The 57,671-nt window shown below is 74.1% G+C and carries 42 protein-coding genes and 1 pseudogene (1 of these 43 running past the window's edge); 13 read left to right on the top strand and 30 right to left on the bottom strand.

From position 1 onward, the window contains the following. From KM933_RS14190 to KM933_RS14160, 7 genes are all read right to left on the bottom strand, one after another. On the bottom strand, window positions 1-9,399 hold the 5' end (the start) of the coding sequence (locus KM933_RS14190; RefSeq protein WP_221351969.1) for a non-ribosomal peptide synthetase. Its footprint begins 9,561 nt before the window's first position; only the first 9,399 of its 18,960 coding nucleotides appear in the window; the start codon lies at window positions 9,397-9,399; its stop codon lies off the left edge, out of view. Window positions 9,400-9,519: 120 nt separating this feature from the next. Further along, on the bottom strand, window positions 9,520-10,869 hold the full coding sequence (locus KM933_RS14185) for a serine hydrolase domain-containing protein (RefSeq protein WP_221351967.1): 1,350 nt from the start codon (window positions 10,867-10,869) through the stop codon (window positions 9,520-9,522). Between the two features lie 123 nt (window positions 10,870-10,992). Beyond that, window positions 10,993-12,201, bottom strand: coding sequence for a cytochrome P450 (locus KM933_RS14180; protein ID WP_308013383.1), 1,209 nt, complete (start codon window positions 12,199-12,201; stop codon window positions 10,993-10,995). 1,750 nt (window positions 12,202-13,951) lie between these two features. Continuing rightward, window positions 13,952-14,875: a 5-dehydro-4-deoxyglucarate dehydratase gene (locus KM933_RS14175; RefSeq protein WP_260333523.1), complete on the bottom strand. Its 924-nt coding sequence runs from the start codon at window positions 14,873-14,875 to the stop codon at window positions 13,952-13,954. 118 nt (window positions 14,876-14,993) lie between these two features. Further along, window positions 14,994-15,971 (bottom strand): 2-hydroxyacid dehydrogenase, encoded by a 978-nt coding sequence (locus tag KM933_RS14170; protein ID WP_260333522.1) that lies wholly within the window; start codon window positions 15,969-15,971, stop codon window positions 14,994-14,996. A 16-nt stretch (window positions 15,972-15,987) separates the two neighbouring features. Continuing rightward, on the bottom strand, window positions 15,988-17,262 hold the full coding sequence (locus KM933_RS14165) for a glucarate dehydratase family protein (RefSeq protein WP_221351962.1): 1,275 nt from the start codon (window positions 17,260-17,262) through the stop codon (window positions 15,988-15,990). Between the two features lie 115 nt (window positions 17,263-17,377). Next, window positions 17,378-18,379: a 2-hydroxyacid dehydrogenase gene (locus KM933_RS14160; RefSeq protein WP_308013382.1), complete on the bottom strand. Its 1,002-nt coding sequence runs from the start codon at window positions 18,377-18,379 to the stop codon at window positions 17,378-17,380. Between the two features lie 506 nt (window positions 18,380-18,885). Between KM933_RS14160 and KM933_RS14155 the strand changes: the two genes are divergently transcribed. From KM933_RS14155 to KM933_RS14130, 6 genes are read left to right on the top strand one after another with little or no spacing between them, the layout of a single operon-like run. Further along, window positions 18,886-20,373, top strand: a complete 1,488-nt coding sequence (locus KM933_RS14155; protein ID WP_308013381.1) for an ABC transporter substrate-binding protein — start codon at window positions 18,886-18,888, stop codon at window positions 20,371-20,373. A gap of 1 nt (window position 20,374) precedes the next feature. Continuing rightward, the gene (locus KM933_RS14150; RefSeq protein WP_221351958.1) at window positions 20,375-21,304 is read left to right on the top strand and encodes an ABC transporter permease; all 930 of its coding nucleotides are present in this window, start codon (window positions 20,375-20,377) and stop codon (window positions 21,302-21,304) included. A gap of 14 nt (window positions 21,305-21,318) precedes the next feature. After that, window positions 21,319-22,281, top strand: a complete 963-nt coding sequence (locus tag KM933_RS14145) for an ABC transporter permease (RefSeq protein WP_221351956.1) — start codon at window positions 21,319-21,321, stop codon at window positions 22,279-22,281. Beyond that, the gene (locus KM933_RS14140; protein WP_221351954.1) at window positions 22,278-23,291 is read left to right on the top strand and encodes an ABC transporter ATP-binding protein; all 1,014 of its coding nucleotides are present in this window, start codon (window positions 22,278-22,280) and stop codon (window positions 23,289-23,291) included. The genes KM933_RS14145 and KM933_RS14140 overlap by 4 nt, the downstream gene beginning before the upstream one ends. 1 nt (window position 23,292) lies before the next feature. After that, window positions 23,293-24,336: an ABC transporter ATP-binding protein gene (locus tag KM933_RS14135; protein WP_221352094.1), complete on the top strand. Its 1,044-nt coding sequence runs from the start codon at window positions 23,293-23,295 to the stop codon at window positions 24,334-24,336. Continuing rightward, window positions 24,333-25,049 (top strand): sulfite exporter TauE/SafE family protein, encoded by a 717-nt coding sequence (locus tag KM933_RS14130; protein WP_221351952.1) that lies wholly within the window; start codon window positions 24,333-24,335, stop codon window positions 25,047-25,049. Before KM933_RS14135 ends, KM933_RS14130 begins: the two co-directional genes overlap by 4 nt. Before the next feature lie 124 nt (window positions 25,050-25,173). Here KM933_RS14130 and KM933_RS14125 read toward each other — a convergent pair whose 3' ends face one another. The 3 genes from KM933_RS14125 to KM933_RS14115 all read right to left on the bottom strand — a co-directional run bounded on the left by KM933_RS14125 (window position 25,174) and on the right by KM933_RS14115 (window position 26,232). Further along, window positions 25,174-25,551, bottom strand: coding sequence for a fic family toxin-antitoxin system, toxin component (locus KM933_RS14125; RefSeq protein ID WP_221351951.1), 378 nt, complete (start codon window positions 25,549-25,551; stop codon window positions 25,174-25,176). Then, complete coding sequence (locus KM933_RS14120; RefSeq protein ID WP_221351949.1) at window positions 25,551-25,790, bottom strand: hypothetical protein; 240 nt, start codon at window positions 25,788-25,790, stop codon at window positions 25,551-25,553. Before KM933_RS14120 ends, KM933_RS14125 begins: the two co-directional genes overlap by 1 nt. Before the next feature lie 67 nt (window positions 25,791-25,857). After that, window positions 25,858-26,232 carry a VOC family protein gene (locus KM933_RS14115; RefSeq protein WP_221351947.1) on the bottom strand — a complete coding sequence of 125 codons (375 nt, stop codon included), beginning with the start codon at window positions 26,230-26,232 and terminating at the stop codon, window positions 25,858-25,860. 263 nt (window positions 26,233-26,495) lie between these two features. On the opposite strand from KM933_RS14115, the gene KM933_RS14110 reads away from it, so the two are divergent. Beyond that, window positions 26,496-27,455 (top strand): bile acid:sodium symporter family protein, encoded by a 960-nt coding sequence (locus KM933_RS14110; RefSeq protein ID WP_308013380.1) that lies wholly within the window; start codon window positions 26,496-26,498, stop codon window positions 27,453-27,455. 81 nt (window positions 27,456-27,536) lie between these two features. On the opposite strand, the gene htpG is transcribed toward KM933_RS14110, so the two are convergent. Then, entirely contained in the window at window positions 27,537-29,438 is a 1,902-nt protein-coding gene (gene htpG / locus KM933_RS14105; protein ID WP_221351943.1) for a molecular chaperone HtpG, read from the bottom strand. 138 nt (window positions 29,439-29,576) lie between these two features. On the opposite strand from htpG, the gene KM933_RS14100 reads away from it, so the two are divergent. Both KM933_RS14100 and gap read left to right on the top strand, forming a co-directional pair. Then, a complete protein-coding gene (locus KM933_RS14100) occupies window positions 29,577-30,533 on the top strand; it encodes a GlxA family transcriptional regulator (protein WP_221351941.1) in 957 nt (318 codons plus the stop codon). 107 nt (window positions 30,534-30,640) lie between these two features. Beyond that, entirely contained in the window at window positions 30,641-31,636 is a 996-nt protein-coding gene (gene gap, locus KM933_RS14095; RefSeq protein ID WP_221351939.1) for a type I glyceraldehyde-3-phosphate dehydrogenase, read from the top strand. On the opposite strand, the gene KM933_RS14090 is transcribed toward gap, so the two are convergent. From KM933_RS14090 to KM933_RS14045, 10 genes are all read right to left on the bottom strand, one after another. Beyond that, window positions 31,626-32,753, bottom strand: coding sequence for an acyltransferase family protein (locus KM933_RS14090; protein WP_221351937.1), 1,128 nt, complete (start codon window positions 32,751-32,753; stop codon window positions 31,626-31,628). The genes gap and KM933_RS14090 overlap by 11 nt on opposite strands. Window positions 32,754-32,795: 42 nt before the next feature. Next, window positions 32,796-34,172: a cytochrome P450 gene (locus tag KM933_RS14085; protein ID WP_221351936.1), complete on the bottom strand. Its 1,377-nt coding sequence runs from the start codon at window positions 34,170-34,172 to the stop codon at window positions 32,796-32,798. Between the two features lie 46 nt (window positions 34,173-34,218). Further along, window positions 34,219-36,207 (bottom strand): squalene--hopene cyclase, encoded by a 1,989-nt coding sequence (gene shc / locus KM933_RS14080; protein ID WP_221351934.1) that lies wholly within the window; start codon window positions 36,205-36,207, stop codon window positions 34,219-34,221. Window positions 36,208-36,724: 517 nt separating this feature from the next. Next, a complete protein-coding gene (locus KM933_RS14075) occupies window positions 36,725-36,928 on the bottom strand; it encodes a cold-shock protein (RefSeq protein ID WP_217453603.1) in 204 nt (67 codons plus the stop codon). Window positions 36,929-37,171: 243 nt separating this feature from the next. Beyond that, window positions 37,172-38,281 carry a hypothetical protein gene (locus KM933_RS14070; RefSeq protein WP_221351932.1) on the bottom strand — a complete coding sequence of 370 codons (1,110 nt, stop codon included), beginning with the start codon at window positions 38,279-38,281 and terminating at the stop codon, window positions 37,172-37,174. A 2-nt stretch (window positions 38,282-38,283) separates the two neighbouring features. Then, on the bottom strand, window positions 38,284-39,333 hold the full coding sequence (locus tag KM933_RS14065; RefSeq protein ID WP_221351931.1) for a hypothetical protein: 1,050 nt from the start codon (window positions 39,331-39,333) through the stop codon (window positions 38,284-38,286). A 389-nt stretch (window positions 39,334-39,722) separates the two neighbouring features. After that, window positions 39,723-41,363, bottom strand: coding sequence for a phosphoglucomutase (alpha-D-glucose-1,6-bisphosphate-dependent) (pgm, locus tag KM933_RS14060; protein WP_221351929.1), 1,641 nt, complete (start codon window positions 41,361-41,363; stop codon window positions 39,723-39,725). 202 nt (window positions 41,364-41,565) lie between these two features. Beyond that, the gene (locus KM933_RS14055) at window positions 41,566-43,833 is read right to left on the bottom strand and encodes an MMPL family transporter (protein ID WP_221351927.1); all 2,268 of its coding nucleotides are present in this window, start codon (window positions 43,831-43,833) and stop codon (window positions 41,566-41,568) included. 202 nt (window positions 43,834-44,035) lie between these two features. Further along, the gene (locus tag KM933_RS14050) at window positions 44,036-44,728 is read right to left on the bottom strand and encodes a response regulator (RefSeq protein WP_221351925.1); all 693 of its coding nucleotides are present in this window, start codon (window positions 44,726-44,728) and stop codon (window positions 44,036-44,038) included. After that, window positions 44,725-45,867: a sensor histidine kinase gene (locus KM933_RS14045; RefSeq protein WP_221351923.1), complete on the bottom strand. Its 1,143-nt coding sequence runs from the start codon at window positions 45,865-45,867 to the stop codon at window positions 44,725-44,727. The genes KM933_RS14050 and KM933_RS14045 overlap by 4 nt, the downstream gene beginning before the upstream one ends. Window positions 45,868-46,130: 263 nt before the next feature. Here KM933_RS14045 and KM933_RS14040 point away from each other — a divergent pair, with 263 nt between their 5' ends. Beyond that, window positions 46,131-46,736 (top strand): TetR/AcrR family transcriptional regulator, encoded by a 606-nt coding sequence (locus KM933_RS14040; RefSeq protein WP_221351921.1) that lies wholly within the window; start codon window positions 46,131-46,133, stop codon window positions 46,734-46,736. A 57-nt stretch (window positions 46,737-46,793) separates the two neighbouring features. Here KM933_RS14040 and KM933_RS14035 read toward each other — a convergent pair whose 3' ends face one another. The 9 genes from KM933_RS14035 to paaA all read right to left on the bottom strand — a co-directional run bounded on the left by KM933_RS14035 (window position 46,794) and on the right by paaA (window position 55,408). Next, window positions 46,794-48,053 carry a kynureninase gene (locus KM933_RS14035; RefSeq protein ID WP_221351919.1) on the bottom strand — a complete coding sequence of 420 codons (1,260 nt, stop codon included), beginning with the start codon at window positions 48,051-48,053 and terminating at the stop codon, window positions 46,794-46,796. Beyond that, on the bottom strand, window positions 48,050-48,898 hold the full coding sequence (locus tag KM933_RS14030; RefSeq protein WP_221351917.1) for an alpha/beta hydrolase family protein: 849 nt from the start codon (window positions 48,896-48,898) through the stop codon (window positions 48,050-48,052). Before KM933_RS14030 ends, KM933_RS14035 begins: the two co-directional genes overlap by 4 nt. Next, window positions 48,888-49,736 carry a tryptophan 2,3-dioxygenase gene (locus tag KM933_RS14025; RefSeq protein ID WP_221351915.1) on the bottom strand — a complete coding sequence of 283 codons (849 nt, stop codon included), beginning with the start codon at window positions 49,734-49,736 and terminating at the stop codon, window positions 48,888-48,890. The genes KM933_RS14030 and KM933_RS14025 overlap by 11 nt, the downstream gene beginning before the upstream one ends. Before the next feature lie 79 nt (window positions 49,737-49,815). Next, window positions 49,816-50,592: an SDR family oxidoreductase gene (locus KM933_RS14020; RefSeq protein ID WP_221351913.1), complete on the bottom strand. Its 777-nt coding sequence runs from the start codon at window positions 50,590-50,592 to the stop codon at window positions 49,816-49,818. 129 nt (window positions 50,593-50,721) lie between these two features. Continuing rightward, the gene (locus tag KM933_RS40265) at window positions 50,722-52,647 is read right to left on the bottom strand and encodes a 2Fe-2S iron-sulfur cluster-binding protein (RefSeq protein ID WP_308013379.1); all 1,926 of its coding nucleotides are present in this window, start codon (window positions 52,645-52,647) and stop codon (window positions 50,722-50,724) included. Beyond that, a complete protein-coding gene (gene paaD / locus KM933_RS14010; protein ID WP_221351911.1) occupies window positions 52,644-53,165 on the bottom strand; it encodes a 1,2-phenylacetyl-CoA epoxidase subunit PaaD in 522 nt (173 codons plus the stop codon). Before paaD ends, KM933_RS40265 begins: the two co-directional genes overlap by 4 nt. Then, on the bottom strand, window positions 53,162-53,902 hold the full coding sequence (paaC, locus tag KM933_RS14005; RefSeq protein ID WP_260333530.1) for a 1,2-phenylacetyl-CoA epoxidase subunit PaaC: 741 nt from the start codon (window positions 53,900-53,902) through the stop codon (window positions 53,162-53,164). The genes paaD and paaC overlap by 4 nt, the downstream gene beginning before the upstream one ends. 148 nt (window positions 53,903-54,050) lie before the next feature. After that, a complete protein-coding gene (locus KM933_RS14000; protein WP_221351909.1) occupies window positions 54,051-54,362 on the bottom strand; it encodes a 1,2-phenylacetyl-CoA epoxidase subunit B in 312 nt (103 codons plus the stop codon). Then, a complete protein-coding gene (gene paaA / locus KM933_RS13995) occupies window positions 54,359-55,408 on the bottom strand; it encodes a 1,2-phenylacetyl-CoA epoxidase subunit PaaA (RefSeq protein WP_430727311.1) in 1,050 nt (349 codons plus the stop codon). The genes KM933_RS14000 and paaA overlap by 4 nt, the downstream gene beginning before the upstream one ends. 333 nt (window positions 55,409-55,741) lie before the next feature. Here paaA and KM933_RS13990 point away from each other — a divergent pair, with 333 nt between their 5' ends. From KM933_RS13990 to KM933_RS13980, 3 genes and pseudogenes are all read left to right on the top strand, one after another. Continuing rightward, window positions 55,742-55,993 carry an acyl carrier protein gene (locus tag KM933_RS13990; RefSeq protein ID WP_221351907.1) on the top strand — a complete coding sequence of 84 codons (252 nt, stop codon included), beginning with the start codon at window positions 55,742-55,744 and terminating at the stop codon, window positions 55,991-55,993. Then, window positions 55,993-57,477 (top strand): class I adenylate-forming enzyme family protein, encoded by a 1,485-nt coding sequence (locus KM933_RS13985; RefSeq protein WP_221351905.1) that lies wholly within the window; start codon window positions 55,993-55,995, stop codon window positions 57,475-57,477. Before KM933_RS13990 ends, KM933_RS13985 begins: the two co-directional genes overlap by 1 nt. After that, window positions 57,474-57,671 (top strand): annotated as a pseudogene (locus KM933_RS13980) (hypothetical protein); the annotation flags it as partial. The gene KM933_RS13985 and the pseudogene KM933_RS13980, both read left to right, overlap by 4 nt.

Genomic DNA, 57,671 nt, shown 5'->3' with positions numbered 1-57,671 from the left:
GGCGGCGGGCACCATGTAGTCGGGCAGTTCGGCGACGACGTGCGCGCGCAGCTCGTCCGCGGACGGCACGGCGGGCGCGGTGGCCGGGACGGTCTGGGCTGTCGGGGCGGTCGGGGCCGCGGGTACGAGGTGGGCGGCCAGCCGCTTGCGTCCGGCGTGCTCGTACACCGAGACCACCGCCTCGGCCACGGCCGGGTGTGCGGTCAGCCGGGCCTCTATCTCGGTGGGTTCGACGCGGAACCCACGGATCTTGACCTGGTCGTCCGCGCGTCCCACGAAGTGCAGCTCGCCGTCGGCGCTCCACCGCACGATGTCGCCGGTGCGGTACATCCGCCCGCCGGGCGGGCCGAACGGATCGGCCGGGTAGCGCGCGGCAGTCGCGCCGGGCCGCCCGGCGTAGCCGCGGGCCAGTCCGGCGCCCGCTATGTACAGCTCCCCCGGCACGCCGGGCGGTTGCGGCTGGAGGGCGTCGTCGAGGACGTACACGCGGGTGTCGTCGAGCGGGCGCCCGATGGGCAGCACCGGCGGCAGCGGGTCACCGGCCCGGAAGGGCCGCCGGGTCGCGAAGGTGGTGGTCTCGGTCGGCCCGTAGCCGTCGACGACGGTGAGGCCGGGGCAGGCGTCGAGCACGCGGCCCACCACCGCGCCCGGCACGGCCTCGCCGCCGGTCCACACCTCACGGGCGCCGCGCAGGCAGGTGGGGTCCTCCTGGGCCAGCAGCCGGAAGAGACCGGCGGTCAGCCACAGGCAGCTCACCCCTCGCTCGGTGATCGCGCGGCGGACGACGGCGGCGTCCACGTCGGCCGGCGGGGCCAGCACGGCCGTCCCGCCGCGCAGCAGCGGCACCCACACCTCGTAGGTGGCGGCGTCGAAGGCGTGCGGGGAGTGCACGAGGACCCGGTCATGCCCGGCGAAGGAGCCGTCGAGGGCGAGCGCCGCGACGTCCCGCTGCCGTACCGCGACGCCCTTGGGGGTGCCGGTGGAGCCGGACGTGAACATCAGGTACTGGACGTTGTCCGGGTGGACCTCCCGCAAGCGCGCGGCCTCCGCGCCCGGGACGGCCACCGCGTCCGTGTCCGGGACGGCCACCGCGTCCGGGACGTCGGTGGCGAGGAGGTCGGCCACGCGCAGCACGGTGCCGCCGGGCAGCGCCTCCTCCGCCGCGGCCTGCCGGCCGCTGTCGGTGAGCAGCAGCCGGGCGCCCGCCTCGGTGAGCATCCTGCGCAGCCGCTCCCGCGGTGCCCGGCCGTCGAGCGGGACGTACACACCGCCGGTGCGGACCAGGGCCAGCTGTACGACCACGAGGCCGGCCGAGCGGTCCATCAGCACACCCACCGGGACCTCGGGCGCCACGCCGAGCGCGGTGAGCCGGGCGGCCAGCCGGGCGGCGCGGGTGTCCAGTTCCCGGTAGGTGAGCCGCTCCACGCCCGTGCCCGTGTCCGTGCCCGTGTCGGTCTCCAGGGCCACGGCGTCCGGCGTGCGCCGCACCTGTGCGGCGAACAGCTCCGCCACGGTGGCCCCGGGCAGGCCGGTGGCCGTGTCGTTCCACTCCTCGACCACCTGACGGCGGCGGGTGTCCGTGAGCAGCGGCAGCCGCGCGGGCGGGCACTGCGGCGTGGCGGCCGTGTTCGCCAGCAGGACGGTGAGGTACTCGACCATGCGCTCGACGGTGTCCGCGTCGAACAGCCGCGGGTCGTAACCGAGCCGCAGCCCCAGCTCGGCGCCCGGATAGGCCACCAGGCTCAGCGGGTAGTTGGTGGTCTCGACGCCGTCCAGGCCCTTCAACCGCAGTCCGTGGGCGGCGGCCAGGTCGTCGTCGACCGGGTAGTTCTCGAAGACGACGATGCTGTCGAACAGGGCCGTGCGCTCCGGGAGCCCGGTGAACGCCTTCATCCGGGTGAGCGGCACGTGGTCGAAGCGGCGGTCCTCGCTCTGCTCCTGCTGGAGGTCGCGCAGCCAGTCGAGCAGGGACCCGTCGTGCGGCACCGTCACCCGGGTGGGCAGGGTGGCGATGAACAGCCCGGTCATGCTGTCGGCGCCCGGCAGCTCGGGGGGCCGCCCGGACACGGTCGTGCCGAACACGACGTCGGCCCGGCGGGCCTGACGGCTCAGCAGCAGGGCCCAGGCGCCCTGCACGAGGGTGTTGAGGGTCAGGCCCGCCGTCCTGGCCAGCTCCTCCAGCGCCCGGGTGACGGCCGCGTCCACGGTGGTGCGGACCGCCGCGGTGGACTCGGCGCGGTGGTTCTCGCGCGGCTCCCGGTCGTACGGCAGCGCGGTGGCCTCGGTCAGGTCGGCCAGGCGGCGGCGCCAGTGCCGTTCTCCTTCCGTCCCGTCGCGGTCGCGCTCGCGCAGCCAGGCCACGTAGTCCCGGAAGGGGCGCCGGTCGGGCAGCGGTCCCCGGCCGGCCGTGGCGTGCCGGGCGAAGACGTCGGACAGCACCTGGAACAGGCTCCAGCCGTCCAGGACCAGGTGGTGGAAGGACCACACCACCCGCACGCCGCCGTCGCGGACCCTGGCGAGCACCAGCCGCTGGAGCGGGGCCCGGTCCAGGTCGATGCCCTGTGCGCGGTCCCGCTCCAGCAGGTCCCGCAGCCGGTGCCCGCGCTCCTCCTCGTCCAGGCCGCGCCAGTCCAGGTGGGTCACGGGCACGGCCGCACGGCGCTGCACCACCAGGAGCGGCTCGGGCACGTCCTGCCAGACGACGCGGCCGCGCAGCACGGGCGTGCGGTCCGTGACGTCCTGCCAGGCCGCGGCGAGCGCGGCCGGGTCGGGCACGCCGTCCAGGTCGAAGGAGAGCTGCTGGAAGTAGACGGCCCGGCCGTCGTGGGAGTCCTGGGAGAGCCCGTGGAAGAGCATGCCGGCCTGGGTGGGGGTGAGCGGGTGGATGTCCTCCACCGCGTCCGCGTCCTCCCCCACGATGCGGTCCACGGCCGCCTGGTCGAGCGGGGCCAGGGGGAAGTCCGAGGGGGTGCGTCCGCCGCTGCCGGGCCGTCCGGCGTGCCGTGCGATGCCGGCCAGCGCGTCGGCGAAGCGGGCGGCCAGACCGGTGACGGTCGCCGTCGTGTGCAGTTCCTCGCAGTGGAACCAGGTGAACTCCAGCGCGTCGCCGTCCAGCCGGCCCACGACCTCCAGCGGGTGCGGGCGCTCGGCCGCGGGGTCGGCGTCGAGTTCCAGCGTGCGGAACGGGCCCGCGTACAGGCCCCCGGTGGTGTCCGGGAGGCCGAACCTGCCCAGGTAGTTGAAGCTGATCTGCGCGCGCGGCGCCCCGGGCAGGACCCCCGGGGCGGCCAGGTACCGCAGGGCGTCGTACCCGACGCCGTGCCGGGGCACCGCCCGCAGCTGCTCCTTGACCTGCTTGAGCACGGCGTCCCAGCCGGCGTCGGGCGGGACGGCCAGGGCGACGGGGTGGCGGGTGGTGAACCAGCCGACGGTACGGCTGGTGTCCGTGTCGGCGAACAGTTCCTCACGGCCGTGCCCCTCGACGTCCACCAGCACCCGCTCGTGCCCGGTCCAGGAGCACAGCACCCGGCCGAGCGCGCTCAGCAGCACGTCGTTGACCCGGGTGCGGTAGGTGTCCGGCAGGGTGCGCAGCAGGGCGGAGGTGTCCTCGGGCGAGAGGCGGACGGTCACCTCGCGGGCGCGGGCGTAGGTGCCGGCGCCCTCGCCGTCGGCGGGCAGGTCCGCCCGGGCGCCGGCGACCGCGCCGGTCCAGTACGCGGTCTCGTCGTCGAAGCCGCCGCCGGCGGCGTGCGCGGACAGGCGCCGGGCCCAGTGCCGCAGCGGTGCCGACTTCGCGGGCAGCGCCGCCTGTCCGTCCCGGCCCTCCCGGCGGGCGCGGTAGGCGCGGTCCAGGTCCTCCAGGAGCACGCGCCAGGACACCCCGTCGACGACCAGGTGGTGGACGGCCAGGTGCAGTACGCGGGAGCGGCCGGGGCCGCGGTCGTGCAGCACGGCGCGCAGCAGCGGGCCGCGGCTCAGGTCGAAGGCGCCGTGGTGGGGGGTGTCGGTGTCCGGGCCGGCGTGGCGGGCCAGGCGGACGCGGGGGGCGCGGTCCTCGACGGCCCAGAGGATGCGCGGCTGCGTACGGGGGCCGGGGGCGCCCGCGTCCTCACCGGTCCCTTCGCCGGTCCGCTCACCGATCCCCTCGCCGGTCTCCCCGGCGCGCGTCCTGGTGTCCGGCCCGGTGTCCGTCCCGCCGTCCGGCCCGGTGGAGAAGCGTGAGCGCAGTGCGTCGTGGTGGGCGACGAGGTCGTTGAGGGCGTCCTCCAACGCCGTCGCGTCCAGGTCGTCCGGGACCTGGAACGACAGGGTCTGGGCGAAACGGCCCGCGCGTCCGGCGGCGCTGTCGAACAGCCAGCGCTGGATGGGGGTCAGCGGCGCGGCACCGGTGGCGGGCACCGCGGCCGGGGCCGCGGGCCGGCGGTCGCCGGCCGCGTCGGCACAGCGGGCGAGCGCGGCGATCGTCTGGTGGCGGTAGACGTCCCGGGAGGTCAGGGTGAGACCCGCCTGACGGGCCTGGGCCACCACCTGGATGCTGAGGATGGAGTCGCCGCCCAGCGTGAAGAAGTTGTCGTCCACCCCGACCCGGTCCACGCGCAGGATCTCCGCCCAGACTGCGGCGAGGACGCGCTCGGTGGGTGTGCGCGGGGCCACGTGGTGCGTGGCGCCCCGCAGGGGCCCGGGGTCCGGGAGGCGGCCCCGGTCCAGCTTGCCGTTGGGGTTGAGGGGCAGGTCTGCCAGGACCACGACGGCCGTCGGCACCATGTAGTCGGGCAGGGTGCGGCCGAGGGCGCGGCGCACCTCCTCGGGCTCGACGCGTGCGCCGGCGGCGGGGACGACATAGCCGACCAGCCGGCGGTGGCCGTCGCTCTCCCGGACCGTGGCCGCCGCCTCCGCCACACCGTCGAGACTGCGCAGCGCCTCCTCCACCTCGCCCAGTTCGATGCGGAAGCCGCGCACCTTGACCTGCTGGTCGGTGCGGCCCAGGTACTCCAGTTCGCCGTCGGTGCTCCAGCGCACCAGGTCGCCGGTGCGGTACATGCGGTCCCCCGGCGGACCGAAGGGATCGGCGACGAACCGGGAGGAGGTCAGCCCCGCGCGTCCCAGGTAGCCGCGCGCCAGCCCGGCGCCGCCGAGGTACAGCTCGCCCGTCACGCCGGGCGGCTGGGGCCGCAGCAGACGGTCCAGCACGTAGGCCCTGGTGCGGGCCACCGGCCTGCCGATCGGCGGGGCCTGGTCCGGTGTCCTGCCGTCCGAGAACCACGCGGTGGCGTAGACCGTGGCCTCGGTCGGGCCGTAGATGTTGGCGACCTCGCAGTCCGGCATGGCCCGCCGCAGCTCGTGCACGGTCTGTGCGGGCAGCGCCTCCCCGGCCAGGACCACCGTGTCGGCCTCGACGGCCGCGCCGCCCTCGGCGAGGGTGCGGGAGAGCACCGACGGCACACCGCTGACCAGTCCGGCCCGCCGGGGCCCGGTGGTGTCGGCCAGGGCGGGCAGGTCGGCGACGACCTCGATGCCGCCGCCCACGAGCAGGGGGCAGATCATCTCGAAGACCGACACGTCGAAGTTCAGCGAGGTGGAGGCCACCACGTGGGACAGCCGCCGGGGGCCGAAGCGCTCCCCCACCCACACCGCGAGCGTGGTGACGCTGCGGTGGGTGACCACGACCCCCTTGGGGCGTCCGGTCGAGCCCGAGGTGTAGATGACGTACGCGGGATGTTCCGGATCGAGGGGCCGCACCCGGTCGGCGTCGGTGAGGTCGTCGGCGTCCGTGAAGTCGTCGGAGGCGGCGTCCTGCGGTAAGCAGTCCTCCAGGAGCAGCGGAGCGCAGTCCCCGGGCAGTGCTCCGGCGGTTTCGCGGGAGGCCACGACCAGGGCGGGGGCGGCGTCGTCCAGCATGAAGCGGATGCGTTCGAGCGGGTAGCCGGGATCCACCGGGAGGTAGCCCGCGCCCGCCTTGAGCACGGCCCACAGCACCGGTACGAGGTCCGCCGTCCGCGGCAGGCACAGCGCCACCAGTGTCTCGGGCCCGACCCCGTGGGCGGCCAGCAGCCGGGCGAGCCGGTTGGCGCGCCGGTTGACCTCGGCGTAGTCCAGACGCTCGGGTCCGCAGACCACGGCGGTCCGGTCGGGTGTCCGTGCCACCTGTGCCTCGAACAGCACGGGCAGCGTACGGACCGGTGCGCGTCCGGTGTCCACGGGCCGCGGGTTCCATGCCTGGAGCAGGGTGCGCCGTTCGTCCTCCGACAGCAGGGGCAGTTCGCCCACCGTGCGGTGCGGTCCGTCCGCCATGCCCTCCAGCAGCCGGTGCAGGTGGCGGCTCATCCGCGCCACCGTCTCCGCCTCGAACAGGTCGGTGTTGTACTCGGCCGTGAGCTCGCAGCCGCCGTCGCCGTCCGGCGTGAACTCCAGCACCAGGTCGAACCGGGCCGCCGGACGGGGCAGCGGATGGGGCTCGATCCGCACGGCGCCGGCCCGCGGCGGGGCGCCCGGGGCGGTCTGCTGCACCACGAGCACCTGCACGAGCGGGGTCCGGCTCGGGTCCCGGGGCGGAGCCAGTTCCTCCACCACCCGGTCGAACGGCACCGACTCGTGGGCGAAGGCGTCCAGCACCGTGGCCCGCATGCTCTCCACGAACCGGTCGACGGTCAGGGCGTCGTCCACCTCGCCGCGCAGTACGACGGTGTTGGCGAAGAACCCGGTCACGTCCTCCAGTTCGCGGCGCCCCCGCCCGGTGGTGACGGTGCCGAAGGCGATGTCACGCTGCCCGGAGTAGCGGGAGAACAGCACCGCCGCCGCCCCGGCGAACAGCGTGAAGACGGTCGTGCCGCGGCCCGCGGCCAGGTGCCGCAGACGGGTGACCAGCTCCGCCGGAAGGCGCCGGCGGTGTGCGGCCCCGGCCGTGGTGCGCACCGCGGGCCGGGGGCGGTCGGTGGGCAGTTCCAGCGGCGGCACACCGGCCAGGTGCCGCTTCCAGTAGGCGAGGTCCTCCGCGTCGCCGTCGCCGGAGCGCTGTTCCCGCTCCCACACGGCGAAGTCCGGGTACTGCACCGCGGGTACGGGCAGTCCGTCCGCCGTGCCGGACACCTCGGAGCGGTACAGCGCCGCCAGGTCACGGGTCAGGATGCCCACGGACCAGCCGTCGGTGACGATGTGGTGCTGGGCCAGCAGCAGCACCCGGTCCCCGTCGCCGCGGCGGACGAGCAGGGCCCGGGTGAGCGGTCCGGCCGCCAGGTCGAAAGGGCGGCCCAGTTCCTCGGTGAGCAGCCGTTCGGCGGCCTCGCCGCGCCGGTCGGCGGGCAGGTGGGTCACGTCGGCGGTGCGCAGCGGGACCTCCGCGTGGGCGTGCACGTGCTGCACGCCCTGGCCGTCCAGGGTGGCGAAGGTCGTGCGCAGGGAGTCGTGTCGGGCGGCCAGCCGGTCCAGGGCGCGGCGCAGCGCCCCGGTGTCCAGCTCGCCGCGCAGCCGCAGCGCCAGGCCGGTGTTGTACTCGGTGCCGCCCGGGGTGAGGTCGTCCAGGAACCACAGGCGGCGCTGGGCGCCGGAGAGCGGCAGCGGCCGGTCGCGGGGGGCGGCCGGGATCGGGTCCGGGGGCGCCGCGGAGGACGACGGCGACCCGGTCAGGCGGGCCAGGGCGGCGACGGTGCGCGCGGTGAACACGTCCCGGACCGACAGCCGGGCGCCGAGTTCCGCACGGATCCGGGCGAGGAGGCGGGCGGCGAGGATCGAGTCGCCGCCCAGCTCGAAGAAGTCGTCCTCGGCGCCGACGGAGCCGACCCCCAGGACGTCCGCCCAGACGCCGGCGAGCGCCCGCTCCTGCGGGGTGCGCGGCGCCACCCGTCCCGCGGCCGCCGCGCGGACGGGCGCGGGCAGGGCGCGGTGGTCGATCTTGTGCTGCGGGGTGAGCGGCAGGGCGTCCAGGACGACCACGGCGGCGGGCACCATGTGCGGCGGCAGGACGGCGGCGGCCACCGTCCTCAGGTCGTCCGGGTCGGGGGTGTGTCCGGGGTCGGCGGGGGTGACGTAGCCGACGAGCCGCCGTCGTCCCGGCTCGTCCTCGCGCACCACGACCACGGCGTCGCGCACGCCGTCGTGGCGGCGCAGCGCCGTCTCGATCTCACCGGGTTCGATGCGGAAGCCGCGCACCTTCACCTGGCGGTCGGCCCGGCCCAGGTACTCCAGTTCGCCGTCCGTGTTCCAGCGCGCCCGGTCACCCGTGCGGTAGAGGCGCGCGCCGGGCGGGCCGAAAGGGCTGGCGACGAAGCGCCCGGCGGTGAGGCCGGGCCGGCCGAGATAGCCGCGGGCCACTCCGGCGCCGCCGACGTACAGTTCGCCCTCGGTCCCGGGCGGCACCGGCCGCATGGCCTCGTCCAGCACGTGCGCCCCGGTGCCGGCGAGGGGCCGGCCGATGCTCGGCGTGCCGCCGCCGGCGGACAGCGGCCCGGTCCAGGAGGCGACGATCGTCGTCTCGGTGGGCCCGTAGGAATTGATCATCCGGCGGCCGGGCGCCCAGCGGTCGACGAGCTCCGCCGGGCACGCCTCGGCCCCCACGATCAGTGTGCTGAACCGGCCCGGACCGATCAGCGCCGGGTCGGGCAGGGTGGCCAGGGCGGCCGGCGGGATCAGCGCGTGGGTGATGCGGTGCTCGTTCACCACGGAGGCGAGTTCGTCGCCCAGCCAGGGGCCGTCGGGCGGCACGACGAGGGTGGCGCCGCACAGGACGGAGATGAACAGCTCCAGCACGGAGGCGTCGAAGCTGGGTGAGGAGAACTGCAGCACGCGGTCGCCGGGGCCCACGGTGTACTGCGCCGCGGCGCCCGCGGCGAACGCGGCGACGCCCCGGTGGGTGACGGTCACGCCCTTGGGCGTTCCCGTCGAGCCCGAGGTGTAGATCACGTACGCGGCGTGGTCGGCGTCCACCCGCGGACGCGGACCCGTGGCGGGCCCGTCCGCCGCCATGACGGCGCGCAGGCCGGCCGGGTCGTCGAGGACGACCGCGGGCGCCGCGTCCCGCAGCATCCACGCGCGCCGCTCCTTTGGGTACTGCGGGTCCACGGGCAGGAAGGCGGCACCGGCCCGCGCCACGGCCAGTTCGGCGGCGATCAGTTCCAGCGAGCGCGGCAGGACCAGCGCCACCGTGCGCTCCGGTCCGGCCCCGCGCCGTACGAGATCGGCGGCCAGGCGGCCGGTCCGCTCCGCGAGCTCCCGGTAGGACCAGGTCCGCCGGCCGTCGGTCACCGCCGGCGCGTCCGGCGTACGGCTCACCCATGCCTCGAACAGGTCGCCGAGCGGCAGCGGCTCCACCGCACCGCTGTCGACGGCGGCGGTGGCGGCGGTGACGTCGTTGCCTGCCCCGGCCGGAGGGGACGTCGGCGCGGGCTCGTTGTGCAGGTCCGTCATGGAGGGGTCCTTCGAAGGCAGTGGCGATGCGGGTGCGCGCGGGCGCGGGGAACCGCCCGGGCGCGCCGGGCCGCGGGAGCGGCCCTGCGGCGCGGGGGACGTGTGCGGGACGGCTCGGGGTCAGGCGGTGCCGACGCGGCGGGCCGTACGACCGGAGATCTGCACGCGGTCGACGCCTCCGTCGACGGGATCGCGGTGGAAGCGTCCGCCGGGTTCCCGTTGCCCGGTGGCCGGGTCGACCAGGTCGCAGCTCAGATCCGGGTAGCAGACCAGGGGCAGCGGCAGGTCCCCGTCGATGGACAGCGCGGGCAGACCGTCGGCGCCGAGGGCGATCCGGTACTCGCTCGTCCCGTTGCGGTAGGTCCCGACGCACTCGGGGAAGTCGATAGGGCCGCCCCGGTCCGGGCGCGCGGGGGTGGTCGGCACCCGCAGGCCGGTGAGCCGGGTGAGCTGGTCGGCCAGGTTCCGCCACAGGGCGGTGGCACCGCCGGCGTTGCCGGTGAAGGCGACCACGACGCCGCTGCGGGGTTCCGCGCGCAGATGGCAGGAGGTGCCCTGGGCGTTCCCGTCGTGACCGCACCACCAGCGGTCGTCCTGCTGGTGGAGGGCCGCGCCCAGCCCCCAGGCGTCCGCCAGGGCACCGGGTCCGGTTCCCTCCTCGGGGCGCCGCATCAACGCGGCGGTGGCGGGCGGCAGGACGGCGGACCGGCCGATCAGGGCCCTGCCCAGGGTCAGCAGGTCATGGGCGCTCGCCAGCAGGGCACCGGCCGGGGCCTCGACCGGGGCCAGGCTCTGCCGGGCCGGCCGCACGGCCAGCGTCGCCGTGTTCAGGGCGTGTCCGCCGGCCGTCGGGCGGCCGGGGGCGCCGTCGCCGAGGAAGGCGGGCTCGATGCCCAGCGGCTCCAGGAGCAGGACGCGGACGGCTTCGTGCCATGTCATGCCCGTCACGGCCTCGATCAGCCGTCCCGCCGCCACGTAACCGGCGTTGGAGTAGGAGAAGTCCGTCCCGGGCGCGAAGAGCGCGTTCCCGGCGGTGCAGACCGCCGAGAGGTAGCGGGAGGCCGTCATGCCCGCCGCGGTGTCCGAGTCGGGGCCGGTGGGCAGACCGGCGGTGTGCGAGAGGAGGTGACGTACGGTCACCTTGGGCAGGTCCCGGAACTCCGGCAGGACGTCGGCGACGGCCTCGTCCAGGCCGAGGTCCTCGTCGTCGACCAGGAGCATGACGGTGGCGGCCGTGTACGTCTTGGTGACACTGCCGATCGGCACGGCCGTGTCGGCGGTGAACGCGGTGCCGCGGACGGCGTCGGCCGTCCCGGTGTGCACGCTGACGACCTCCGTCCCGGTGTCGACGACCAGGTGGGCACCCGGCACGTGGTGGGTCCGCGCGAGAGCGTCGAGGCTCTCCTGCAGGGTCCTGCGTATGAGGGACGGTCGCGGGGCGACGACTGAAGCAGCGGTGTGGTAGGGCATGAGAAGGGGACTCCCGGTGATGCGTTCCGTGAACGTGGCACGAAGGGCCGCTGGGGATGAGCGGAACGGCCCGACATGTCGGTGCGGGTGTGCGGGTGTTGCGGTGTGGTGCGTTCTTGCGGACTAATGCCTGGTGACCTCGATGGGCAGATGACGTACGCCGACGATGACGGCCGGGTTCTGGAAGACGACCTCGTCGTAGGCGGGGACACGGAGATCAGAAAAACGTTCAAGCAGCATGCGGAGCGCGATCCGCGCCTCCAGACGGGCCAGCGGGGCGCCGAAACAGAAGTGGATGCCGTGGCCGAACGTCAGATGGGGGTTCGGGGAACGGGCCGGATCGAAGACGTCCGGTTCCTCGAAGCGCGCGGGATCGCGGTTGGCGGCGGCCAGGTGGGCCACCACCATCGCGCCCGCGGGGATGTCGTGCCCGCCGATGACCACGGCCCGCGTGGTGCGCCGGCCGAGCTCCGCGAAGGGGGGCAGCCAGCGCAGCACCTCCTCGACGGCGTCCGGCAGCCGGCCGGGGTCGGCGCGCAGCGAGCGGAGCGTGCCGGGGTGCCGGTCGAACATGACGACGGCGCTGCCCAGCAGCGCCGTGGTGGTGATGTGTCCGGCGACGAGCAGCAGGGCGACGAACCCGACGATCTCCTGGTCCTCCAGACGGACCCCGTCCACCTCGGCGGCCAGCAGTTTGCTGGTGAGGTCGTCCCCCGGATCCGCCCGGCACCGCCGGATATGGTCCAGGACGTAGCCGTTCATCTCCCGCACGGTCGGGGCGATGGCATTCAGGGCCCGTTCGAGGTCGGCCATGTCGGGCGCCTCGCCGAGTTCGTCACCGCTGAAGAGAACGGCCGCCCACTCCTGGAAAAGCCTGTGGTCGGCCGCGGGTATGCCGAGCAGTTCGGCGATGACGATGATGGGCAGCGGATAGGCGAGTTCGTCGACGAGGTCGAACCGGTCGCGATCGGCGACGCCGTCCAGCAACTGGCCGCACACGCTTTCGATACGCGGCCCGAGTCCGTTCACCACGCGAGGGGTGAACGCCTGACTCACGAGAGTTCTGAGTTTGCGGTGCTCGGGCGGATCCATACCGACGAAATTGCCCTGCCGGAAGGCCTGGAAGTCCTCCTGGGCGGGTGCGATGGACGAGAAGTCGGAGGAATACGTCGCCGGGTCCGACAGGATTGCGGCCACGGACTCGTAATCCACCGCCTGCCATGCGCCCTGCCGTTCGTCGTAATGCACGGGTCTCGACTCGCGCAGGGACTGCCATCGATCACTCAGCGCATCGAAGGGTAAGTGCTCCTGTTTCGACGGGTTGCCGGTCACCTATTCTCCTTCGTGCGGAACGCGGGGACAGCGAAAGCGCAAACGGAATGGTTGACTTCGATCCCGGGCCCCGATCCGGAACCCGGGCGTGACCTGGTGCACTCCTGACGGACGGGCAGCGGTTCCACCCGGACAGCGGCCTTGCCCCGACAGAGGACGGCCCGGCCGCCGGCCGGTGCGGACCCGCGCCGCGCACCGCCGCTCCCGGTCGTACGCGCCGCCCTGCGCATCGCGGGCCGCATCGGCCCGCATCCCGCCCCTGGGCGACCGAGGAACTCGCCGCGTACAACAAGCCGAACATCCCCCATCTCCAGTGAACGTACCGCACAGTTGCCGCGCGGAGAATTCCGCCTGCCCTTTTCTACGACCTTTGCGTACGGCTCTTACGTATGACTCTTACGTAGGTCAGACCTTCGAGCGAGGCCGGACGTTCCTGCGACACGCGCGAGGTTGTGCATACCCGCCGAGCGGGGCGGGCCGTGCCCGGGACGAACGTTCGCGACCCGGTCGAACCGGCGACAGTCTTCAGGTCGGGCCAGCCGGGGGGCAACCCCCCGAAGTCGAGCGGAGGGTATATCGGCAAGCCATTGCGCATTGCCTGCGCACAACCCGAGCAAACCCGTCACCGATGGCGCGCCTGCTTCAACGCCACCACGCGTGCCCCGGACCCGGATGGCTAAACAGGCACTTGCGTAGAACCTGGAATTCCCCTTTGGCGCACACCGCTCGCAACTCCCTCACCTGCGCGGAGATTGTCCGCAGCAGCTCGGACGGCATGGCGCAAAAAAGCGGAATACCCCGTTCGAGGACCGTCCGAACGCATTGGGAAGCCTGTCCGGGTGTCCGGCGGCCGACTCCCCGCGCTTTCGGACACCCGGCGGGGGGCACCGATTTCGGCCGGATCCCGACGGGAGCACACGGGGCGCACTCCACCGGCGCGTGCGCGGGTGCGTGCTCTGACCGTGCCAACGGCACGGACGGCGGGGACACGACGGACGGCGATCACAGACAGATCCGGAAGACCTCCGGCACCTCGGTGGAACTGCCGGGCGCCCGAGGCGGACGCGGACGGCCTGACACCGACCGGCCCGCCACCGCACGGGTCTGTCACGTCTTCGGCTGCACGATCACCGTCCCGGGAACCGGTGCGGGGCTTCCCCGGCCGGACAAGAATTCCAAGACCGCGAAGAAGTACAGGAACAAGACCTGCCGGGGATAAAAGATCTACCGCGAGAAAGCGGGTACGGAATCACAGGGGCGGGCAACAACCGCCCCGGGTCGCAGCTGAACGCATGCGGGAGATATCACAGAAGGGCGTGCGGCTGTGAAATGATCTGGCGCGGCAAGGGGTGGTTCGACACCCGGTCGCGGGAAGCCGTGAAGATCACGGAGTACGCCGCCCACCACGGACACCGTCCGCCCGGCCGGCTGAAGAGCTGCCGCTGACCCGGCGGACCCGGAGGGGGCGCCCGGTCCGCCGGGGCGCCCCCTCCGGGCATCCGAGACGAAGGACCCGCGGGAGAGACCCGGTTCCGGCCATGAACTCCACGCACTCCTCCCGGGGAGGGCCAGCGGGAATCCTCCAGCGCCTTCCCGGGCCCTCCGTGAGAGGAGACCGACTGGATGTCAGCTTCGGACGGGTCTGCGCCACAGGCACGGCGTCGTGGAGTTCAGCGTGGGCGTCGATCCACAGCGCGTCCGTCCGCCGCGCCGCCCCGTGCGCGGGCCCCGCGCACGGGGCGGGAGCGGGTCAGGAGGCGAGTACGGCGCGTCCTGCCGCGATGATGGCGGCCAGTTCCTCGGTCTCCTGCTCGCCGAGGGACGTGAGCGGCGGGCGGACCGGTCCGGCCTTGATCCCCTCCAGTGTGACTCCCGCCTTCACCAGGGCCACCGCGTACCCCGGGACCCGCTTGCGCAGCCGGACCAGGGGGTGGAAGAACGCCCGCTGCAGCGCGTCGGCCCGCCGGTGGTCGCCCTCCTCCAGCGCCCGGTGGAAGGCGAGGGCGATGTCGGGGGCGAAGGCGAACGAGGCGGAGGAGTACAGCTCCACGCCCAGCGCCCGGTACGCCTGCTGGCTCGCCTCGGCGGTGGGCATGCCGTTGAAGAACTGGAAGTCCTTGCCGGAGCCGCTCAGCGCGTCGCGCACGGCGAGGACGACACGGGCCATGAGATCGAGGTCGCCGGTGCCGTCCTTCAGGCCCGTCACCGTGGGCAGTTGCGCCACCCGCACCGCCGAGTCCTCGTCGAACCGCGCGTTCGCCCGGTTGTAGACGATCACCGGAAGAGGGGTCTCCCCGGCGACCGCGCGGGTGTACGCGACGAGCCCGTCGGCGGGCGACTCGACCAGGTAGGGCGGCATGAGCAGCAGGCCGTCCGCGCCGGCTCCCGCCGCGGCCCGGGCGAACCGCCGGGCCGCCCCGAGCGCGCCGCCGGCCCCCGCGTACACCGGGACCCGTCCGGCCGCCGCGTCGACGGCGGTCCGTACCACCGCGGTGTACTCCTCGACGTCCAGGGCATGGAACTCGCCGGTGCCGCAGGCGACGAACACACCGCCGGGCCCGGCGTCGACCCCGGCCGAGACGTGCCGGCGCAGGGCGTCGAGGTCGACCTCGCCGATGTCGGTGAAGGGTGTGACGGGAAAGAAGAGGACGCCTTCGAGCATGAGTGTCTCCAACTCCTGGAACAGCAGCGGTGCGACGGAACGGACCGGTGGGACGGGTGGGGGCGGATGGGAGGGACGAAGGCCGGCGCGCGGGACCGGAGGGCCCGGCGCACGGGGCGCGGGCACCGGGTCAGGTCGCCGCGGAGGCGGCGGCGCGCACCACGTTGGCGAGCGGCCGTCCCTGATCGAGCCGGCTGATGTTGTCGGCGATCTCCGCCGCGCGGGCGGCGAAGGTGTCGCTGGTGTGGCCCGAGTGGTGCGGGGTCATCAGCACGTTGGGCAGGCGGTGGAACGGCAGCCGGCTGGGCGCCTGCGGCGGGCCCGCCCACCACACGTCCAGGGCGGCGCCGGCGATGACGCCGGTGTCGAGCGCCTCGTAGAGCGCCTCCTCCTGGACGACCGGACCGCGGGCCACGTTGACGAGCAGGGCACCGGGTCCCATGGCCGCCAGTTCGGCGGGGCCGATCAGCCCGCGGGTCGCGGGGCCGAGGGGGACGGTGACCACCACGACGTCGGACTCGGCCAGCAGGTCGGGCAGCCGGTCGTCGCCGCCGATCCAGTCGGGACGCAGGCCGTCCGGGACCGGTGCGGAGGGATCGCGGCGCACGGCGCGCACCCGAAGGCCCACCGCCTGGCACAGCCGGGCGACCTCGGTGCCGGTCTCGCCGAACCCGATGACGCCCACCCGGCGGCCCTCCAGCGTCCTGCCGAACGGCAGTCCGGGGTCGACGGCCACGTTGCGCCAGTGCCCGGCCCGCAGCGCGCGGTCGGCGCCCAGGACGTCGCGGGACAGCATCATGACGGACATGAGCACGTGTTCGGCGATGGAGCGGCCGTGGTGGTGCGTGGTCGTGACGGACACGTCCGGGCCGAGCGCGTCCAGCGGGATGCCGTCGTAGCCGGCGCCGACGACGTGGACGAGCCGCAGCCGTCCGGCGCGGCGGGCGTCCTCGGCGCGCAGTTGCGAACCGACGTACACCTCCACGTCCGCGATGGCCCCGGAGACGCGCGCCGAGCTCCAGTCGCAGGCTTCCAGCCAGGTGTGCCGGCCCTCGGCACGGGCCCTGAGGGGTTCGTGGAAGCGGCTCAGGATGCGGTGGTTGAGCATGATGCGCACGGTCGGGTCACCACCGGGGGGTCTCGGTCGGGAAGGACGGGTCGACGCGGCGCATGTACCCGGTGTCGTCGCGGTCGCGCAGTCCGCAGTCGAGGTACTGCCGGTGCAGCCGGGCGAGCGCGTCCCGGTCCAGTTCCACGCCGAGGCCCGGAGCGGTCGGGACGGTGACACGGCCCTCGCTGAACCGCAGCACCCCGGTGTCGACGACGTCCTCGTCCGGCTGCTTCCAGGGGGTGTGCGTGTCGCAGGCGTAGGTGAGGCGCGGGGTGGCCGCCGCCAGGTGTGTCATCGCCGCGAGGCTGATGCCCAGATGGGAGTTGGAGTGCATCGACAGGCCGAGGCCGAAGGTGTCGCAGATCGCGGAGAGCTGTCCGCAGCGCCGCAGGCCGCCCCAGAAGTGGTGGTCGGACAGGACGATGCCCACGGACCCGCGGGCCACGGCCGGGGCGAGGTCGTCGAAGGAGACGACGCACATGTTGGTCGCCAGCGGTGTCGGTGTCCCGGCGGCGACGGCGGCCATGCCGTCGATGCCCTCGGTGGGGTCCTCCAGGTACTGCAGCACCCCGTCCAGTTCACGGGCGACGCGCAGGGAGGTCTCCGTGCTCCAGGCGGCGTTGGGGTCGAGGCGCAGGGGCAGGTCGGGGAACGCCTTCCGCAGGGCCCTGACCGCCGCGATCTCCTCGTCCGGCGGGAAGACGCCGCCCTTGAGCTTGATGGAGGAGAAGCCGTAGGCGTCGATCATGCGGCGGGCCTGGTCGACCAGGCCCGCCGGGTCGAGGGCGGCACCCCACTCGTCGTCCTCCTGCCCGGGGTGTCCGGCCCACTTGTAGAAGAGGTAGGCGCTGTACGGGACCGAGGGGCGGACGGCTCCGCCCAGGAGGTCGCTGACGGGCCGTCCGATCAGCTTTCCCTGGATGTCCAGGCAGGCGACGTCGAACGGCGACATGACCCGGTCCACGGCGCTGCTGCCGGTGACCATCCCGGACATGCCGTCGCCGCCGGAGGTGTCCGCCCCCAGGGCACGTGCGGTGCGGGCGATCAGGTCGTTGAGGTTCCAGACGTCCAGGCCGGTCAGCTCCCCGGCGGCACGGCGCAGCCGCTCCAGGTGCAGTGTGCCGCCGTAGGTCTCGCCGATTCCGGTGACGCCCGACTCGGTGGTGATCTCCACGACGGTGCGCAGCGCGTAGGGCTCGTGCACCCCGACCGTGTTGAGGAGCGGGGGGTCCCGGAAGGCCACGGGGGTCACGGTGACATCGGCGATGCGTGCTGCGTTCCCTGCCATCAAGCCATCCTCATATGTAGTCGGCGTTCTCATTTGTAGACAGCTACCCGTGGGACTGTCAATGGCCGGGTCCCGCCGCCCATCCCGCGGGACCCGACGCCACCGCCGCCGCCGGCTACGGAACGGGAGTGAGCAGGACCCCCTCCGCCAGGAACCGCCGGAGGTTGTCCAGGGCCAGGTCGGCCATCGCCTGCCGCGTCTCGTGCGTCCCGCTGGCGATGTGGGGCAGCAGGACCACCCGGTCCGACTCCGTCAGTTCCCGCGGCACGTCCGGCTCGTCGGCGAAGACGTCGAGCGCCGCACCCGCGATCCGCCCCTCCCGCACCGCCGCGACCAGGGCCGGCTCGTCGACGACGCTGCCGCGCGCGACGTTGACCAGGTGGCCCCGGGGGCCGAGCGCCTCCAGCACCTCCGCCGAGACCAGCCCCCGGGTGCCCGCGCCGCCCGCGACGGTGACGACGAGCGCGTCGCACTCGGCGGCCAGCTCCCGCGCGGTGGGCAGGTAGCGGTGGGCGACGCCGGGCACGGGGGCCCGCGAGCAGTACGCGATGTCCGCGTCGAAGCCTTCGAGGCGGCGCGCGACGGCCCGGCCGATGCGGCCGAGGCCGAGGATGCCCACCCGCTTCCCGCTCACCCGGGAGGTCAGCGGGTAGGGCGCCGCACCCCACCGGCCGGCCCGTACGTACCGGTCCGCGGCGGACAGCTCGCGCATGACGTCGATCAGCGCGCCGACGGCGAGGTCGGCCACGCAGTCCGTGAGCACGTCGGGCGTGTTGCTGACGTCGATGCCGCGCGCCCTGGCACGGGCCACGTCCGTGGTCTCGTAACCGACGCCGAAGTGGACGACGGCCCCCAGCCGCGGCAGTGCGTCCATCAGGGAGTTGCCGACACCGAACCGCGCGCTGGTGACCGCGGCCACCACGTCGCCGGCCTCCTCGCGCAGGTAGGCGGCGGGATCGGGCAGTTCGTGCAGACGGACGGCGCGGTACTGCTCGGCCAGCGCCCTCTCCAGGGCGGGGAGCAGCGGGGACACCTGGAGCACGGTGCCCCGGACGGCCGGGCCGCCGGGAGAGGAGGGCCGGGACACCGGGTCACCGGGGGCGGAGGGGTGGGACACAGGGGTACTCCCGTCGGGGTTCGGGGTTCGGAAGTTGAAGGTCGGGGGTCAGGCGTTCGAGGTCCGGGGGTTCGGGGCTCGGGGGCCGGCGCCGCGCGTCCGGTGACGTCCGGGCGGGTCCGCAGGTCCGGCAGGCCCGCCGGTCCGGAGAGTGCCCGTCGGGCGACAGGCCGTGACCGTTCCGCCGCCGTCGTGGAGCCGGACCTGGCGGTCCCCGCACGTCCGGGGCCGCCGCGGCGGCGGACCGGAGAAGATCCGTCCCCGCGCATCTCTTGACGCTGCCACCGCGCCGGTTTAGCTTCGGCGTTCACAGATGCGGACCGAGTACGTAAGTGTAAACAGCTCTGGAGGTCGGCCCGAACTCGGACGCAACACCTCAGCACTCCCCCGGAGACACGCCGACGATGAAGTCCCCTGTTTCTTCCCCGCCGCCCGGACGACGGCGGCCCCGAACGACGACCACGCTGCTGTTGGCGGGCACGGTGCTGGTGTCCAGTGGCTGTGCCGTGGCCAACAGCGCCGGCGGCGACGCCGGGCGGGCCGACGGCCGCACCCTGCGCGTGGTGCTCACCCAGGAACCACCGACGCTGGAACCCTGCGAGGCCTCGCTGACCGGCACCGGCGTCGTCGTCCGCTCCAACATCACCGAGCCCCTCGTCGAACGCGACCCCGTCTCCGGCGAACTGCACCCCCTGCTCGCGACCGGGTGGAAGCAGACCGGGCCCCGCACCTGGACCTTCGACACCCGCAGCGGAGTGACCTTCCAGAACGGCGAGCCGTTCACCGCGGAGGACGCCGCCTTCTCCATCGACCGGGCGGTCAACTCCGACCTCGCCTGCAACGTCGAGGGCTACGTCTTCGGCGACGACGACCTGGAGGTGGAGGCCGTCGGCGACGACCGGCTGACCGTCACCACCGCCGAGCCCGACCCCATCCTCCCGCTGCGCCTGAGCTTCGTGGAGATCGTGCCGCGCACCACCGACACCGAGGCCAAGGTGCGCGTCCCGATCGGCACCGGCCCCTATGCCGTACGCTCCTGGCAGGCCGGGACCGCGATCTCCCTCAGCCGCCACGACGGCTACTGGGGCGAGGCGCCCGACTTCCCCCGGGCCCGCTACGTGTGGCGCAGCGACGCCAGTGTCCGGGCCGCCATGATCGACAAGGACGAGGCGGAGATCGCCGTCGCACTCGACTCGATGGAGGCGGAGAAGGACACGACCGCCGCCTATCCGAACAACGAGACGACCGCGCTGCGGCTCGACGGCCGCGAGGCACCGCTCGACGACCTGCGGGTCCGCCGGGCGATCGACCTGGCCGTCGACCGCCCGGGCATCATCGACGCCCTGCTCGGCGGACTGGCCGAACCGGCCGGACAGCTCGTGCCGCCCGGTGTGGTCGGGCACAGCGAGGAGATCGAGCCGGTCCGGCAGGACGTGGCGAAGGCCAGGGCCCTGGTGCGGGAGGCGCGGGCCGACGGCGTGCCCACCGGCCGCACCATCACCCTCGTCGCCCGCAACGGCATGTTCTCCGGGGTGTCGGAGACCGCGGAGGCCCTCCAGTACCAGATGGAGCGGATCGGGCTGAGGGTACGGGTGCGCATGGCCGACACCGCCACCCAGCTCCAGTACCAGCTGAGGCCGCTGCCCAAGGGCGTCGGGCCGATCGCCCTGCTGATCATGCATGGCAACCAGGCCGGTGACGCGGCCTTCACCGCCAGCCAGTACCTGCTCAGCGACGGCCCGCAGTCCACCTTCGGCAGCGGGGACCTCGACCGGCGCGTCGCCGACGCGGGCCTGCTGTCCGGCGGGAAGCGCCAGCAGGCGTTCGCCGACCTGCTCGCCCACCAGAACGAGACGGTGGTCCAGTACACCCACATCGCCCACATGAGCGGACTGCTCGGACTGTCACCGTCGATCCGGTACGAACCGAACTCCGCCACCGGTGACGAACTGCGCCTGGCGGAAGTCCGCCAGGCCGGGGCGGTGAAGCGCTGACATGGTCCACTTCCTGCGCAAACGCATCATCTCCAGCGCCGTTCCGCTGTTCTGCGTGGTGCTCGGCGTCTTCTTCCTGGCCCGGATGACCGGCAATCCGGTCGACCTCTACCTCCCCCTGAGCGCCACCGCCGAGCAGCGTGCGGAGTTCTCCGCCGCCCAGGGCTTCGACCTGTCGATCCCGGCACAGCTGTGGAACTACCTCGCCGACGCCGCGCGCCTGGACTTCGGGACCTCGCTGCGGACCGGGCAGCCGGCGACCGAGATGGTGCTCGACGCCTTCCCGGTCACCCTCCAGCTGGCCGGCGTGACGATGCTGCTCGCGATCACCGGGGCGTTGCTGGTCGGCAGCCTGGCCGCCTACCGGCCCAACTCCCTGGCCGACCGGTTCGCCAGCCTGCTGTCGATGACGGCCGCCAGCATCCCCGACTTCTGGTTCGCCGTCATGGGCGTGCTGGTCTTCGGGGTGAGCCTCGGATGGCTGCCGACCTCCGGCACCCTCGGCGGGCCCGAGATCTGGGTGCTGCCCATCGCCACCCTGCTGATCCGTCCCTTCGGGGTGCTGGTGCAGGTGGTCCGCGGCAGCATGGTCTCCGCGCTCTCCGCGCCCTATGTCAAGATCGCCCGCAGCAAGGGCGCCACGCCCCTGCGGGTGATCTTCGGCCACGCCCTGCGCAACGCGGTGACACCGGTCCTGACGGTGGCCGGCGACCTGACGGTGGGCCTGGTCAACGGCGCGGTGATCGTCGAGACGATCTTCGGCTGGCCCGGCATCGGCAAACTCATGATCGACTCCATCCTCCAGCGCGACTTCGCGGTCCTCCAGGCGGCCGTGCTCCTGACCGCGGTGACGATCTTCGCGCTCAACATCCTGGTCGACGTCTGCCACGCGCTGACCGACCCCCGTGTGCGGCAGGCGGTGCCGGCGTGAGCGAAGGAAGCACCATGACCCGTGAAGAACCCGCCGGCGCGGACGGCACCTCCCCCGCCCCCGCGCGCCACCGGCCGAGCTGGTGGCGGATGCTGGGCCGCGACCGCGCGGCGTCCGCCGCGGCCGTCGTCCTCGCCGTGACCACCTTGGTGGCGCTCTTCGGCCGCCTCGTCATCGGCGACCGCGCGCAGCGGCAGGACCTGGACGCCTCCCTGCGGCCGCCGTCCCTGGGCGAGGGGGTGTACGGGCTCCTCGGCACCGACGTCCTGGGACGCAGCGTGCTGGCCCGCCTGGTCGACGCCGCCGCGACGACCCTGTCCGTGGCGGTCCCGGCCGTGCTGTGCTCGCTGCTGATCGGCTCGGCCCTCGGCCTGTGGGCCGGCTACCACGGGGGCCGCCGGGAGAGCGTCGCGATGCGCGTCGCCGACGTGATCCTCAGCTTCCCCTCGCTGCTGGTCGCGGTGGTCGTGCTGTACGTCTTCTCGCCCAGCGCGCTGAACCTCGTACTGATCCTCGCGGTGGCCCGCATCCCGGTGTACCTGCGCACCGCGCGGGCGGAGGCCGCCGAGCTGCGCAGCCGCCTGTTCGTCGACGCGGCCCGCACCTTCGGCACCCCCGGCCGGGAGATCATCCGCCGGCACATCCTGCCGATCGCCCTGCCGACGCTGCTGACGGTCGCCACCCTGGACTTCTGCTTCGTCATGCTCACCGAGTCCTCCCTGAGCTTCCTCGGCATCGGCATCCAGCCCCCGGACGTCAGCTGGGGCCTGATGGTGGCCCAGGGACGGCAGTACCTGCAGACCGCCTGGTGGATCACCGTGCTCCCGGGGCTGGCCATCGTCCTGACGACGGTGTCCGCCACGGTCCTCGCCGCCTGGGCCCGTATCGCCACCGACCCGGCGCAGCGCTGGCGGCTGACGCTGCCCGTCAAGCGCCGCGGTGCCTCCGCCGCCGTACCTCCGGAGATGATCCCGTGACGACCACCGCCGTACCCGCGGCCCCCTCCGCGGACACCCCCGCCCTCGACGTCGAGGGGCTCTGCGTCGACCTGAGCACGCCCTCCGGGCGGCTGCGCGCCGTCGACGGTGTCAGCTTCAGCGTCCGCCGCGGCCGCACCCTCGCCCTGCTCGGCGAGTCGGGCTGCGGCAAGTCGATGACCGCGCTGTCGGTCGTGGGGCTGCTCGACCCGGCGGCCGAGGTGACCGGCGGCGCCGTCCGGGTCAGGGGCAGCGACACGCTGCGGATGAGCCCGGCGGAACGCCGCAAGCTCGCCGGCCCCGTCCTGTCGATCGTCTTCCAGGACGCCCTGACCGCCCTCAACCCGGTCCAGCCGGTCGGCCGGCAGATCGGCGAACCCTTCCGCATCCACCGCGGCCTGTCCCGGCGCGAGGCCCGGGAGAAGGCGATCGAGCTGATGACCCGCGTGGGCATCCCCGAGCCACGGGAGCGGGCCCGCTCCTACCCGCACCAGTTCTCCGGCGGCATGCGGCAGCGGCTGCTCATCGCGATGGCCGTCGCCCTCGACCCCGACGTGCTCATCGCCGACGAACCCACCACCGCGCTGGACGTGACCGTGCAGGCGCAGATCATGCGGCTGCTGCGGGACCTCCAGGACGAGCGGGAGATGGCCGTCGTCCTGATCACCCACGACCTGGCCGTGGTCGCCCAGCGCGCGGACGACGTCGTCGTGATGTACGCGGGCACCGTCGTCGAGGAGGGACCCGTGCGCGAGGTGTTCTCCCGGCCCCGCCACCCCTACACCCGGGGACTGCTCGACTCGGTCCCGGAACACGCCGTACGCGGGCGTCCCCTGCCCGCCGTGCCCGGCAGCCCGCCCGAGCTGAGCGCGGTGCCGTCCGGATGCGTCTTCCAGGACCGCTGCCCGCTGGTGCGCGAGCGCTGTGTGCGGGAACGGCCGCCCCTGCGCGCGTCGGGCGACGGACGCTCGGCCGCCTGCCACTTCTCCGAGGAGCTCGCCCGTGCCTGAGATCCGCTCCGGCTCCGCCACCGACGCACCCCGCGCCGACGGCCCCGAGGTGCCCCCGCCCCTGCTGGAGGTCCGCGGCGTCACCAAGACCTTCGGCGGCGGACGCCGCCGGCTGACCGCCCTGGACGGGGTGGACCTGCGGCTCGGCAAGGGCGAGACCCTCGGACTCGTCGGCGAGTCGGGGTGCGGCAAGTCCACCCTCGCCCGGGTGCTGCTCGGTCTGGAACGCCCCGACGCTGGCACGGTGCGGTTCGACGGCACCGACCCCTTCGCCCTGCGCGGCAAGGACCTGCTGGCCTGGCGCCGCCGCGTCCAGATGGTCTTCCAGGACCCCTTCGCCTCGCTCAACGCCCGCATGTCGGCCGCCGACCTGATCAGCGAGCCCTGGCGTACGCACCGGGACGTCGTGCCCGGTGCGAAGGCCCGGGAGAAACGCGTCCGCGAACTGCTGTCCCTGGTCGGGCTGCGCGACGGCGACGCCCACCGCTATCCCGACGAGTTCTCCGGCGGACAGCGCCAGCGCATCGGCATCGCCCGCGCGCTGGCCCTGGACCCCGACCTCATCGTCTGCGACGAACCGGTCTCCGCCCTGGACCTGTCGGTACAGGCCCAGGTCCTGAACGTCCTGTCGGAACTGCGCGAGCGCCTGGGGGTGGCCTACGTCTTCATCTCCCACGACCTCTCGGTGGTGCGGTACATCTCCGACCGGGTGACCGTGATGTACCTGGGCAAGGTCATCGAGCACGGCGAAACCGAGGACGTGTTCGACCGGCCTCAGCACCCCTACACGGCGGCCCTGATGTCGGCCGCCCCGGTGCTGGACGCCTCGTACGCCGGCGGTGACCGGGAGATCCAGCTGAAGGGGGAGATCCCCTCGCCCTTCGACATCCCCTCCGGCTGCCGCTTCCGCACCCGGTGCCCGCGTGCCGAGGACCTGTGCGCCGCCGAGGCGCCGCCGCTCGTCGTCCGGCGGGCGCGGGAGGCGTCCGACCCGCACACGGCGCTGTGCCACTTCCCGCTGGAGGCGGAGTCCGCGTGGGCATGAGCGGGGCGGAGTTCGCCCTGCTCTCCCTCACGGTGGGGATCGGCACGCTGCTTCAGGTGTCCATCGGCTTCGGCCTCGGCATGATCGCGGCGCCGGTGTTCGCCCTCGTCGACCCGTCCCTGGCCCCGGCGGTGGTGCTGCTGCTCGCCACCGGGGTGACGGCGGCGGTCGTGGCGCGCGAACACCGCGGGGCGGACCTGCGGGGCTGCGGCTGGGCTCTGGTGGGACGGGTGCCGGGGGTGCTGGCGGGCGCCCTCCTCGTGGCGCTGCTGCCCGCCCGGTACCTCGCGCTGCTCATCGGCGCCGTCGTGCTCGGCGGTGTCGTGCTGAGCGTCGCCGGCTTCGTTCCCCGGGAGCGGCGGTCCTCGGTGCTGCTGGCCGGCCTGGCGTCGGGGCTGATGGGCACGGCGACGTCCATCGGCGGCCCGCCGATGGCGATGGTGTGGCAGCGGCTCACCGGGGCCAGGCTGCGCGCCACGATGAGCACCTTCTTCCTCGTGGGCTCGCTGATGAGCCTGGCGGCGCTGGCGGCGACCGGTGCCGTCGGCGCGCACTCCCTGCGGCGCGGCGCGCTGCTCGCCCCCGCCGCCCTGGCGGGCCTGCTGCTCTCCCGTCCCCTGGGCCGTCACCTGGACGTGCGGCGCACCCGCGCCGTCGCCATGGCGGTGTCGGTGGCCGGCGCGACCGTGCTGGTGGTGCGGCAGTTCGTCTGAGCGGCGCTGGCGGCCCGGCGCCCGCGGCACGGGCACTCCCGGCCCGCCGTCCGTCCGCCGTCCGTCGGCGGGCTGCTCCGGACCGCCGTCGGCCGGCTCCGTCGGTGCCGGGCCGACCGGGAGGTCAGGTGGTGGTGGGCCAGGTGCGCAGCAGCACGGCGATCCTCCCGGCGGTGCAGGCGGGGTCGAGCAGCAGGTCCTTGAGGGCGACGGCGTCCTCGCGGGCGGGCTTGACGGAGATTCCCGCGGCGTCGAGGTACATCACGCCGGTCGCGGCGGCCACCGCCAGGTTGGAGCGCTCCAGCCAGCGGCACCGGCCCAGGGTGTGCACCAGGGCGGCGGCCTTGGCGTAGGGGCCGTCGTAGACGGGCTGCTCGAACAGCTCGGCCCGGTGGCGCGCGACCGCCGAGACCGGTACCCCGTAGTCGTCGGGCGCGGGGTCGTCCGCGCCGGCCGCCTCGGCGACCTGCAGGATCCAGGCGACGTCGATGTGCAGGTCCATCAGGCCGCGCGTACTCCCCCGGACGTCCGCCGGGCGTCCTCCGCCTCGTCGAAGACCGCCTGGTGGTCGGCCAGGAAGCGCGCGGCGGCCTCCACGGCGTGGGCGCGCAGGCCCCCGGCATCGTCCTGGACGAGCCGGGCGAGGTAGTCCCCGATGCTCAGCCCCAGGTCGGCGGCGCGCTTGCGCGCGAGTTCCGCGACGTCCTGATCCACGCGTGCGCCCAGTTGTGTCTTCGCCATACCCGGATGGTAACAGCTGTTACCAACCTGGCTCCAGGACGCGGCCCGGCGACCGCGCCGACGGCGCTCAGGCGCCCGGGAGGAAGAAGCAGAACGGATGGCCGTGCGGGTCGCGCAGGACCCGTACGTCCTTCTGGGGCTGGTACTCCTCCAGCGTCGCACCCAGGGCGCAGGCCCGTTCGGTCTCCGCCTCCAGATCGTCGACCCGCAGGTCCAGGTGCGCCTGCATCTGCTGGGTGCCCGGGCGCTGCGGCCACGTGGGGGCGATGTGATCGGCCTCCAGCTGGAAGCTGAGGGCGGGGCGTTCCCCGTCCGGGGCCCTCAGGCTGACCCACTCCGGCTCCCGGTCGACTTCCTGCCAGCCCAGCAGGGCCCGGTAGAAGTCGGCCAGCGCGGGAGGGTCGGGGGTACCGAGGACGAAGCCACCGAGCGTCGCAGTCATACCTACAGCTTTGCCCCGCCACCGGTTCTCACGCATCCGGGCGCCCCGCACGCCTCATTCTTTTCGCGTCGCGCTTTTCGCGTCGAGCCGGAGTCCTGCCCGCCGCCGGCCCACGGTCCGGTGCGCCGGGTCCCGGCCGGTCCTCAGGACGCGAACGGGGAGGTCCCCCCTGTGGGCGTACCGGTGGGGCGCCGTTCCCGCGGCGGTGATCACATCGCGAGACGCCCTTGCGTCATGGCCCTGACCAGGCGTTGTCTCTCACGGTGAGTACAGAACAACCCGAATCCGACACCGGCCGCACCACCGGCGACCGCTCCGCGCGCCGCGCCGTCATCGTCTTCCCCGTCCTGGTCCTCGCCGCGGGCGCCCTCGGTCTGCTGCTCCCGGGCGGTTTCACCGGCTGGGGCGAGTCGGTGCCGTATCTCCTGGGCGTGGTGATGTTCTGCATGGGCATCACGATGACCCCGCAGGACTTCCGCGGAGTCGTCCGGCGGCCCTGGGCGGTGGCCCTCGGGCTGGTCGCACACTACGTGATCATGCCGGGGCTCGGCTGGGCCGTCGCCCATCTGCTGCAGCTCCCCCCGCAGCTCGCGGCGGGCGTCATCCTCGTCGGCTGCGCCCCCAGCGGCACCGCCTCCAACGTGGTCACGTACCTGGCCCGCGGTGACGTCGCGCTGTCCGTCTCCGTGGCCACCGTCTCCACGCTCGTGGCCCCGCTGGTCACCCCGCCGCTGACCCTGCTGCTGGCGGGCGAGTACCTGCCCGTCGACGCCGGCTCCATGGTCACCGACATCCTCAAGACCGTACTGCTGCCGGTCGTCGCGGGCCTGGCCGTACGGCTCCTGGCGGGCCGCCACGTGGAGCGGGCCCTGCCGGCGCTGCCCTGGCTGTCCGCCGTGACCATCGGTGTGATCGTGACCGTGGTCGTGGCGGGCAGCGCCGACGCCATCAGGTCGGCCGCGCTGCTGGTGTTCGTCGCCGTCGTGCTGCACAACGGTCTCGGCCTGGCCCTGGGCTACGGCGCGGGACGGCTCAGCCGGTTGGGCGAACCCGCGAGCCGCGCCATGGCCTTCGAGGTCGGTATGCAGAACTCGGGGCTGGCCGCCTCACTGGCCACCGCCCACTTCAGCCCGCTGGCCGCGCTCCCCGCCGCGGTCTTCTCCGTCTGGCACAACATCTCCGGCGCCCTCGCCGCCGCCTGGCTGTCACGCCGGGCACGCTGACCCCGCGGCCGGCCCGGCGGACCGTGGACGCCCCGGACCGGTCCGGGCGCCGTCAGTGTTCCGCCGCGGGCCCGGGCCCGGTCACAGGGTGCGCTCCAGGCGGTCCGCCACCGCCTTCACGAAGCCCGCGGGGTCGGCCGGGCGGCCCCCCTCCGCCAGGACGGCCAGGGTGTGGAGCAGTTCGGCGGTCTCGGTGAGGCCGGAGCGGTCCTCGCGCTCCTTGTACGCCTGGTTCAGGCCCTTCACCAGCCCGTGGCCGGGGTTGAGTTCGAGGATGCGCTTGGTGCGGGGCACCTCCTGGCCCATGGCCCGGTACATGTTCTCCAGCGCCGGGGTCATGTCATGGGCGTCCGCGACGACACAGGCCGGCGACACCGTCAGCCGCGTCGACAGCCGGACCTCCTTGACGTCCTCGGCCAGCTGCTCCTTCACCCAGCCGAGCAGCTCCGCGAACTCCTCGGCCTGCTGCTCCCGTTCGCTCTCGGACTTCTCGTCCCCCTGCGCACCCAGGTCGATCTCCCCCTTGGCGATCGACTGCAGGCGCTTGCCCTCGAACTCGCCCACCGCGTCCACCCACACCTCGTCGACGGGGTCCGTGAGCAGCAGCACCTCGATGCCGCGGTCCCGGAACGCCTCCATGTGCGGCGAGTTGTCGATGCTCTGCCGGGACTCACCGGTGATGTAGTAGATCTCCTCCTGGCCGTCCCGCATGCGCTCCACGTACTGTGCGAGCGTCGTCGTCCCGTCCTCGCCGTGCGTCGTCGCGAACGACGACACCGCGAGGAGGGCGTCGCGGTTGTCGGAGTCGGTGATCAGCCCTTCCTTCAGCACCGCGCCGAACTCCCGCCAGAACGTGGTGTAGCGCTCGGTGTCACCGGCCATCATGCTCTTGACCGACGACAGCACCTTCTTCGTCAGCCGCCGCTGCATCATCCGGATGTGCCGGTCCTGCTGGAGGATCTCGCGGGACACGTTCAGCGAGAGGTCCTGCGCGTCGACCACGCCCTTGACGAACCGGAGGTACGGCGGCAGCAGCGCCTCGCAGTCGTCCATGATGAACACGCGCTTCACATACAGCTGCAGCCCCCGCTTGAAGTCCTGGGTGAACAGGTCCTGCGGGGCGTGCGACGGGACGAAGAGCAGCGCCTGGTACTCGAACGTCCCCTCGGCCTGCAGCGGGACGGTCTCCAGCGGCTCGCGCCAGTCGTGGCTGATGTGCTTGTACAGCTCGTGGTACTCGTCCTCGGACACCTCGTCGCGCGAGCGCGCCCACAGCGCCTTCATCGAGTTCAGCGTCTCGGGCCCGGCCGGCTCCCCGTCCTCGCCGTCCGGCCGGCCGACCAGCCGGACCGGCCAGGTGATGAAGTCCGAGTAGCGCTTGACCACCTCCCTGATCTTCCACTCGGAGGTGTAGTCGTGCAGCTGGTTCTCGGGGTCGGCCGGCTTGAGGTGCAGCGTGACCGAGGTGCCCTGCGGCGCGTCGTCAGCCTCCTCCAGGGTGTACGTGCCCTCACCGCGGGACGTCCAGCGGGTGCCCTTCGCCTCCCCCGCGCGCCGGGTCAGCAGGGTGACCTCGTCCGCCACCATGAAGCCGGAGTAGAAGCCGACGCCGAACTGCCCGATCAGCCCTTCGGCCCCGGCGTCGTCCTGCGCCTTCCGCAGCTCCCGCAGGAATTCGGCGGTGCCCGAGTTGGCGATCGTGCCGATGAGCTGCCCGACCTCGTCGTACGACATCCCGATGCCGTTGTCCCGCACCGTCAGGGTACGGGCGTCCGGGTCGGCCTCCAGCTCGATGTGCAGGTCGGAGACGTCCGCGTCGAGCGAGTCGTCCCGCAGCGCGGCCAGACGCAGCTTGTCCAGCGCGTCGGAGGCGTTGGAGACGAGTTCACGAAGGAAGACGTCCTTGTTCGAGTAGATGGAATGGATCATCAGCTGGAGCAGCTGACGGGCCTCTACCTGGAACTCAAACGTTTCAGCCGGCATGGTTCGCGCATACCTCACTAGTCCGTGGATCACCGATGGCTTGCGCCGCCACTTTAATAAAGAAGACCGCGTTCCGTGACCAGTCACCCGGTCCGGGCGGTGGGCGTACCGGCGTCACGTCCCGCGTAGCCTCTTCCCGTGTCCGCGCCCCGTCTGCACCGTGTCGCCGTCCTCGTGCTGGAGGGCGCGAAGCCGCTCGACGTCGGCATCCCCGCGCAGGTCTTCACGACCCGCGCGAGCATGCCGTACGAGGTGCGGGTGTGCGGGGCGGCCCCCGGCCCCGTGACCGGCGGCGACGGCCTCGCGTACCACGTCGCCCACGGTCTCGACGCGCTGGTGTGGGCCGACGTGGTCTTCGTCCCCGGCTACCGGTTCCCCGACCGCGACGACCCGCCGCCGGCCGTCGTCGAGGCGCTGACCGCCGCCCACGACCGGGGCGCGCGGCTCGCCGCCATCTCCACGGGCGCCTTCGCGCTCGCCGCCACGGGCCTGCTCGACGGCAGGCGCGCCACGACGCACTGGCACTACACGCGGGCGCTCGCGGCCCGGCACCCGCTCGTCCGGGTCGACGAGAACGTGCTGTTCGTCGACGAGGGCAGCGTGCTCACCTCGGCCGGCGCCGCCTCGGGCATCGACCTGTGCCTGCACATCCTGCGCGGCGACCTCGGCGTGGCCGCGTCCAACCACGCGGCCCGGCGCCTGGTCGCGGCCCCCTACCGCAGCGGCGGCCAGGCCCAGTACGTGCCGCGCAGCGTCCCCGAACCGCTCGGCGAGCGGTTCGCCGCCACCCGCGAGTGGGCGCTGCACCGGCTGGGCGAGCCCCTCACCCTCGACGTACTGGCGCGGCAGGCGGGGGTCTCGCCGCGCACGTTCTCCCGGCGCTTCGTCGAGGAGACCGGCTGCACGCCGATGCAGTGGGTGATGCGCGCCCGTATCGACCTGGCCCGTGAACTGCTCGAACGCTCACAGCGCAGCGTCGAGCGGATAGCCGCCGACATCGGGCTCGGCACCGGCGCCAACCTGCGTCTGCACTTCCGGCGCATCCTGGGCACCACGCCCGGCGAGTACCGGCGCACCTTCACCCGGGGCGGGTGACCCGCCCGGCACCGGGTGGCGGGATCCTTGTGAACCATGGCGATCCCGCCACTGTCAGCGGTTGCGGCCGCGGGCGAACCTGGTGGCGAAGGGAAGGGATCTCACTCATGACTCGCATCGCCATCAACGGATTCGGCCGCATCGGACGCAATGTGCTGCGCGCGCTGCTGGAGCGCGACAGCGCCCTGGAGGTCGTCGCCGTCAACGACCTGACGGAGCCCGCCGCCCTCGCCCGGCTGCTCGCCTACGACAGCACGGCCGGCCGGCTCGGGCGCCCGGTGACCGTCGACGGGGGCGCCCTCGTCGTCGACGGCCGCCGGATCACGGTACTGGCCGAGCGCGAACCGGCGCGGCTGCCGTGGGCCCGGCTCGGCGTGGACGTCGTCCTGGAGGCCACCGGCCGCTTCACCGCGGCCGGGGCCGCCCGGGCCCACCTCGACGCGGGCGCGAAGAAGGTGCTCGTCAGCGCGCCGTCGGACGGCGCCGACGTCACGCTCGCGTTCGGGGTCAACACCGACGCCTACGACCCGGCCGCGCACACGATCGTGTCGAGCGCGTCCTGCACCACCAACGCGCTCGCGCCGCTGGCCGCCGTCCTCGACGAACTCGCCGGTATCGAGCACGGGTTCATGACGACGGTGCACGCCTACACGCAGGAGCAGAACCTCCAGGACGGTCCGCACCGCGACCCCCGTCGCGCCCGGGCCGCCGGCGTCAACATCGTGCCGACCACGACCGGCGCCGCCAAGGCGATCGGCCTCGTGCTGCCGGGCCTCGACGGCAGGCTGTCGGGCGACTCGATCCGCGTACCGGTGCCGGTGGGCTCGATCGTCGAGCTCAACACGACCGTCGCCCGCGACGTGACGCGCGACGACGTGCTGGCGGCGTACCGCGCCGCGGCGCGGGGGCCGCTCGCCGGCGTCCTGGAGTACTCGGAGGACCCGCTCGTGTCGTCCGACATCACGGGCAACCCCGCCTCGTCGATCTTCGACTCGGCCCTCACCCGCGTCGACGGCCGCCACGTCAAGGTGGTCGCCTGGTACGACAACGAGTGGGGCTTCTCGAACCGCGTGATCGACACGCTCGAACTGCTCACCCGCTGACCGGTCGCCGGGGGTCCCGCCCCCGGCGGGCGGTGGCCAGACGTCCGGCGCAGGGCTGTTCGACGTATCTGTGCAGCAGCCAGGCGAAGGCCACCGTCAGCGGCAGGGCCACGGCCGCGGTCAGGACGGGCAGGGCGGTGCCGACGGCGAGGTACAGGGACGCGATGACCAGCGAGTTCCCCTGGCAGAGGGGGTGGGAGATCCTTCCCAGGAAGAGCAGCGGCGGGCTCCTCAGGTACGAGGGTCCGCCCGTCAGGTCGGCGGCCGCGGCGGCCCGGAGGAGCAGCGCGAGGGGTACCACGGTGACGGCCGCCAGGGAGAACACCTGGGGAAGCAGGCACCACCCCGCCACCACGGCGGCGCCCAGCACGGCGGCGGCCGTGCCGACGCCCGTCCGGGGCGCGTGGCCGGTACGGGGCAGGCGGGTCAGCAGCATGCCCAGGACGAACTCCGGCAGCCGGGCCGGCGGGAACGAGTAGACGGTCCACAGCTGGGCCCGCGACATGGTGAAGGGCGCCTGGGGCAGCGGCGCCCCGCCGGGGACCACCGTATGGGCGAACGCGGCCACCGCCCAGGTCGCCGCGACCGCGCACCCGGCGGCGGGCAGCAGCAGGGACCGGGGGATCCTCCTGACCGCGGCCCACAGCGCCGGGAAGAGGGCGTAGAAGAACACCTCGCACGCCAGGGGCCAGGACGAGCCGTTCCCGCCGAGGACGTACCGGAAGTCGGGCAGCCACGCCTGCACCAGGAACGCGCTCGGCAGTGCGGAGACGACGGTCGCGCGGGCGGTGGCCGGGGCGGTGAGCACGAGTCCGGTGACGACGGCCAGCGACAGCACCAGATGCACCGGGTAGAGCCGGATCAGGCGCCGTCGCCAGAAGACCGGCCGCGGTTCCGGGCCCGCCCGGTGGGCGGAGCGGGCCAGGAGGTAGCCGCTCAGGACGAAGAAGAACGACACGCTGGGCGGGCCGACGGCCACCAGCAGACCGGGGGGCGAGCGGTCCGCGCAGCCCAGCACCACCGCGTGGAAGCAGAAGACGCCCAGCGCGGCGACCGCTCGCAGACCGGTGAGCGACGGCAGGTGGGTGCCGGTGGCCGCGGTGCTCGCGGAGATCATGTCCGGGTCCTCCGTCTCGGGACGTGCACCCCCGCCGCCCTCCTACGCGGCGCCGGTGCGGCGCCGGTAGCGCATGCGGCACGGGCCGCTCAGTCCGCGCGGGGCCAGGCCGGTGACCGGGACCGGTGTGTCGAGGAGTTCCATGTGGAAGTGCTGCAGCAGGAGGGTGACGAGGACCTTGGTCTCCAGGCGGGCGAAGCGCTGGCCCAGGCAGCGGTGGATGCCCGCGCCGAAGCCGAGGAGCCGCTGGACGGCCTGGGGGTCCTCGGCGTAGCGCCCGGGGCGGAACGCCTCGGGGTCGGGGAACTCCTCGGGCAGCCGGTGGATGAGGTAGGGGGAGGTGAGGACCATCGTGCCGCGCGGGACGCGGCAGGTGCCGATGTGCAGGTCGTGCAGGGCCCTGCGGGCGATGAGGATGGCCAGGGGGTGCAGCCGCTCCGATTCGTAGAGCAGGTGGTCCAGCCCGGTGAGGCGGTGCAGGCCCTCCGTGGTGAGCGCGGCGCCCGGGGCGAGGTGCCGCTGCTCGGCCAGGAGACCGGCCTGGTGCTCGGGGTGGGCCAGCAGGTCCGCCATCGCCCAGGCCAGTTGTCCCGAGGTGGTCTCGCGGGCGGCCCAGACCAGTCCCAGGGCCTGGGGGACGGTGGAGCTGTCCGGCACCCGCCTGCCGTCGGGGTAGTGGCTCTCGCACAGGGACTGGAGGAAGTCCGTCCCGGGGCGGGGGTGCGCGCGGCGCTGGGCCAGGCAGCGGCGGATCACGACGTGCAGGTCCCGGCGGGCGGTGCGGCTGCGCAGTGCCCGGGTGGGACGCATCCACGGCGGCAGCAGGAAGCTGACGTTGGCGGAGAACTCCTCGAAGGTGGCGAGGGTGCCGGCGAGGTGGTGGCCGAGGTCGGGTCCGAAGAAGGTGTCGGCGATGATCCGCAGATTGAGTTCGGCGCAGGTGCCCACGATGTCCAGCTCGCCCGCCTCACCCATGCGCCGGACCAGCTGCCGGGTGTGGCTTTCCATGATCGTGAGGTAGTCGTGGAGGGCGGCGCCGCGGAAGACCGGCACGTACAGGGCCCGCTGCCGCTGGTACTCGGGGGTCTCGGCCATGAAGTAGAAGTCGTTGCCGAACATCGTCTTCAGGAAGGGGTAGGAGGCGGCGATCGACAGTGTCTCCTCCGGCAGGCCGACGATCTCCTTGCGGTGTTCGGGGTCCAGCATGACCAGGGTGGGGACGTTGGCCAGGCGGAGCCCGAACAGCCGCCCGTGTTCGGCGTAGCCGCGGCGCAGGACGCTGGTCGCGTCGCGCATGAAGGCGGGCAGGTGCCCGAGTGCCGGCAGGGCGCCCGAGACCAGCGGGACGGCGCCGCGGCCCGTGGGCACGGTGCCGGGCCCAGCGACTTTCTGCGGGGTGGCGTGGTGCGACCGTGCCATGGCGGGTCCTGTCTCGGTTGTCTGCGGTGGGGGGCGGTGCCGGCTGCTAGGCGGCACCGGGCTTCGTCGCCTTCAGGTAGCGGCCCAGGGCGCTGAGGGGGAACAGCAGCCGGTACAGGTGGTAGTTCAGCGGCAGGTCGCCGGGGAAGCCGGTGCCGGTGTACTCCGGCTCGTCCCAGGTCCCGTCCTCGCGCTGGGTGGCGGCCAGGCGACGCACCCCGGCGGTCACGGCGTCGCTGTCGTGTTCACCCGCGGCGAGCAGGCCCAGCAGTGCCCATGCCGTCTGGGACGCCGTGGAGGGGCCGCGGCCCCTCCAGGCCGGGTCGGTGTAGGACTCCCACTTCTCCCCCCAGCCCCCGTCCGGGTTCTGGTGGTCGGTCAGCCAGCGGACCGCCCGCCGGACCGCCGGATGGCCGGCCGGGACGCCCGCGGCGACGAGCGCCGGCACGACGGTGCCGGTGCCGTACACGTGGTTGACTCCCCAACGGCCGTACCACGAGCCGTCCGGCTCCTGCTCGGCGAGGAGCCAGCCGACGCCCGTACGGGTGGCCGGGTGGTCCGCCATGCCGACGGCGGCGAGCATCTCCACCACGTGGGCGGTCACGTCGGCCGACGGCGGATCGGTGACCTCGCCGAAGTCGCAGAACGGCAGCCTGGCGGCGAGCGTGCTGACGTTGTCCGCGTCGTAGGCGCCCCAGCCGCCGCCCCTGGACTGCATACCGATGTTCCAGGCCACGGCCCGGTCGACGGCCGCGGTCAGGCGGGCCTGGTCGGGGTGGCGCAACCGGGCGAGGGCGAGGACCACTTCGGCGGTGTCGTCGGTGTCGGGGTAGTTGCGGTTGTGGAAGCCGAACGCCCAGCCGCCCGGCGCGAGGCGGGGGCGGCGGACGGACCAGTCGCCCTGTGTGGTGACCTCCCGTTCCAGCAGCCAGTCGGCGGCCCCGATCAGTGCCGGGTGGTCGGGGGCCAGGCCGTTGTCGGCCAGGGCGGTGACGGCCAGGCAGGTGTCCCACACGGGGGACTGGCAGGACTCCACCCAGCGCCGGCCGTCCGGGGTGTGCACGAGGAACGCGTCGGCGGCTTTGAGGGCCGCGCGCAGCACGGGGTGGTTCAGGCTGAAGCCGCACAGCCGCAGCGCGATGATCGAGTAGACCAGGGGCGGCTGGATGCCGTTGAAGCAGCCGTCGGCCTCCTGGCGCCGGATGATCCAGGCGGTGGCCGTACGGATCGCCGCGCGGCGCAGCACGGGCGGGGCGACGGTGCGCCACCGGTGGAGCAGACGGTCCAGGCGCTGGAAGCCGCCCTCCCAGGACATCGGCGGGCTCCTGCGGACGGCGGGGTTGGGGCGCGCGGGGTCGGTGTGCAGCTCGTCGAGGGTGAACGGGGCGGGAACCGTGGGACGGTGGGCGCAGACGATCGTCAGGGGGACGATCGCCTGACGGGCCCAGCAGCTGAAGGAGTAGATGTTCAGCGGCGCCCACTTGGGCAGGTAGATCAGTTCCGGCGGGAGTTCGGGCAGGTCCTCCCACTTCCACCAGCCGAACAGGGCCAGCCAGATGCGGGTGAACGTACGGGAACGGGCGACGCCCCCCTGGGCACGGATCCAGGCGGCGGCGCGCGCCATGTGCGGCGCCAGCGGGTCGTCGCCGTCGAGACGCAGGCCGATGTACCCCTCGATGGTGGTGGACAGGTCCGCCGCGCCGCCGGGAGAAACGCTCCAGGTCCCGTCGGAACGCTGCTTGGAGCGGATCCAGGCGGCCGTGGCGCGTGTCTGTTCGGCGGTGCGGATGCCGAGGAACTCGCGCAGCAGCAGATCCTCGGTGTCCATCGTGACGTTCGTCTCGAAGTCGCCCTTCCACCAGCCGCCCGGTTGCTGGAGGGACAGCAGGTGGTCCGTGGCGCGGGCGGCGGCACGGGTCGCGTCCCGTACGGCGTCCCGGCCGTCCGGGACGCCGGTGACGGTGCCCACGACGGGCGGCACCCGGTGAGCCGGTTTGGTGCCTGCGAGGACCGATTCGGCCTGATGAGGCTGCATCGATACGTCACATCCTCGTGATTCGTCATACCAACATATGGAGGTTCTCCGCCCACCGGACGTGCACCGCGGGCAGCGCCGCGACACCGTTGCGCCGTGGCGGATCCCCGCGGGGGCGGGCCACGCACACTTCGACGGCAACTCTAAGCTACCGAACGGGTGCGTAGCGTACACACTCAGTCCATCGGGGTACCACCGCGGACGTACCGGGGTGTGACGGCCCGCCCCGGTACGGCGCGGCGGCGGGACCGGTGGAACGGGCACGGCGGGGCGGTCACGGGCCGGCCGGGCGGTTCGGCGGGGAGCGTGGCGCGACACGGCGGCATTGGGCCGGACGGCGGAACGGCGCTCTCGCGCAGGGGCCGGCGCGGGGCGCGGGTACATCGGTGGTGCGCGCGGGGCCGGTTCCCGGCGACAGCGGCACGAGCAGGAGCAGGAGCAGCAGGAGCAACGGCGGTGACGAAACGCGTCGGGCCCCCGGACACGTGGTCCGGGGGCCCGACGGTGTTCAGCCGTGTCAGGCGGGGGTGATGTTCTCCGCCTGCGGGCCCTTCTGGCCCTGCGTGACGTCGAAGTTCACGACCTGGCCCTCCTGGAGCTCACGGAAGCCGGAGGCGTTGATGTTGGAGTAGTGGGCGAAGACGTCCGGGCCCCCGCCCTCCTGCTCGATGAAGCCGAAGCCCTTTTCGGCGTTGAACCACTTGACAGTTCCCCTGGCCATGCTGGTGCCTTTCCAGTCGCTTTCGGACCCGCACCGCGCGGGCCCGGAGGTGATCGCCCTGGTCCTGCACTGCACAGCAAAATACCCGCACCGGAGCGCGGGCAGGTACTGCGAACCACGACATCTGGGGATGACGCTACACGGCGGGACCGGCTTCCACCAGAGAGCAACGGTCGTGATCCGTATCGCGTTTGCGCGGCCGGGCCCGTCCGGCCGCACGCCGGACGGGCCTGCTCCCGCGTCTCAGCCGAACCGCAGGACACGCGGGGCGAAGGTGCCCTCGGGTCCGGTGGCCCTGCCGACCGACCACACCTCCGCCGTGCCGGGCACCGGCGCCAGTTGCAGCCCCTGGGAGTCGCCCTCCCCGGCGACCGCCGGTTCGTCGTACCCGGTGAACGACTCCCCGTCCCAGGCGAGGAAGTCCGGACCGGGTACGAGCGGCGAAGGGCTGCCCGGCGGCCCCCACTTCAGGGAGCGGGCCACCGCGACCCAGCCCAGCGCGCCGGACGGGGCGGGTGCCAGTGAGGTGATCCCGCCGAAGTCGGTGGGCGGGGTCACCCGGTTCCACGTCTGCCCGTCCCAGCGCATCAGCAGCGGCGGAATCGGCCGGCCCGGCGGACCGCCGATGAACCCGGCCGTGCCGCCCGCCCACACCTCCGTCGGCGAGACCGCCAGCACACTGCCCACGGCCGACCGCGGGAAGCCGTTCACGACCGTCTGCTGCCACGCCTGCCCGTCCCAGTGCGACACGGCCGCGCCCGCGTCGGTGGCGCCCGCGGCCCAGACGTCGTCGGCGGCCAGGATGTGCAGGCCGTACACGATGCCCGGCGGGACCGGCAGCTCCCGCCATTCGCGGCCGTCCCGGCGCAGCAGTACCTGCGCGCCGTCCCGCGAGCCGATCAGCCAGGTCTCCCCGCCACCGGCGACCACCCTGGTCAGCGCCACGCCGGACGGTGGCCGGCTCTCGGACCAGGCGCCGCCGTCGAAGCGGAGCAGGCGCGCGCCGCCCGCCGTGTCGCGGCCGACCGCCCAGACCTCGGCCGGTGAGGCCGCGGCGACCGACAGCAGCTCTCCCTGCCAGCCGATCCCGGGCAGACTCCGGTGCTGCCAGGCGGACCCGTCCCAGTCCAGCACCAGCGGGAAGCCCGGCGCCTGGCGGCCGACGGCGTCGGTGCCCACCGCCCATGCCCGGTCCGGCCCGAGCGCCGCGGCCTCGTTCAGTGCGGCCTGCGGACGTACCTGTGCCGGGACCGGGACGTGCTGCCAGGACGCGGTGTCCGCCGTGGCCGGCGTCAGGAGGGCCAGGAGGACCATGACGGCGGCGAGGGCCGTGACGAGAAGTCGGCGTGTCATGGTCAGCCTCCCAGCCGCTCGCTCATCAGGTTCGGCTTCGAGCCGTAGATCTCGGCGGTCCCGAAGGACAGCAGCGAGGTCCCGGCCCTGGCCAGTGCACGCGGTCTGACGTCGATCGCGTTCGTGCGCTCCGGACCGTGCGAGAAGGTGGCGCGCGAGCCGTCCACCCGTGCGTACCTCGACCGGAACGCCTGCTCGCTGCGCACCGGCAGCCACAGCGCGCCGTCCGGGCCGCGCACCATGGCCTCCGTGGAGGTGTCGCCCAGCGGTGGGTGGGTGGTGCGCCAGCCGTGTCCGTTCCAGGTCATCAGATAGGTGCGGGCGACTCCGTCGGTGTACCGGCTGCCGCCGACCGTGACCCGGCCGGACGGCTCCGGCAGGATCGTGTGCACGTTGCTGTCCGGCGGCAGCGGTACCTCCGCGTCCCGCCACGCCCTGCCGTCCCAGCGCAGGACGGCGGTCCCGGTGTCGGTGTCCGCCCAGGCCCAGGCGTCGGTGGCGGTACGCGCGGCGATCCCCATCAGGTAGAGCACGCCGTCGGGGACGGACCGCGCGGTCCAGCCGGAACCGTCGTGGTGGAGCACCTTCGGCCCGGTGTCGTCCTCCCCGACCACCCACGCGGCGCCCGGCACCGCGGCGAAGTCCTGGTGGGTCCGCAGGGTCTGCGGCAGCGGGACGGTGCTCCACCCTCCCGCCGACCGGCGCAGGATCTCCCCCTCCCCGGCGCGGTTGCGGAGGATCCACACCTCCTCGCCGACGAACTGCGCCTCGCGGAGCCAGCCCGGCTCGGTGGCACCGGGGAAGGTGGTGTCCCGGCTCCATGCCGTACCGTCCCACCGGTGCAGCATCGGCCGCAGTCCGTCGGCGGTCTGCTCGTACCCGGTCGCCCACGCCTCCCCGGGCCCGCGGGCGGCCAGATCGGACACGGTCACCGGCGGGGAGGCCGCCGGCACGGGCAGCGCCGACCACGTCGGCGGCGCGGCCGCGGCCGGCTGGACCAGCGTGGCACAGGCGATCACAAGACACACGGCGACCGTACGGAGACTGTTCACACGGGCCCCCCGAGTACGTGAAGGCCGCACAGCCTATGAGCATGCACATGTCCGTGAATAGACGGCATCCGGCCGACTGCGGCCGACCGCCCGGACCGCTTCCGCGACGAGGCGGCACAGGGGACGGGTGCCGGGCACCGCACGCGCACGACCGCGTACTTCGCCTTCGACGAGAACGAGGAGCTCGTCGCCGAACGGATCCACTTCGACCAGCCGACCGCCCGCGAGCAGCTGCTCGCGGGCGTGGGCAGGCGCAGGCCGAGCGGCCCGCTCAAGCCGGCCCGCATCGTCAGGGGGGTCCTGTCCACGGCCGGCGGAGCACCCGGCCCGCGGCTCCTCGACACGACCCCGCCCGACTTCGTGAGGTGACGTGGGGCTGCCCGGCCGGGTCAGGTGTTCAGCGCCGCGAGCACCATGGCCCTGGCCTCCTCCTGGATCCGGTGCAGGTGGTCCGGGCCCAGGAAGGACTCCGCGTAGATCTTGTAGACGTCCTCGGTGCCCGAGGGCCGGGCCGCGAACCAGGCGTTCTCGGTCGCGACCTTGACCCCGCCGAGGGCGGCGCCGTTGCCGGGGGCCTCGGTGAGGACCGCGGTGACCGGCTCGCCCGCGAGGGTGTCGGCGGTGACCTGACGCGGGGACAAACCGGCCAGCAGCGCCTTCTCCTCGCGGGAGGCCGGGGCGTCGACGCGCGCGTAGGCGGGGGCGCCGAAGCGCTCGGTGAGCCGCGCGTAGTGCTCGGAGGGCGTCCTGCCGGTGACGGCCGTGATCTCGGAGGCGAGCAGGGCCAGGGTGATGCCGTCCTTGTCCGTGGTCCACACCGAGCCGTCGCGGCGCAGGAAGGACGCGCCCGCCGACTCCTCGCCGCCGAAGCCGAGCGTCGCGTCGGACAGGCCGTCCACGAACCACTTGAATCCGACGGGGACCTCGACCAGCGGCCGGCCCACGTCCGCCGCGACCCGGTCGATCATGCCGGACGACACCAGGGTCTTGCCGATCCCGGCACCCTGGGGCCACCGCTCCCGGTGCGAGAACAGGTAGGAGATCGCCACGGCCAGGTAGTGGTTGGGGTTCATCAGGCCCCCGTCCGGCGTGACGATGCCGTGCCGGTCGGCGTCGGCGTCGTTGCCGGTGGCGATGTCGAACCGGTCGCGCTGCTCGATGAGCGAGGCCATGGCGTACGGCGAGGAGCAGTCCATGCGGATCTTGCCGTCCCAGTCCAGCGTCATGAAGCGCCAGGTGGGGTCGGCGAGCGGGTTGACCACCGTCAGGTCGAGCCGGTGCTGTTCGGCGATCCGGCCCCAGTAGGCGACGGAGGCGCCGCCGAGCGGATCGGCGCCGATGCGCACGCCCGCGGCCCGGATCGCGTCCAGGTCCAGCACGTTCGGCAGGTCGGCCACGTAGGCGCCGAGGAAGTCGTGGCGGCCGGTGCCGGGCGCGGCCAGGGCACGGGCGTAGGGGATGCGCCGTACGTCCTTCAGGCCGCCGGCGATGATCTCGTTGGCGCGGTCCTGGATCCAGGAGGTCGCCTCGGAGCCGGCCGGGCCGCCGTTCGGCGGGTTGTACTTGAACCCTCCGTCGGCGGGCGGGTTGTGCGAGGGGGTGACGACCACGCCGTCGGCAAGGCCGGACGTGCGGTCGCGGTTGTGGGTGAGGATGGCGTGCGAGACCGCCGGGGTCGGCGTGTAGCCGTCGCCCTGGTCGAGGAGGACGGTCACGTCGTTGGCGGCGAACACCTCCAGTGCCGTGATCCGCGCGGGCTCCGACAGGGCGTGGGTGTCGGCGCCGAGGAACAGCGGGCCGTCGGTGCCCCGGGCGGCGCGGTATTCGCAGATGGCCTGGCTGGTGGCCGCGATGTGGTCCTCGTTGAACGCCGTCGCGAGGGACGAGCCGCGGTGCCCCGAGGTGCCGAACGCCACCCGCTGCCCGGGCTCGGCCGGATCGGGGTGCAGCGCGTAGTACGCCGTGACCAGGCGGGCCACGTCCACGAGGTCCCCGGGCCCGGCGACCTGCCCCGCTCGCGCATCCTGCATGTCCCGCTCCTCCGCAAGGTCGATCATTGGGTACGGCCTCATTCTCCCCTGCCCGGTCCGCCGCGTCGTGAACCCGGCGGTCGCCGCGGCACGCGGGCGGGCGGCGGGCGGGCGGGTGGCCCGGACCCCGGCACGGGACCGGGCCGCTCCCGATACGGGCCGGGCCGCTCCCGGTGTGCGGGAGCGGCCCGGCCGGGGGCACCTACGCCCGGGGGGAACCGACGAGCCGGTCCCGCTCCTCGTGCGGTGCGTGCAGTTCCTCCCGCTCCAGGTCCGTGCCCTCGGTGTCGACGTTCGGGAGCAGCCGGTCCAGCCGGCGGGGTATCCACCAACTGGCCTCGCCCAGGAGCTGCAGGGCCGCGGGTACCAGCATCATGCGGACCACGAGTGCGTCGACCAGGACCCCGACGGTCAGGGCCAGTCCGACGGACGCGACCATCGCGTCGCCGCCGCTGAAGGCGAAGCCCGCGAACACCGCCGCCATGATGGTGGCCGCCGCGACGACCACGGGCGATGCCTGCCCGAATCCCCGCAGTACGGCCGCCCGGGTGTGCAGTCCGTTGCGGTGCGCCTCGTGCATGCGGGAGACCAGGAACACCTGGTAGTCCATGGCGAGGCCGAACAGCACGCCCACCACGATGAGGGGCATCAGGCTGGCCAGCGGCCGGGCCTCGTCCAGGCCGACCAGGGCGCCCGCCCAGCCCCACTGGAAGACCGCCACCGTCACCCCGAGGCCCGCGGCGAAGGACATCAGGAACCCGAACGTGGCCAGCAGCGGCACGACGACGGACCGGAAGACGAGGGTGAGCAGGAGCAGTGAGAGCCCGACCACGGCGATCAGGTAGACGACGAGGCCGGAGGAGAGCTGTGCGTTGACGTCCACGTCGACCGCGGTCTGACCGGTCACCGAGACCTTCGCGTCCTTCACGTCGTCCATCGCGGTGCGCAGGGAGTTCACGAGATCGCCGGTGCGGGTGTCGGCCGGGCCGTGCTCGGGCGTGACCGCCAGGAAGGCGACGTCCGCACTTTCGGCGGGCTGGACGGGACTGATGTCGACCACGCCGTCCACCGCGGCGATCCTCTTCGACGTGGCGGCGGCGGTACCGGCTGCTTCCGGGCCCTCGAAGAGCACGATCAGGGGATTCTGCTCACCGGCTCCGAAGGCGTCGCTGACGGTGTCGTAGGCCGCGCGCTGGGAACTGGCCGGGTCCGCGCCGCCCGGGGGGTCGAGTTCGGTCTTGAGCGAGAGAGCCGGCAGCGCGAGCAGGACGACGGTGACCGTGGCACCCAGGATGGTCAGGACGGGCCGGTCGACCACCAGCCGGGCCCAGCGGCCCAGCAGGCCGGACCCGGACCCGTCCTCGGAGGGCCCCGTGGCCGCCGCCCTGCCGAAGGCGACTGCGTCGGCGTCGTCGGCGGCCGCGGCGTCGGCAGCGGCGGTCCGGCGTTCCCTGCGGGGCAGGGCCTTGTGGCCCAGGGTCTTCAGCACGGCCGGTACGACGGTGAGCGAGGCGGCCACGGCCACGATCACCGCGATCGCGGCGCCCAGTCCCATCTCGGTGATGAACGCGATCCGCACGACCGACAGACCCGCCAGGGCGATGACCACGGTGGTTCCCGCCACCACCACGGATGTGCCGGCCGTGCCCGCGGCCCGCGCCACGGCGGCGTCGACGTCCGCGCCGCGCCGGAGCTCGTCGCGGAACCGCGAGATGATCAGGAGGGCGTAGTCGATACCGACCGCCAGACCCAGCATCAGCGCGAGGATGAGCGTGGTGGACTGGATGCCCTCGCCGACCGACGACCACGCGAGGACGCCCACGATACCCACGACGACGCCGCCCAGCGCGGTCAGCATGTTCGCGCCGGCCGCGGCCAGCGAACCGAACGTCAGCAGCAGGACGACGAAGGCGACCACGACACCGACGGCCTCGGTGACACTCGCGATCCGGGGCGGCCCGTCGTCCAGCGTGCCACCGAGCTCGATCGTGTATCCCGCCCCCGTGAGGCCCGTCGCGGCCTTGCGGAGGGTGTCCTCCACCGCGGGCTGGTCCGCCTCCAGGTCGACGGTGAGTGTCGAGACGGCGACCGAGCCGTCCTCGGACACATAGGGACGCTTCTCGTCGTACGGATCCGCGGCCGCCAGCACGTCGGGGACGTCGGCGGCGCGCGCCACGAGTTCCGCGACCCGGCCCCGGGCGGCCGGGTCGGTCAAGGAGGTGCCGTCGGGTGCCTCCACGACCAGCACCAGCTCACCCGACTCGGGGCCCGGCGCCGCGGGGAACGCCTTGTCCATCGTGGCGAGCGCCGTGGTCGACTCGGCGCCCGCGATGCTGAACTCGGCGTCGGAGAACTTCGCCCCGGTGATCGTCAGGGCCGTGAACAGCGCGGCCAGGACGAGCCACGCGCCGGCGACGACGAGGCGGTGGCCGGCGCTGAACGCACCGACCCTGGACAACCATCGGGACATCAGAACTCCTGCGTGAAGGCAGTGCGCACCGCGTGGGACGGTGCGGAGGCCGCTGGTGCGGCCCGGTGCCCCCACTCTCCGGCGCGCGGTGCCCTCCGGTCGTCGCGCGGACGCGGTAGGGCGTGTACCGCGTCCGGTGTATTTCCCCGCCCGCGCGTCACCCGTGTCTCCCCGCCCGCGCGGCGCCGCCGCCGGGGCGCGGTCAGTCGTCGAGCAGGCCCGCGCGGAGCGCGGCGACCACCAGTTGCGCCCGGGCCCGCACGTGCAGCTTGCTCATGGCCCGGTTGACATGGGTCTTCACCGTCATCGGTGAGATGAACAGGCGCTCCGCGATGGTGTCGTTGCTCAGGCCCCGGGCGACCAGGGCGGTGACCTCCCGCTCCCGCGAGGTCAGGGACGCGGCCCTGCGCAGGTCCTCGGGGGAGGCCGGTTCGTGCGGCCGGTGCCGTTGCCGGCGCCGTGCCGCGCCGGCGAGGTGCCCGACGACGGTGTCGGTCGCGACGGCGGACAGGGACGCTCCCCCGGCGGCGACCCGTGCGACCGACCGCGTCAGCTCCTCGTGGTCCGCGGACTTGCCGAGGAAGCCGTTGGCTCCGGCTTCGAGGGCGGCGAGCACGTTCTCGTCGGTGTCGAAGGTGGTCAGCACCAGGATGCCGATGTGCGCGGTGGCGGTGTCCTCGCGCAGCTGCGTGATGGCTCCGACGCCGTCGAGCACCGGCATCCGGAGGTCCATCAGGATGACATCGGGCACGAGGGCCCGCGCCATGTCGACGGCCCGGCGCCCGTCGGCCGCCTCGCCGACGACCTCGACGCCGTCGCCGGTCTCCAGCAGGGCGCGTATGCCGGAGCGGATCATGATCTGGTCGTCGACGACGAGGACGCGTACGACGCTCATACGGAGGTCTCCTTCGGGGTGCGGGGCGCGGTCGCCGGAAGCTGGGCGGTCACCAGGAACCCGTCCGCGTCCGGCCCCGCGTGGAAGGTGCCGCCCAGCAGGTGGACCCGTTCCGCCATGCCCACCAGGCCCAGCCCGCTCCCGGCGGACGCCTTCTCGCGGGGCGTCCACGCGTTGCGGACCGACAGGGTGACGTAGCCGTTGAGGGGGGCGTCGACGACCACCTCGGCGGCGCCGTCGCCGTACCGCTGCGCGTTGGTCAAAGCCTCCTGGAGGAGGCGCCGGGCGGCGGTGAGGGCGAGCGGCGCGAGCGCGGTCAGGTGCTCCAGCCCGTCGGTCCCGACCGTCAGGCCGATGCCCCGGAAACTCAGCAGCAGGTCGTCGATCACGGCGGCGTCGGCGGGAGGGGCGGGGACCGGTTCGGAGCCCGGCGTGCGCAGGACGCCGAGGATGACTCCCAGTTCCTCCATCACCGACTGCGTGGCGGCCTGGACCTCGCCCAGGGCGAGTGCGGCGGTCTGCGGCGAGCGCGCCAGGTTCGCCCTGGCCACGTTGGTGTGGACGCTGACCACCGCGAGGTGGTGGGCCACGCTGTCGTGGAGTTCGCGGGCGATCCGCAGTCGTTCCTCCGCGACGTGGCGGGCCACTTCCTGCCGCCTGCGTTCGGCCTCCTGGCGCCGCCGCCCCACCTCGGCGATCTCGTAGCGCCGCTGCGCCTGCACCCACTGGCCCACCCCGACCATCGCGGCGGCCAGGGCGACGAGCCCGAACGCCCCGCCGCTGGTGCCCCACCAGGGGACGTACGCGGCGAACAGCGCGGTCCCCGCGACCGCCAGGCCGGCCACGACCGCGTCGAAGCGGGGGCGGCGCAGCGCGAACAGGAACAACAGTCCGCCGGCGACCGCCCAGGTGCCCCACGGCGCCGGATCGCGCAGTTCCAGGCCGGCCAGGAACGCGGCCACGGCGACGGCGAGGACCGATGCCCGCGCGGCCAGGCAGACACCCGCCGCCCCCGTGCCGAGGATGATCCACAGCGTCGTGGCACCGGCGTGGTCGCCGACGACCGCGGACACGCCTCCCACGATCAGCGCCACCACCACGGCGAGCACGCCCCCGAGCGCCCATCGGTCCCGTCCCACCAGTGATCACTCCGTGTTCCCGCTCGGGCGACAGGCCGGCCGCCGCCTCGTTCCCGAACCGGCGGAGCCGGTGGTCGCCAACGCCGCGCACTCTATGGCACGCCGTTCCATAGAACAACGTGCCACGGAGTGCGGGGCGGGGGCGGCCGGCGCCGCGGCGGCTCCAGCCGTCGTGCTCCTCTGGTCTACGCTGCGTCGGTACACGCACGGGAATCGACCGCCGGTCGTGCGGGAGCGGGCAGCCGGCAGGAGGCGCGGGGCTGATGGGTGCCAGCGGAGGGTCGCCGGCCAGGCGCCGTACGGCCAGCGACCGGGTGCACGTGGTCCTGCTGGAGGCGGCCCAGGACGTGCTCGACCGCGAGGGCCTGGCCGGCGTCACCGTCCGCGCGGTGGCCCGCGAGGCCGGCGTCGCGCCCATGGGCGTGTACAACCGGTTCGGCAGCAAGGAGGGTCTGCTGCTCGCGCTGGCGGTCCGGGCCCTCGAAGACCTCTGGTACGCCGTCTCGGTGGACCCGTCCCTGGAGGCGGAGGAGCGGTTCCGCCGGGGCTGCGTCGCCTACCGGCGGTTCGCGCTCGCGCACCCGCAGCGCTACGCGCTGATCTTCGGGGGCGGCGGACCGGTCGCCCGGACGGGCTCCGAGGCGTCGGTGCACGGCCATGCGGCGTTCGACGTACTGGTCGAACTCGTCGAGGGTGTCGTCACCCGTGACTCGCTCCGGCGGTTCGCCGGCTCGGGGGAGGCCGCGCAGATGGTGTGGACCGCCATCCACGGCGCGGTCCATCTGGAGCTGGGGGGCATCGGAGGGGTCTCCGGCTCGCAGGACGTCTACGAGCGGCTGATCGACCTGCTCCTGCGCGGTCTGCGGTAGGGCGGACGGGAGACGTCGTGCGCCTCCCGCCCGCGACGGCCCTCGGGCGGCCGGTCCTCAGGTCACCGGTCCCCCGGACGCCGGCGCCGGATCGTAGGCGGCCTCCTGTGCGATGTCGCGCAGGCGCAGCGCCGCCGTGAGCAGGTCCTGGTGGGTGGTGTAGAGGGCGTTGACGCCGAAGCGCAGGAGGTCCGGCGCGCGCATGTCCGCGATCACCCCGTGCCGGGCCAGCGCCGCAGTCAGTCCGTGGGCGTGGGGGTGGCGCAGCGTGACCTGGCTGCCGCGGCGGGCGGGGTCGGCCGGGGTGACCGGGGTGAAGCCCTCGGGGACCAGGAGCTCCTGCGTGCAGCGCAGGAAGAATCCCGTGAGCGACAGGCTCTTGGCACGGACCTCGTTCAGGTCCACGCCGTCGAAGGCCGTCAGGGCCGCCTCCAGGGCGAGCAGGGACAGGATCGGCGGGGTGCCGATGCGGGCGCGGGCGATGCCCGGGGCCGGCGTGTAGTCCCGGGCCAGCCCGAACGGGTCGGCGTGGCCGGTCCAGCCGGGCAGCGGTGTCCGCAGGGCTGTGTGGTGCCGGCGTGCCACGTACAGGAAGGCGGGTGCGCCGGGGCCGCCGGAGAGGAACTTGTAGCCGCAGCCGACGGCCAGGTCCACGCCGAGGGCGTCGACGTCGAGGGGCAGGGCGCCGGCCGCGTGGCACAGGTCCCACAGGGCGAGGGCGCCGGCCTCGTGGGCGGCCCGGGTCAGCGCCCGCACGTCGTACAGCTCGCCGGTGCGGAAGTCGACGGGCGAGTAGCTGATCACCGCGACCCGGTGGCCCTCGGCCGTGAGGAAGTCCGGCAGTTCGGCCGGGGGCACCCGGCGCACTTCGAGTGCGCGGCGGCCGGCGACCTCGTCCGCCAGGTAGCGGTCGGTGGGGAAGTGCCCGGGGTCGGTGACCAGCAGGGGCCGGCCGGGCCGGAGCGCGGCGGCGGCGTCGAGCGCGGTGAACAGCTGCACGCTGGTGGAGTCGCCCGCGACCGTCTGCCCCGGCGCCGCCCCGATGAGCGCGCCGACGGCGTCACCCACCCGCAGGGGCGCCTCCCACCAGCCGTTGGCGTTCCAGGAGCCGATCAGGTCCGTGCCCCACTGGCGCGTCACGACGTCGGAGAGGACCGGTGGTACGGCGGCGGGCAGCGGCCCCAGGGAGTTGCCGTCGAGGTAGACGACGTCCGGCGGGAGCAGGAAGCGCCCGCGCAGGGGCGCCAGGGGGTCGTCGGCGTCCAGTCGCGCGGCCCGCTCGCGCAGGGCGGCCGGTGCCGGTGGTGCGGTGGTCATCGGTGTGCGGCCTCCTCGCCGGCGCGGTCGGACCCGGACGGGGCGAACCCGGCGGACATCTCGCGCAGGGTGTCCGCGACGGCGCGGGCACCGGGCGCCTCCGGTTCGATGAGGGTGTAGTGGCCGGTGCCGGGCAGGACGACCGTCCGCAGGTCGCGGTGGACGGCCGCGTAGTCGGTGAACTGCGTGAGCGGGACCTCCTCGTCGACGGCCCCGTGCAGCAGCACGGTGGGCACCCCGGTCGTGCCCGCGTCGCGCAGCAGGGTCAGGGGGTCGACCTCGGGCAGCCGCCGGTCGAACCCGGCTTCCCCGCCCATGAGCTGCAGGGCGGCGCCGTCGCTGAGGCCGTCGCGCCGGGTGGCGGTGAGGTCGGTGATCGGCGCGAGGGCGAGCACGGCCGTCGGCAGGGTGCGCGTGTGCCAGCGCGAGCCGGGGGGCAGCAGTCCCCGAGCGGCGCACCACAGCGCCAGGTGGCCGCCGGAGCAGTGGCCCGCCAGGACGTAGGGCCGTCCCTCGGGCAGGGTGTCCACGATCCGGGCGACGTCGTCGAAGGTCTCGGGGTAGCCGCCCGCGCCGCCGGAGCGGCGGAAGCCGGGCAGCAGGACGTGGAAGCCCTGCCGGGAGAGCCAGGCCGCGAAAGGGGTCAGGTGCATCCGGTCGTAGCGCCAGTAGCCGCCGTGCAGCAGGACGACCAGCGGGGCGCCCGGGTCCTCGGCCGGCCAGGCGTCGTAGGACTGGTGGGGGTGGTCCCCGTAGCGGCCGTGCGCCGGCGCCAGGACCGGCTTCAGGCTCAGGACCCGCTTCTCCTCCTCGGCGGCGAAGGCGGAGATGGTCCTAGACGCCACCGCGCACCTCCCACAGCTCCGGGAAGACCGGGCGGGCCGCGCGCTTCTCCAGCCAGGCGAGCCCCGCGGAGCCGGCGCTGCCCGGCTTGGAGCCCATGGCGCGGCGCACCACCAGGACGTGCTCGAACCGCCAGCGGGTGACCAGTTCGGCGATGTCGGTGAGCAGTTCGCCCAGCGCGAGGTGGGGGTGGTGCTGCGGGCCGGCGTAGATCTGCCGCCACACCTCCACCACCCCGGGGTCGCAGGCGTACGGGGCGGTGACGTCCCGCTCGCGGACGTCGTGCGGCACGGGCAGGCCCTGCCGCTCCAGGAAGCCCAGCGCCTCGTCGTACAGGGACGTCTCGCGGTACGTCTCCCCCAGCGCCTCGTGGACGGCCGGGTCGCCCCGGTGGGCGCGCAGCATCCCGGCGGACTTGTCGCCGAGGAGGAACTCCATGTGCCGGTACATCGCCGACTGGAAGCCCGACGCCTGGCCGAACGCGGCCCGGAAGCCGTTGAACTGGGCCGGCGTCAGCGCCGCGATGGGCGCCCAGGAGGCGTTGAGCGAGGTCAGCGCCCGGCGGCTGCGCACCAGCGCGTCCATGGCCGCGGGCAGGTCGTCCTTGACGAAGGCCACCCGTGCCGTGCGCCACTCGTGCACGATCAGGGTGAACCACAGCTCCATCACCTGCGTGGTGACGAGGAAGCCCATCTCGTCCGGGGCCTCGGTGAGGGGCTGCTGAAGCGAGTTGAGGACCGACGCGTGGACGTACGCGTCGTAGGGGCTCGTCCCCGCGAAGGGCCGGGTCAGGGTGTCGTCCGTCACCGGCTCGGCGAGCGCGGACGTGCTGTTGTTCATCGCATCTCCTGGTGGTGCGGGCGTCATGGAGGGCGGGGCGGGCGCCGGGCGCGGGCCGGTGGAGGGCCGGGCCGTGGTGTCACACGCCGAGGTGGGCGCCGCCGGAGGCGTCGATCCACTGGCCGGTCACCCAGCGGGCGTCGTCACTGGCCACGAAGGAGACGACGTCGGCGATGTCCACCGGGTCGCCGAGCCGCTTGAACGTGGATGCCTCGGAGTACCGGCGGCGGATCTCCGGGACGGCGAGGGTCGGGTTGATCTCCGTCTCGGTGTACCCGGGCGCGACGGCGTTGACCGTGATGTGCCGGGGGCCCAGCTCCTGGGCCAGGGAGAGGGTGAGGTAGTCGAGGGCGGCCTTGGTCATGGTGTACGAGACGATCGCCGGGAAGGCGACGCGCGTGGCCACCGAGGAGATGTTCACGATCCGCCCGCCGTCGCGCAGCCGGTCCAGGCCGCGCTGGATGATGAAGAACGGCGCCTTGGTGTTGATCGCGAAGACCCGGTCGTAGTCGGCCTCGGTCACGGCGGCGAAGGGGCGCGGCATGGTGATGCCCGCGTTGTTGACGAGGATGTCCAGTCCGGCCGGCGCGTCCTGTTCGGCCAGGCCCTGGTCGAAGGCGGCCCACAGGGTTTCGGCGTCGCCGGGCACGCCCAGTTCGGCGTGCACGGGGAAGGCGCGCCCACCCTCGGCCTCGATCTCCTTGACCGTGCGTTCGGCCGCCGTCAGGTCGTGGCCGTAGTGGACGGCGACCAGCGCGCCCTCACGGGCCAGGCGGTGGCTGATGGCTCTGCCGATGCCCCGGCTGCCTCCGGTGACCAGGGCGGTCTTTCCCTCGTGACGGGCGGTGGCGGTCAACGTGGGTCTCCTTCGTTCGGTGATGGCTCACGGTCGGTGGCGGCCTGTGGTCGGGGGGTCGGTGGCGGCCTGTGGTCGGTGGCGGCTCGCGTCCGGTGGCCGGTCCGGTGGCGTGCTCGCCGGTACGGGTCACGCGTCGAAGTCGAGCGTGACCTCGGGGGTGCTCGGCCGTGTCCGGCAGACGAGCGTGTAGCCGGCGGCGCGGTCGCGCTCGTCCAGGGCGTACTGGCCCTCCCCCGCCACCCGGCCGGACACGACCTTCGCGCGGCAGCTGCCGCACACGCCTTCGCGGCAGGCGTACGGCACGTCGGGACGGTCCCGCAGCAGCGCGTCGAGGATGGCCGGGTCCTGCGGCAGGACGGTGGCGGCGATCCGGCGGCCGTCGAGCAGGGCGGTCACACGGGGCTTCGCCGCAGTCGGGTCCGGTGCGGCCGGGTCGGGTGCGGCCGGGTCGGGTGCGGCCGGGTCGGCCGGTCCCGGCGTCCGCTGCGGCGTCCGCGAGGGTGCCCCGGCCGCCGTGAACACCTCCCACCGCACGAGTGCCGGATCGGCTCCCAGGTCCGTCAGGGCCCGGCGTGCGGTGTCGACCAGCCCGGACGGGCCGCACAGGGCGAACGCGGTGTCCGGGGCGGGGCGGGCGTCCAGCGCGGCCAGCAGGCGGGACAGCCTCCCGGCGTCCATCCGCCCGCCGAACGGGCCGTCGCCGTCGCCGTGGCCGCGGTCCTCGCGGGTGAGGACGTGCAGGACGGTGAACCGGTCGACGAACTCGTCCTTCAGCAGGGCGAGTTCGTCGGCCAGCAGGGCGTCCGCGGCGGTGGGGACCCAGTGGACGAGGGAGACGCGGCAGGCCGGGTCCCCGCGCAGCGCGTGGGCGGCCATGGCGGCCAGCGGGGTGATGCCCGAGCCGCCCGCGAGCAGGACGTGGTGGACGCCCCGGGTCGGCGGCAGGGCGAAGGACCCGGTGGGCGGGGAGAGTTCGAGGCGGTCGCCGGGCGCGAGGCGGCCGGTGGCGTGGGCGCCGAAGCCGTCGGGTCCGCCCCGCTTGATCACCAGGCGGAGCGCCCGGGGGTCGTGCGGCGGCGGGCAGACCGAGTAGCTGCGGCGCAGTTCGCCGTCGGCGCGGCGGTGCCGGACGACGACGTGCTGTCCCGGCCGGTGGGCGAAGACCTCGCGCAGCGCGGCGGGCACGTGGAGGCCGACGGCCACGGCGTCGCCGGTGAGACGGCGCACCTCGGTGACCTCCAGGCGGTACCAGCCGGTGCGCGGGCGCACGCCCGGGTCCGGGTCCGGGAGGCCCGGGTCCGGGTCCGGGAGGCCCGGGTCCGGGTCCGGGAGGCCCGGGTCCGGGTCCGGGAGGCCCGGGTCCGGGTCCGGGAGGCCCGGGTCCGGGTCCGGGAGGCCCGGGTCCGGGTCCGGGAGGCCCGGGTCCGGGTCCGGGAGGCCCGGGTCCGGGTCCGGGAGGCCCGGGTCCGGGTCCGGGAGGCCCGGGTCCGGGTCCGGGAGGCCCGGGTCCGGGTCCGGGAGGCCCGGGTCCGGGTCCGGGAGGCCCGGGTCCGGGTCCGGGAGGCCCGGGTCCGGGTCCGGGAGGCCCGGGTCCGGGTCCGGGAGGCCCGGGTCCGGGTCCGGGAGGCCCGGGTCCGGGTCCGGGAGGCCCGGGTCCGGGTCCGGGAGGCCCGGGTCCGGGTCCGGGAGGCCCGGGTCCGGGTCCGGGAGGCCCGGGTCCGGGTCCGGGAGGCCCGGGTCCGGGTCCGGGAGGCCCGGGTCCGGGTCCGGGAGGCCCGGGTCCGGGTCCGGGAGGCCCGGGTCCGGGTCCGGGAGGCCCGGGTCCGGGTCCGGGAGGCCCGGGTCCGGGTCCGGGAGGCCCGGGTCCGGGTCCGGGAGGCCCGGGTCCGGGTCCGGGAGGCCCGGGTCCGGGTCCGGGAGGCCCGGGTCCGGGTCCGGGAGGCCCGGGTCCGGGTCCGGGAGGCCCGGGTCCGGGAAGTCCGGGTCCCGGCCGGGCGGGGCCTCACGCAGGGCGGTGGGCGAAGTGGTGGCGGTGTTCACGGTCTGCCTCACAGCGCGGTCAGATGGGGGAAGGGCTCGCGGCACCCCGTGCACCACAGCACCGACTGGCAGCGGGACGGCCCGAAGGGCAGGTGCGGCCGGGTGGCCCGCGAACCGCAGTGCGGGCAGGGCACCCCGCCCAGCTCGACGGCGACCGCTCCGCCGGGGGCCGGGGACACCGGCGGCGCGATGCCGTTCGCGGCGAGCTTGCGCCGTCCCTCGGGGGTGATGCGGTCCGTCGTCCAGGGCGGGGACAGGACCTGCCGTACGCGGCCCTCGGGGTGGCCGCACTCCGTCAGGACGTCCTGTACCGCCGAGGTGATCGCGGTCAGCGCGGGACAGCCCAGGTAGGTGGGCGTGATCTCCACCTCCAGGACCCCGTCGGCGCCCGGGGCGACCGAGCCCACCACGCCGAGGTCGCCCAGGCCGATCACCGGCAGCTCCGGGTCCGGGATCGCCTCCACCCGCTCGCGCACCTCCCGCACGGAGCGAACCGCGGGGCGGACCGTGGCCGGGAGTGCCCCGGTCACCAGGTGCCTCCGGGGAACTGGCGGTGCACCGACTGCAGTTCGGCGATCAGCGGGCCGAACTCCTCGGTGTGCAGGCCCCCGCGGCCGCCCCCGGCCGACCACGCGGGTGCGGGCACGGTGAGTCCCGCGCCGGTGACGACACCGGTCACGTGCTGCTCCCACCGCGCGTGCAGGGGCGCCGGCGAGGGCACCGTGCCGGCGGCGGCGAGGCGGCGCACCACGTCGTCCTCCTCGAAGAGTTCGCGGGTGTAGGGCCACACCCGCTCCAGGCCCCGCTGCATACGGCGGGTGCTCTCCGGTGTGCCGCGGCCCAGCCGCCGGGTCCAGCGGTCCGCGTGCAGCCGGTGGAAGGCGGCCTCCTTGGCGGCCCTGGCTCCGAAGGCGGCCAGTTCGGCGTCGGGGCAGCCCGCCAGTGCCTCGTAGTACAGGACCGCGTAGTGCGTGTAGGCCAGTTGCCGGGCCACGGTCACCGCGAAGTCCCCGTTGGGCAGTTCCGTCAGCAGGGCGTTGGTGAACTGGCGCTCCGAGCGGGTGAAGGCGAGGTCGTCCTCGGTCCGGCCGCTCCCGTCCAGCCGGCCGCACCGGGTGAACAGGGTGCGGGCGTGGCCGATGAGGTCCAGGGCGATGTTGGACAGCGCCAGGTCCTCCTCGACGGTCGGCGCATGCGTGATCCACTCGCACAGCCGCTGCCCGAGGACGAGGGCGTCGTCGCCGAGGCGCAGCAGGTGCACGGCCAGGTCGGGGTCGGTGGGCCCGGCCTCCGCAGGAGTGCCCGCGGCGGACGGGAGGACGTCGGCCGCGGTCTCCGTCGCCGTCTCCGTCGCCGTCTCCGCCACCGCCACCGCCACCGCCGCCGTCTCCACCACCGCGGCATCGGCCCGTATGTCACTCGACGTGGTCACCGTCGGCTCCTTCCCCGGTCAGCGGTGCGAAGTGCTCGGGATACCGGTACGGCTTGTGGCGGGCGCCCGCGAAGTACGGGTCGCGTTCGTCCGGGGAGGCCGTGTGCACGGCGTCCGAGCGGACCACCCACAGCGACAGCGGATCGCCGCGGCGCGCGTACAGGTCGCGGGCCGTCGCCAGCGCCGCGTCCGGGTCGGCGGCCCGCACCGATCCCACGTGCTGGTGCGCCAGGCCCCGGCGGGCCCGCAGGAAGACCTCCCAGGACGCGGGTGCGCCCTCCCGGCGGCGGCTCATGCGGGCTCCTCCGTCCGCTGCCGCGCCGCGTCCGCGTCCTCACGGGCGGCGTACGCGGCGGCGGCCTCCCGTACCCAGGTGCCGTCCTCGTGCGCGGCCCTGCGGCGTTCGATCCGCTGCCGCGCCCAGTGCGTGTCGTCGCCCAGCGCCTCGCGGTAGGTGTCCCAGCCGACCGGGGTGAAGTCGTAGTGGCCGCGCTCCTCGTTCCAGCGGATCGCGGGGTCGGGCAGCGTCAGTCCGAGGCGTTCGGCCTGCGGGACGCACTGGTCGACGAAGCGCTGGCGCAGTTCGTCGTTGGTGTGGCGTTTGATGCCCCAGGCCATCGCGCGACGGGAGACCGCGGCGCCCAGGGCCGCCGTCCGCGCGTCCGCGCCGCCCGCCTCGGTGTCGGGCGGCCCGAACATCAGCGCCACGGCGGGCAGCCACCAGCGGTCCACCGCGTCCTGGGCCATCTCCTTCTGCTCCGGCGTCCCCTCGCACAGCGCGCGCATCAGGTCGTAGCCCTGCCGCACGTGGAATGCCTCCTCCTGGCAGACGCGGCGCATCGCCCGGGCGTACGGCCCGTAGGAGGTGCGGCACAGGGGTGCCTGGTTGATGACGGCGGCGCCGTCCGTCAGCCAGGCGATGGCCCCGGTGTCCGCCCAGGTCAGCGCGGGGTGGTTGAACGTGGCCGAGGCGCGCTGCTGTCCCCGGTGCAGGGCCTCCAGCAGGTCGGCGCGGTCCGCTCCCAGTGTCTCGGCGGCCGAGTACAGGTACAGGCCGTGGCCCGCCTCGTCCTGCACCTTGGCGATGAGGACCGACTTGCGGTGCAGGGACGGGGCCCGGGTGAGCCAGCCGCCCTCCGGCTGCATGCCGATGATCTCGGAGTGGGCGTGCTGGGCGATCTGGCGGACCAGCATGCGGCGGTAGCCGTCGGGCATCCAGTCGCGCGGTTCGACCGTCCCGCCCCCGGCGACGAGCGCGTCGAAGTGCGCGAGCAGTTCGTCCTCGGCCGCGGGCGCGACAGCCGGGTCCGCGGGCAGGGCGGCGGTGGCCTGCGCGCTCACGCGGCACCGCCCGTGCCGGCGGTGTGCCCCGCGTCGGCGCGGGGTGCCGGGCGCCCTCCCGCGACCCGGACCGGTACCGGCTGCCTGGGCACTCGCATCACTCCTTCGGCTGGGGCCCGCCCGTCCCATGCGGGGGACGGGGCGGCGGAACACGTTTTCTCGTTGCGGTAAGAGGCCGGGCCCGGGTCCCGGCTATCCCTGCCGTACGCGGTCCGGGCACGTGACAAAGCTCACTGCCGGACGCGGGGAGTGGATCCGGCCGCCGCCGCCTCTTGAGGGGGTGACAGTCGAGATGCGCACGGCGGCCGGCACGCCGGGGCGGAAGGGGAAACCATGAGCACCATCAGGGAGTTGCTGGTCGAACTCACCGGTACCACCGAGTACGCGGACCAGGTCGGCGACGACGTCGACCTCGCCGCCAGCGGCATCGACTCCGGGGACCTGGTGCGTCTCGTCCTGCTCGTCGAGCAGCGGCTCGGGGTGGAGATCACCGCGGAGGACATGGAGGGGCTGCACACGATCGCCGACTACGAGCGCTTCGTGGCCGAGCACTCCTCCGTCGCCGGTGCGACCGGCGGTGCGTGATGTGGCTGACACAGCTGCTGGAGCGCAACCGCCAGTGCTTCCCCGACCGTACGGCGCTGGTGGACGAGGAGCGCAGCGTCACCTGGGCCGAGTTCCACGACCGTACGGCCGAACTGGCGCGGGGCCTGGCCGACCTGGGCATCGAGCGGGGTGACCGGGTCGCCGTGCTCTCCAAGGACCGCATCGAGGTCCTGGAGAGCTACTTCGCGCTCGCCCGGCTCGGCGCGCTGTTCGTGCCGCTGAACCACAGCCTGGCCGAACCGGAGGTCGCCGACATCATCGAACGGGTCGGCGCGGTGGCCGTCCTCGGCGAGTCGGACCTGCTGGACCGGCATCCCGAACTGCCGGGGCCGGTGAGGATCCGGCTCGCCTTCGACAAGCCCTCCTTCGAGGCGCTGGGCACCCTGGCCGCCGAGCGGGACCTGCCCGCCGTGGCGGACACCGACCCGATCGCCGTGCTGCACACCTCGGCGACCACCGGGCGGGCCAAGGGGGTCACCGTCGACAGCGGCTCGTTCCGGGCGATCGCGCTGGGCTGGCTGGTCATGGCCCGGCCCACCGACGACATCGTCCTGGCCAACTGCTGTCCGCTGTACCACGGCAGCATGGTCGTGTCGCTGACCTACCTGGCGGCCGGCGCGACGGTGGTGCTGATGCCCGGCTTCACCCCGCAGCGGGCGCTCGCCGCGGTGGAGCGGCACCGGGCCACCCACATGTGGATGGTGCCGCAGATGCTGCGGTTCATGCTGCAGGCCAAGGCGTCCGGGCGCACCGACCTGTCCTCCCTGCGGGAGATCCTCTACGGCGCCGCCCCGATGCCGCCCGACGTGTACGCCGACGCCGTCGAGCGGCTCGGCTGCGGCTTCCGGCAGGTGTACGGGATGACCGAGGTGGGCGGCCCGTTCGTCACCCTCGGACCCGACGAGCACCCCGCCCCCGGGGACGTCACCGCGCGCATCCCCTGCGGGAGGGTCGTACCGGGCATGTCCGCCCGGGCGGTGGACGAGGACGGGCGGGAACTGCCGCGCGGCGGGATCGGCGAGATCGTGGTGCGCGGGCCGGGCCTCATGCAGGGGTACTGGAACGACCCGGAGGCCACCCGCGAGATCACCCTCGACGGCTGGATCAGGACGGGCGACCTGGGGTTCGTGGACGACGAGGGCCGCATCAGCCTCGTGGACCGCACGAAGGACCTCATCATCCGCGCGGGCCAGAACGTCTACCCCTCGGAGATCGAGCGCGCTCTGATGTCCCACCCCGCGGTGCGGGACAGCGCGGTCGTCGGCATGCCCGACGAGGACTACGGCGAGGTGCCCCTGGCGTACGTCGTCCTGGAGCCGGACGCGGACGCCGGCGCGGCGGAGCTGCTGGCGCACGTCGCGGGACTGCTCGCGCCGTACAAGCGCCCGCGGCGCGTGGAGTTCATCGAACAGGTGCCGCGCAACCCCGCCGGAAAGATCGTCAAGAAGCTGCTGCGGGTGTGAGGGCCACGGCGGTGCCCGGGGCTTTTGGTCCGTCCCCCGCCGGCGGGCGCGCGCCCGGCGCCGCCGCGGCCGCCCGTGTACCGGGCGGTGGAGCGGGCGGTGGCACGGACGCCGGCCCGCTCATCCGGCTGCGCCCCCTGCTGGCCGCCGCCGGACTGGGGCTGGGTGTCGCCTCCGTCTCGGAGCCGGGGCTG

Origin of the sequence: Streptomyces beigongshangae, assembly GCF_019710745.1 — a bacterium.
Lineage (GTDB): Bacteria > Actinomycetota > Actinomycetes > Streptomycetales > Streptomycetaceae > Streptomyces > Streptomyces beigongshangae.
This window is presented reverse-complemented; position numbering and strand designations above follow the sequence as displayed.

Bases quoted from the DNA above. Each gene is read 5' to 3' on its own strand.
- KM933_RS14090 (WP_221351937.1), bottom strand. From the start codon at position 32,753: ATGATCTCCGCGAGCACCGCGGCCACCGGCACCCACCTGCCGTCGCTC.
- KM933_RS14165 (WP_221351962.1), bottom strand. From the start codon at position 17,262: ATGGCAGGGAACGCAGCACGCATCGCCGATGTCACCGTGACCCCCGTG.
- KM933_RS14125 (WP_221351951.1), bottom strand. From the start codon at position 25,551: ATGGACCTGCACATCGACGTCGCCTGGATCCTGCAGGTCGCCGAGGCG.
- pgm (WP_221351929.1), bottom strand. From the start codon at position 41,363: ATGCAGGATGCGCGAGCGGGGCAGGTCGCCGGGCCCGGGGACCTCGTG.
- KM933_RS14035 (WP_221351919.1), bottom strand. From the start codon at position 48,053: ATGACCACCGCACCACCGGCACCGGCCGCCCTGCGCGAGCGGGCCGCG.
- KM933_RS14185 (WP_221351967.1), bottom strand. From the start codon at position 10,869: ATGCCCTACCACACCGCTGCTTCAGTCGTCGCCCCGCGACCGTCCCTC.
- KM933_RS14000 (WP_221351909.1), bottom strand. From the start codon at position 54,362: ATGAGCCGCCGCCGGGAGGGCGCACCCGCGTCCTGGGAGGTCTTCCTG.
- KM933_RS14170 (WP_260333522.1), bottom strand. From the start codon at position 15,971: ATGCTCAACCACCGCATCCTGAGCCGCTTCCACGAACCCCTCAGGGCC.
- KM933_RS14070 (WP_221351932.1), bottom strand. From the start codon at position 38,281: ATGACACGCCGACTTCTCGTCACGGCCCTCGCCGCCGTCATGGTCCTC.
- KM933_RS14055 (WP_221351927.1), bottom strand. From the start codon at position 43,833: ATGTCCCGATGGTTGTCCAGGGTCGGTGCGTTCAGCGCCGGCCACCGC.
- KM933_RS14085 (WP_221351936.1), bottom strand. From the start codon at position 34,172: ATGGCACGGTCGCACCACGCCACCCCGCAGAAAGTCGCTGGGCCCGGC.
- KM933_RS14115 (WP_221351947.1), bottom strand. From the start codon at position 26,232: ATGACTGCGACGCTCGGTGGCTTCGTCCTCGGTACCCCCGACCCTCCC.
- KM933_RS14075 (WP_217453603.1), bottom strand. From the start codon at position 36,928: ATGGCCAGGGGAACTGTCAAGTGGTTCAACGCCGAAAAGGGCTTCGGC.
- KM933_RS14040 (WP_221351921.1), top strand. From the start codon at position 46,131: ATGGGTGCCAGCGGAGGGTCGCCGGCCAGGCGCCGTACGGCCAGCGAC.
- KM933_RS14130 (WP_221351952.1), top strand. From the start codon at position 24,333: ATGAGCGGGGCGGAGTTCGCCCTGCTCTCCCTCACGGTGGGGATCGGC.
- KM933_RS13990 (WP_221351907.1), top strand. From the start codon at position 55,742: ATGAGCACCATCAGGGAGTTGCTGGTCGAACTCACCGGTACCACCGAG.
- KM933_RS14150 (WP_221351958.1), top strand. From the start codon at position 20,375: ATGGTCCACTTCCTGCGCAAACGCATCATCTCCAGCGCCGTTCCGCTG.
- KM933_RS14120 (WP_221351949.1), bottom strand. From the start codon at position 25,790: ATGGCGAAGACACAACTGGGCGCACGCGTGGATCAGGACGTCGCGGAA.
- KM933_RS14025 (WP_221351915.1), bottom strand. From the start codon at position 49,736: ATGAACAACAGCACGTCCGCGCTCGCCGAGCCGGTGACGGACGACACC.
- shc (WP_221351934.1), bottom strand. From the start codon at position 36,207: ATGCAGCCTCATCAGGCCGAATCGGTCCTCGCAGGCACCAAACCGGCT.
- KM933_RS13985 (WP_221351905.1), top strand. From the start codon at position 55,993: ATGTGGCTGACACAGCTGCTGGAGCGCAACCGCCAGTGCTTCCCCGAC.
- KM933_RS14145 (WP_221351956.1), top strand. From the start codon at position 21,319: ATGACCCGTGAAGAACCCGCCGGCGCGGACGGCACCTCCCCCGCCCCC.
- KM933_RS14050 (WP_221351925.1), bottom strand. From the start codon at position 44,728: ATGAGCGTCGTACGCGTCCTCGTCGTCGACGACCAGATCATGATCCGC.
- htpG (WP_221351943.1), bottom strand. From the start codon at position 29,438: ATGCCGGCTGAAACGTTTGAGTTCCAGGTAGAGGCCCGTCAGCTGCTC.
- gap (WP_221351939.1), top strand. From the start codon at position 30,641: ATGACTCGCATCGCCATCAACGGATTCGGCCGCATCGGACGCAATGTG.